The 56,480-nt window shown below is 58.3% G+C and carries 52 protein-coding genes and 5 pseudogenes (1 of these 57 running past the window's edge); 19 read left to right on the plus strand and 38 right to left on the minus strand.

Features of this window, described 5'->3' with window-relative positions; all coding sequences use genetic code 11:
• A partial coding sequence (locus GA0061101_RS29860; protein WP_037198188.1) for an IS5 family transposase occupies positions 1-262 on the minus strand: 262 nt, incomplete at its 3' end.
• 164 nt (positions 263-426) lie between these two features.
• On the opposite strand from GA0061101_RS29860, the gene GA0061101_RS29865 reads away from it, so the two are divergent.
• Positions 427-810 (plus strand): VOC family protein, encoded by a 384-nt coding sequence (locus GA0061101_RS29865; protein WP_037199371.1) that lies wholly within the window; start codon positions 427-429, stop codon positions 808-810.
• A 225-nt stretch (positions 811-1,035) separates the two neighbouring features.
• Here the strand turns inward: GA0061101_RS29865 and GA0061101_RS29870 are convergent, their stop codons facing one another.
• Positions 1,036-2,130 carry a nucleotidyltransferase family protein gene (locus tag GA0061101_RS29870; protein WP_037199517.1) on the minus strand — a complete coding sequence of 365 codons (1,095 nt, stop codon included), beginning with the start codon at positions 2,128-2,130 and terminating at the stop codon, positions 1,036-1,038.
• A 247-nt stretch (positions 2,131-2,377) separates the two neighbouring features.
• Here GA0061101_RS29870 and rpsU point away from each other — a divergent pair.
• Positions 2,378-2,674: pseudogene (rpsU, locus tag GA0061101_RS29875) on the plus strand (30S ribosomal protein S21); the annotation flags it as partial.
• A 177-nt stretch (positions 2,675-2,851) separates the two neighbouring features.
• On the opposite strand, the gene GA0061101_RS29880 reads toward rpsU, so the two are convergent.
• The 5 genes from GA0061101_RS29880 to GA0061101_RS29900 all read right to left on the minus strand — a co-directional run bounded on the left by GA0061101_RS29880 (position 2,852) and on the right by GA0061101_RS29900 (position 9,063).
• On the minus strand, positions 2,852-3,952 hold the full coding sequence (locus GA0061101_RS29880) for an ABC transporter ATP-binding protein (protein ID WP_037199374.1): 1,101 nt from the start codon (positions 3,950-3,952) through the stop codon (positions 2,852-2,854).
• Between the two features lie 9 nt (positions 3,953-3,961).
• Entirely contained in the window at positions 3,962-5,905 is a 1,944-nt protein-coding gene (locus GA0061101_RS29885) for a glycoside hydrolase family 127 protein (protein ID WP_037199376.1), read from the minus strand.
• A gap of 28 nt (positions 5,906-5,933) precedes the next feature.
• Positions 5,934-6,803, minus strand: a complete 870-nt coding sequence (locus tag GA0061101_RS29890; RefSeq protein ID WP_037199377.1) for a carbohydrate ABC transporter permease — start codon at positions 6,801-6,803, stop codon at positions 5,934-5,936.
• Positions 6,803-7,714, minus strand: coding sequence for a carbohydrate ABC transporter permease (locus GA0061101_RS29895; protein ID WP_092576554.1), 912 nt, complete (start codon positions 7,712-7,714; stop codon positions 6,803-6,805). Before GA0061101_RS29895 ends, GA0061101_RS29890 begins: the two co-directional genes overlap by 1 nt.
• A gap of 101 nt (positions 7,715-7,815) precedes the next feature.
• Complete coding sequence (locus GA0061101_RS29900) at positions 7,816-9,063, minus strand: ABC transporter substrate-binding protein (protein WP_037199382.1); 1,248 nt, start codon at positions 9,061-9,063, stop codon at positions 7,816-7,818.
• 181 nt (positions 9,064-9,244) lie between these two features.
• Here GA0061101_RS29900 and GA0061101_RS29905 point away from each other — a divergent pair, with 181 nt between their 5' ends.
• Positions 9,245-10,255: a LacI family DNA-binding transcriptional regulator gene (locus tag GA0061101_RS29905; RefSeq protein WP_037199384.1), complete on the plus strand. Its 1,011-nt coding sequence runs from the start codon at positions 9,245-9,247 to the stop codon at positions 10,253-10,255.
• A 199-nt stretch (positions 10,256-10,454) separates the two neighbouring features.
• Here the strand turns inward: GA0061101_RS29905 and GA0061101_RS29910 are convergent, their stop codons facing one another.
• The 8 genes from GA0061101_RS29910 to GA0061101_RS29950 all read right to left on the minus strand — a co-directional run bounded on the left by GA0061101_RS29910 (position 10,455) and on the right by GA0061101_RS29950 (position 18,644).
• Positions 10,455-11,846 (minus strand): aldehyde dehydrogenase family protein, encoded by a 1,392-nt coding sequence (locus GA0061101_RS29910; protein ID WP_037199385.1) that lies wholly within the window; start codon positions 11,844-11,846, stop codon positions 10,455-10,457.
• Between the two features lies 1 nt (position 11,847).
• Positions 11,848-13,494, minus strand: a complete 1,647-nt coding sequence (locus GA0061101_RS29915; protein ID WP_037199386.1) for an acetolactate synthase large subunit — start codon at positions 13,492-13,494, stop codon at positions 11,848-11,850.
• 444 nt (positions 13,495-13,938) lie between these two features.
• The gene (locus tag GA0061101_RS29925; RefSeq protein ID WP_051964042.1) at positions 13,939-14,286 is read right to left on the minus strand and encodes a hypothetical protein; all 348 of its coding nucleotides are present in this window, start codon (positions 14,284-14,286) and stop codon (positions 13,939-13,941) included.
• A gap of 68 nt (positions 14,287-14,354) precedes the next feature.
• Complete coding sequence (locus GA0061101_RS29930; protein ID WP_037199389.1) at positions 14,355-14,777, minus strand: organic hydroperoxide resistance protein; 423 nt, start codon at positions 14,775-14,777, stop codon at positions 14,355-14,357.
• Positions 14,778-14,852: 75 nt separating this feature from the next.
• Positions 14,853-15,911 carry an alpha/beta fold hydrolase gene (locus GA0061101_RS29935; RefSeq protein ID WP_081938826.1) on the minus strand — a complete coding sequence of 353 codons (1,059 nt, stop codon included), beginning with the start codon at positions 15,909-15,911 and terminating at the stop codon, positions 14,853-14,855.
• 124 nt (positions 15,912-16,035) lie between these two features.
• Positions 16,036-16,686: a cysteine hydrolase family protein gene (locus GA0061101_RS29940; RefSeq protein WP_037199390.1), complete on the minus strand. Its 651-nt coding sequence runs from the start codon at positions 16,684-16,686 to the stop codon at positions 16,036-16,038.
• Positions 16,687-16,725: 39 nt separating this feature from the next.
• Positions 16,726-17,253 carry a hypothetical protein gene (locus GA0061101_RS29945; RefSeq protein WP_037199391.1) on the minus strand — a complete coding sequence of 176 codons (528 nt, stop codon included), beginning with the start codon at positions 17,251-17,253 and terminating at the stop codon, positions 16,726-16,728.
• 71 nt (positions 17,254-17,324) lie between these two features.
• A complete protein-coding gene (locus GA0061101_RS29950) occupies positions 17,325-18,644 on the minus strand; it encodes an epoxide hydrolase family protein (protein WP_051964044.1) in 1,320 nt (439 codons plus the stop codon).
• A 328-nt stretch (positions 18,645-18,972) separates the two neighbouring features.
• On the opposite strand from GA0061101_RS29950, the gene GA0061101_RS29955 reads away from it, so the two are divergent.
• Positions 18,973-21,837, plus strand: coding sequence for an ATP-binding protein (locus GA0061101_RS29955; protein WP_051964046.1), 2,865 nt, complete (start codon positions 18,973-18,975; stop codon positions 21,835-21,837).
• Positions 21,838-22,147: 310 nt separating this feature from the next.
• Here the strand turns inward: GA0061101_RS29955 and GA0061101_RS29960 are convergent, their stop codons facing one another.
• From GA0061101_RS29960 to GA0061101_RS29975, 4 genes are all read right to left on the minus strand, one after another.
• Complete coding sequence (locus GA0061101_RS29960; protein ID WP_037199530.1) at positions 22,148-22,384, minus strand: hypothetical protein; 237 nt, start codon at positions 22,382-22,384, stop codon at positions 22,148-22,150.
• 385 nt (positions 22,385-22,769) lie between these two features.
• The gene (locus GA0061101_RS29965) at positions 22,770-24,563 is read right to left on the minus strand and encodes a methyl-accepting chemotaxis protein (protein WP_037199392.1); all 1,794 of its coding nucleotides are present in this window, start codon (positions 24,561-24,563) and stop codon (positions 22,770-22,772) included.
• A gap of 148 nt (positions 24,564-24,711) precedes the next feature.
• The gene (locus GA0061101_RS29970; RefSeq protein ID WP_051964050.1) at positions 24,712-25,254 is read right to left on the minus strand and encodes an HD-GYP domain-containing protein; all 543 of its coding nucleotides are present in this window, start codon (positions 25,252-25,254) and stop codon (positions 24,712-24,714) included.
• Entirely contained in the window at positions 25,254-25,583 is a 330-nt protein-coding gene (locus GA0061101_RS29975) for a hypothetical protein (RefSeq protein WP_037199395.1), read from the minus strand. Before GA0061101_RS29975 ends, GA0061101_RS29970 begins: the two co-directional genes overlap by 1 nt.
• A gap of 79 nt (positions 25,584-25,662) precedes the next feature.
• Here GA0061101_RS29975 and GA0061101_RS29980 point away from each other — a divergent pair, with 79 nt between their 5' ends.
• Positions 25,663-25,869 carry a hypothetical protein gene (locus GA0061101_RS29980; protein WP_037199397.1) on the plus strand — a complete coding sequence of 69 codons (207 nt, stop codon included), beginning with the start codon at positions 25,663-25,665 and terminating at the stop codon, positions 25,867-25,869.
• Between the two features lie 220 nt (positions 25,870-26,089).
• Here GA0061101_RS29980 and GA0061101_RS38935 read toward each other — a convergent pair.
• A pseudogene (locus GA0061101_RS38935) lies at positions 26,090-26,251 on the minus strand (FAD-dependent monooxygenase); the annotation flags it as partial.
• A 151-nt stretch (positions 26,252-26,402) separates the two neighbouring features.
• On the opposite strand from GA0061101_RS38935, the pseudogene GA0061101_RS38940 reads away from it, so the two are divergent.
• Positions 26,403-26,575: pseudogene (locus GA0061101_RS38940) on the plus strand (aldehyde dehydrogenase family protein); the annotation flags it as partial.
• A gap of 3 nt (positions 26,576-26,578) precedes the next feature.
• Here GA0061101_RS38940 and GA0061101_RS29990 read toward each other — a convergent pair.
• Together GA0061101_RS29990 and GA0061101_RS29995 are read right to left on the minus strand one after the other, a co-directional pair.
• Entirely contained in the window at positions 26,579-27,556 is a 978-nt protein-coding gene (locus GA0061101_RS29990; protein WP_037199401.1) for an alpha/beta fold hydrolase, read from the minus strand.
• 144 nt (positions 27,557-27,700) lie between these two features.
• Positions 27,701-28,039, minus strand: a complete 339-nt coding sequence (locus GA0061101_RS29995; RefSeq protein WP_037199402.1) for a winged helix-turn-helix transcriptional regulator — start codon at positions 28,037-28,039, stop codon at positions 27,701-27,703.
• Positions 28,040-28,152: 113 nt separating this feature from the next.
• On the opposite strand from GA0061101_RS29995, the gene GA0061101_RS30000 reads away from it, so the two are divergent.
• The gene (locus GA0061101_RS30000; RefSeq protein ID WP_092576561.1) at positions 28,153-29,139 is read left to right on the plus strand and encodes an NADPH:quinone reductase; all 987 of its coding nucleotides are present in this window, start codon (positions 28,153-28,155) and stop codon (positions 29,137-29,139) included.
• A gap of 15 nt (positions 29,140-29,154) precedes the next feature.
• Here GA0061101_RS30000 and GA0061101_RS30005 read toward each other — a convergent pair whose 3' ends face one another.
• From GA0061101_RS30005 to GA0061101_RS30035, 7 genes are all read right to left on the minus strand, one after another.
• Complete coding sequence (locus tag GA0061101_RS30005) at positions 29,155-30,045, minus strand: LysR family transcriptional regulator (protein WP_037199408.1); 891 nt, start codon at positions 30,043-30,045, stop codon at positions 29,155-29,157.
• A gap of 137 nt (positions 30,046-30,182) precedes the next feature.
• A complete protein-coding gene (locus tag GA0061101_RS30010; RefSeq protein ID WP_245297608.1) occupies positions 30,183-30,500 on the minus strand; it encodes a hypothetical protein in 318 nt (105 codons plus the stop codon).
• A gap of 30 nt (positions 30,501-30,530) precedes the next feature.
• On the minus strand, positions 30,531-30,995 hold the full coding sequence (locus GA0061101_RS30015; RefSeq protein ID WP_037199410.1) for a nuclear transport factor 2 family protein: 465 nt from the start codon (positions 30,993-30,995) through the stop codon (positions 30,531-30,533).
• A 67-nt stretch (positions 30,996-31,062) separates the two neighbouring features.
• A complete protein-coding gene (locus GA0061101_RS30020) occupies positions 31,063-31,611 on the minus strand; it encodes a carboxymuconolactone decarboxylase family protein (protein WP_037199412.1) in 549 nt (182 codons plus the stop codon).
• Positions 31,612-31,738: 127 nt separating this feature from the next.
• Positions 31,739-33,805, minus strand: a complete 2,067-nt coding sequence (locus GA0061101_RS30025) for a 2Fe-2S iron-sulfur cluster-binding protein (protein WP_037199413.1) — start codon at positions 33,803-33,805, stop codon at positions 31,739-31,741.
• A 59-nt stretch (positions 33,806-33,864) separates the two neighbouring features.
• Entirely contained in the window at positions 33,865-34,479 is a 615-nt protein-coding gene (locus tag GA0061101_RS30030) for a glutathione S-transferase family protein (protein ID WP_037199415.1), read from the minus strand.
• A 418-nt stretch (positions 34,480-34,897) separates the two neighbouring features.
• The gene (locus GA0061101_RS30035; protein WP_245297612.1) at positions 34,898-35,416 is read right to left on the minus strand and encodes a Rossmann-fold NAD(P)-binding domain-containing protein; all 519 of its coding nucleotides are present in this window, start codon (positions 35,414-35,416) and stop codon (positions 34,898-34,900) included.
• Positions 35,417-36,032: 616 nt separating this feature from the next.
• On the opposite strand from GA0061101_RS30035, the gene GA0061101_RS30040 reads away from it, so the two are divergent.
• Positions 36,033-36,653, plus strand: coding sequence for a GGDEF domain-containing protein (locus GA0061101_RS30040; RefSeq protein ID WP_245297609.1), 621 nt, complete (start codon positions 36,033-36,035; stop codon positions 36,651-36,653).
• A 712-nt stretch (positions 36,654-37,365) separates the two neighbouring features.
• Here GA0061101_RS30040 and GA0061101_RS30045 read toward each other — a convergent pair.
• The 3 genes from GA0061101_RS30045 to GA0061101_RS30055 form a co-directional block, all read right to left on the minus strand.
• A complete protein-coding gene (locus GA0061101_RS30045; RefSeq protein WP_037199419.1) occupies positions 37,366-38,334 on the minus strand; it encodes an NAD(P)/FAD-dependent oxidoreductase in 969 nt (322 codons plus the stop codon).
• Position 38,335: 1 nt separating this feature from the next.
• Positions 38,336-40,330 carry a LodA/GoxA family CTQ-dependent oxidase gene (locus GA0061101_RS30050; protein WP_051964052.1) on the minus strand — a complete coding sequence of 665 codons (1,995 nt, stop codon included), beginning with the start codon at positions 40,328-40,330 and terminating at the stop codon, positions 38,336-38,338.
• 701 nt (positions 40,331-41,031) lie between these two features.
• The gene (locus tag GA0061101_RS30055) at positions 41,032-41,805 is read right to left on the minus strand and encodes an SDR family oxidoreductase (protein ID WP_037199421.1); all 774 of its coding nucleotides are present in this window, start codon (positions 41,803-41,805) and stop codon (positions 41,032-41,034) included.
• 88 nt (positions 41,806-41,893) lie between these two features.
• Between GA0061101_RS30055 and GA0061101_RS30060 the strand changes: the two genes are divergently transcribed.
• Both GA0061101_RS30060 and GA0061101_RS38950 read left to right on the plus strand, forming a co-directional pair.
• Complete coding sequence (locus GA0061101_RS30060) at positions 41,894-42,529, plus strand: TetR/AcrR family transcriptional regulator (protein ID WP_037199423.1); 636 nt, start codon at positions 41,894-41,896, stop codon at positions 42,527-42,529.
• 481 nt (positions 42,530-43,010) lie between these two features.
• Positions 43,011-43,241, plus strand: coding sequence for a hypothetical protein (locus GA0061101_RS38950; RefSeq protein WP_141694136.1), 231 nt, complete (start codon positions 43,011-43,013; stop codon positions 43,239-43,241).
• A 133-nt stretch (positions 43,242-43,374) separates the two neighbouring features.
• On the opposite strand, the gene GA0061101_RS30070 is transcribed toward GA0061101_RS38950, so the two are convergent.
• Complete coding sequence (locus GA0061101_RS30070) at positions 43,375-44,259, minus strand: NAD(P)H-binding protein (RefSeq protein WP_037199427.1); 885 nt, start codon at positions 44,257-44,259, stop codon at positions 43,375-43,377.
• A gap of 134 nt (positions 44,260-44,393) precedes the next feature.
• On the opposite strand from GA0061101_RS30070, the gene GA0061101_RS30075 reads away from it, so the two are divergent.
• Positions 44,394-45,329: an AraC family transcriptional regulator gene (locus tag GA0061101_RS30075; RefSeq protein ID WP_037199429.1), complete on the plus strand. Its 936-nt coding sequence runs from the start codon at positions 44,394-44,396 to the stop codon at positions 45,327-45,329.
• Positions 45,323-45,471, plus strand: a pseudogene (locus tag GA0061101_RS40395) (integrase); the annotation flags it as partial. The gene GA0061101_RS30075 and the pseudogene GA0061101_RS40395, both read left to right, overlap by 7 nt.
• Here GA0061101_RS40395 and GA0061101_RS40400 read toward each other — a convergent pair.
• Positions 45,460-45,615: pseudogene (locus tag GA0061101_RS40400) on the minus strand (3'-5' exonuclease); the annotation flags it as partial. The pseudogenes GA0061101_RS40395 and GA0061101_RS40400 overlap by 12 nt on opposite strands.
• A 369-nt stretch (positions 45,616-45,984) precedes the next feature.
• Here GA0061101_RS40400 and GA0061101_RS30080 point away from each other — a divergent pair.
• Entirely contained in the window at positions 45,985-46,194 is a 210-nt protein-coding gene (locus GA0061101_RS30080; RefSeq protein ID WP_245297610.1) for a hypothetical protein, read from the plus strand.
• Between the two features lie 47 nt (positions 46,195-46,241).
• On the opposite strand, the gene GA0061101_RS30085 is transcribed toward GA0061101_RS30080, so the two are convergent.
• Both GA0061101_RS30085 and GA0061101_RS30090 read right to left on the minus strand, forming a co-directional pair.
• A complete protein-coding gene (locus GA0061101_RS30085) occupies positions 46,242-46,724 on the minus strand; it encodes an NUDIX hydrolase (protein WP_047560402.1) in 483 nt (160 codons plus the stop codon).
• Positions 46,725-47,326: 602 nt separating this feature from the next.
• Positions 47,327-47,986 (minus strand): hypothetical protein, encoded by a 660-nt coding sequence (locus tag GA0061101_RS30090; RefSeq protein ID WP_037199442.1) that lies wholly within the window; start codon positions 47,984-47,986, stop codon positions 47,327-47,329.
• Between the two features lie 286 nt (positions 47,987-48,272).
• Between GA0061101_RS30090 and GA0061101_RS30095 the strand changes: the two genes are divergently transcribed.
• Entirely contained in the window at positions 48,273-49,706 is a 1,434-nt protein-coding gene (locus GA0061101_RS30095; RefSeq protein ID WP_037199444.1) for a sensor histidine kinase, read from the plus strand.
• Positions 49,703-50,347, plus strand: a complete 645-nt coding sequence (locus tag GA0061101_RS30100; protein WP_037199448.1) for a response regulator — start codon at positions 49,703-49,705, stop codon at positions 50,345-50,347. Before GA0061101_RS30095 ends, GA0061101_RS30100 begins: the two co-directional genes overlap by 4 nt.
• Here GA0061101_RS30100 and GA0061101_RS30105 read toward each other — a convergent pair.
• A complete protein-coding gene (locus GA0061101_RS30105; protein ID WP_245297611.1) occupies positions 50,341-50,847 on the minus strand; it encodes a hypothetical protein in 507 nt (168 codons plus the stop codon). The genes GA0061101_RS30100 and GA0061101_RS30105 overlap by 7 nt on opposite strands.
• 363 nt (positions 50,848-51,210) lie before the next feature.
• On the opposite strand from GA0061101_RS30105, the gene GA0061101_RS30110 reads away from it, so the two are divergent.
• From GA0061101_RS30110 to GA0061101_RS30125, 3 genes are all read left to right on the plus strand, one after another.
• Positions 51,211-51,534, plus strand: coding sequence for a hypothetical protein (locus GA0061101_RS30110; protein WP_037199450.1), 324 nt, complete (start codon positions 51,211-51,213; stop codon positions 51,532-51,534).
• A 1,018-nt stretch (positions 51,535-52,552) separates the two neighbouring features.
• On the plus strand, positions 52,553-53,785 hold the full coding sequence (locus tag GA0061101_RS30120) for an HlyD family secretion protein (protein ID WP_037199452.1): 1,233 nt from the start codon (positions 52,553-52,555) through the stop codon (positions 53,783-53,785).
• Positions 53,767-55,761: a glycosyltransferase gene (locus GA0061101_RS30125; RefSeq protein ID WP_037199455.1), complete on the plus strand. Its 1,995-nt coding sequence runs from the start codon at positions 53,767-53,769 to the stop codon at positions 55,759-55,761. The genes GA0061101_RS30120 and GA0061101_RS30125 overlap by 19 nt, the downstream gene beginning before the upstream one ends.
• Before the next feature lie 174 nt (positions 55,762-55,935).
• Here the strand turns inward: GA0061101_RS30125 and GA0061101_RS39580 are convergent, their stop codons facing one another.
• Positions 55,936-56,094 carry a hypothetical protein gene (locus GA0061101_RS39580; RefSeq protein ID WP_156143675.1) on the minus strand — a complete coding sequence of 53 codons (159 nt, stop codon included), beginning with the start codon at positions 56,092-56,094 and terminating at the stop codon, positions 55,936-55,938.
• Between the two features lie 210 nt (positions 56,095-56,304).
• On the opposite strand from GA0061101_RS39580, the gene GA0061101_RS30130 reads away from it, so the two are divergent.
• On the plus strand, positions 56,305-56,480 hold the 5' end (the start) of the coding sequence (locus tag GA0061101_RS30130) for an SDR family NAD(P)-dependent oxidoreductase (RefSeq protein ID WP_037199463.1). It continues 595 nt past the right edge of the window; the window shows 176 of its 771 coding nt (coding positions 1-176); the start codon lies at positions 56,305-56,307; its stop codon lies off the right edge, out of view.

The following is a 56,480-nucleotide window of genomic DNA, read 5'->3' on the forward strand; positions in this document are numbered from 1 at the left end:
TGTCGCCATCGTAAGCTTCTGATATTGCGTTGAGAATACGCTCCCAGTGCCCAGCATGGCGCCACCGGTTGAAGCGATTTACGCAGGTGGTATAGGGACCATATCGAGCCGGGATATCCGCCCAGGGCGCACCCGTTCTCAGTCGCCAGAAGATACCATTCAGCACCCGCCGATCATCAACCCTCGCCTTGCCGCGTACCTTCGTTGGAAGAAGCGGTTCAATCACCGACCATTCGAAATCCGTCAAATCAAAGCGAGCCATCACTGCCTCCAAATCAACGGAAGCAGTGAATCACAATCCATTAAAAACAAAAACTATTTTATGGGTATGTGACCTAGGCCAGGATCTCTACCCTTCAATATTCTTTGTATAGGTTGCTATTAGCACCCATTTGGAAATAGCTTCTCGCGCGTCTGGAGATTGCGATGAACCTTAACCAAGTCACTGTGACGATGCCCGATCTGGATGAAGGATGGCGTTTCTACTGCGCACTCGGTCTTGTTCCCATCGTGGATGCGAGACCCAACTATGTTCGATTTATTTGCCCTGACGGCGACAGCACTTTTTCGCTACATAAGGGCGAAGCGGCTGGCAATGGCACCACGATCTATTTCGAATGTGATGACGTTGATACTCAGTACGAAAACCTCGTTGCCGCGGGCATAACCTTTTCGTCGCCGCCCCAAGATCAAAGCTGGTTGTGGCGCGAAGCAGAGTTGTTTGACCCTGGCGGAAACCGCATACTTCTGTATTTTGCCGGACAAAATCGGATCAATCCGCCATGGCGAATTCGCCCCTCCAACCCGTAGCATCTGGACGGGTTGGCCCCAAAAGAATCATCGCATTGGATAAACCGACGGCGGGCTTGGCATATGCTAGATGTCCGGCACTCGCCCATGGTTGGCAGCTCTGGTCGATCGAATTGAACAGAGAGGTGTGCATAAGCGCTCGCTTAGAGCTGATTGTTCGGTTGAGGATTCCAATTTTCAACCCTGACGTGGCGGTCTTAAATGGACGCGAACCGCTGACCACGTCTATTCTCCAAACGGAAGTTCAACTTCTTCGCGGTTTCTTTTTGCGCCCTCGATCAGGACCATCTTGAACCGCTCGGCATCTTGTGCCGGCAGCATTCCCGCCCCTGTTCGAATACCTTCTTGCCACGCAGGCCCGCGCTCCCATGCTTCGTTGTAGACGAGCGCCAAGTCGGCAGATCGCCTTGTCTGCTGTAGGGCTTCAAAGAGCAGCGCAGCTTGACGAACGTCCTTCTCTCGCTTCGCTGGCCCCTGCCCGTCAGTGTTTCTGCGGCTGGCGACAATGAGCTTGTGGACCGCATACCGGGACGGGTCGGGGACGACGACTGGGACACCGCTTCGGTGGAGCAGCATTGTCCTGACGGGCTCCCTTATGAGGAAGTCGAGAAAGCGTAGCGGATCCGCGCTGGCGCCGCCAAGGGCAGGCATCGTTGCCGGCTGGTCGACGTACTCATCCGAACCACGATTCGATGTCAGGAACTCAACCCTGTAGCCCTCGGCATTCTGAAAGGCCGACGAGGCCACGGATCCCGATCGATGTGGAACTGGACGGAAGCTGGCGTCGACGCCCTGCAGCAGCTCAAGGATCGGCGGCAGACTATCTTCAACCTCCCGACTGATGGCATAATCCTGAGCGATGTCAGCATCGCCGGTCAGGATCGCGGCCATGGGAAGGCGGACGCCAAGTAGTCCCGAATAGCACTGAAAGGCCACCGTCCCGATGAGAACACCCCGGAGTCGAAAGAGACCGCCATCGGCAAGAGCCTCAACGATGTCGCCTGACATGGCGTCAGGGGCGATCATACCGCCGTCGCGTGTCAGGGTATTTACCAAGCGTCTGCGAGCGCGTAGGTCATCCTTGTCCCGCTTATGATCAGCTACGCGCTGCGCGATAACCGGATCTTCAGCAGGACCGACGTAACGACGTTTCGTGCCGCCGTGTCCGTCCGGGATGTCGAAGTACCAATATTTGCGCCCTTTGATGTTCGCCGGGGTGAACCGACCCTCCGGAGGGAAATCGGCTGTCCATGCGGCGTCGAGCGAGCGCTGACCGAGCTCGGCGAGCATCGTCTGGTACATGAGGTCGATGGACTTCATTAGCTCGACTCCGAGCGTTATACTTTTTTTCAAAAACAGTATAACGCTCGAGAGGACAGCTCGCAAGATAGGATGCGAGCTCTATCTCCTTGAAAGGATAGGAACTAACGACCCAGTAATCGCCTTCGGAGCTTACCTCCAGCCCCATTCGCGATCATGCACATGAAATCAGTAGCGACAGAGAATCCTGGCAAACGGTCTTCCAAGCCTTGATCATCAATGCGCATCGATCTAACGAGGCGCGTCAGAAGTTCTAGTACGTGACAACAACGTTGAGCAAGCGCTCCGTTTTTTGAAAAAGAAGTTGCAGCGCGAGGGCGTTTTCCGCGAGGCCCGACTTCGGGAGCGTTTTGAAAAGCCCTCCGAAAAACGTGCTCGCGAAAAGGCTGAGGGTATCAGGCGTGTCCGCAAACTCGCTCGCAAAAAGCTTGAGCGGGAAAGCGGTATTTCGAGCCCCAAAAAGCTGAGCGCCTCTGCTCGCTGGGGTGTCGGTTATGGATGGCCTGCGCTTCAGAAAACATCGAGTATGATGCGCCGTCATTGACGGAATAGGAGCCGATCCATGACGATTTCAATTTTGGGCATCGCTGGAATGCACAACGATAGTCCTGCGGTTTCCGATACCGATCGAACGCCGACCGTATAGCAGCACAAGCTCCCCCTACTACCCACTTTCAAGCAGGTAACGACAGGCGACAACGCCCGTGACGTTCGATCACATCTATCCACGCGAGAGAGTCGCGCCTGTCGCCACGTCAAACAAGTGCATCTGGTTCATATTGAACGACAGTGGCATCGCCGTCTGAGGCCTAGGTCCGCTTTCCGGGTCGATGCGGGCGCACAGGTTGGCGTCGCCGATGGAAAAATAGACCATGGTCTCCGGACCAAGAGGCTCTACCAGATCGATCCTCGCCTCAACGTCTGCAAAGCCTGGGCGCTGTTGACGATGGCTAATCGATTCTGGCCGTATACCGAAAATGACTGATTTTCCAGCATGGCGCGCATACTCGTTGACGCGCGCATCGGGAACCAGAAGCTCGGCGCCGTCCGCCAGAGCGACGGCAACTCCCCCGCGGCTCGAAACCAAATGCGCCGGAAGGAAATTCATCGACGGCGAGCCGATGAAGCCGGCGACGAACTGGCTGACCGGGCGGTGATAGAGTTCCTGCGGCGGCCCCGCCTGTTCGATGGCGCCGCCATTCATCACCACAACGCGGTCGGCCATGGTCATGGCTTCGACCTGGTCGTGAGTGACATAGACCGTCGTGGTTGGGAGTACCTGGTGCAGTCGCTTGATCTCCGTACGCATCTGAACGCGGAGCTTCGCATCGAGGTTCGACAACGGCTCGTCGAAGAGGAAGACCTTAGGATTGCGCACGATCGCCCGCCCCATCGCGACGCGCTGGCGCTGGCCACCGGAAAGCTGGCCCGGACGCCTGCTCAGGAGTTCGCCGATATGCAGCGTTTCGGCAGCGCGGGCGATACGCGCATCGATCTCGCCTTTCGCCAGCTTCTGCTGCTCCAGGCAGAAAGAGATGTTTTCACGCACCGTCATGTGCGGATAGAGCGCATAGTTCTGGAACACCATGGCGATATCGCGCTTTCCAGGCCCCAGGCGATTCACGACCTGGTCGCCAATGACGATATCGCCCGCCGTAATATGTTCGAGACCCGCGATCATGCGCAACGTGGTCGATTTTCCGCAGCCTGACGGCCCCACGAAAACCACGAATTCATTATCCTCGATTTCAAGGCTGATGCCCCGGACGGCTTCATAGATGCCGTAGGATTTGACGACGCTTTTCAGTTCCAGTCGTGCCATCGTTTTCTCCTATGATTCCTGCAGCCAGATCGCCATCGCTCCGGCCTCGCGATTGGCCCAGAGATGGTAGGGGATCGCCTTGAACGGCCTCTTCTTCAATGCGGGCGGTGCGGTGCGATAAAGCGCATTCTCCCAACCGGCATCTTCGGCCTCGAGCGCCGTGCCCTCGAGAACTGCAGCACCACCGAGAAGTCCTGCGTCGTAGCGAGCCGAAATCTCCGACGTTGCCGGCAGGCGAAGCCGCTGCGGCTCGCCGCCAAGATCGGTCTCCTCGACGCAATAGACGACCGGGCCGCGCCGCAAGGCGACGCGTCCGCCATCTTCCGAGACGGCCGGGTGGGCGTAGATGCGGTCGACCGGCATCGACAGGCTGATGCGGACTTCGTCGCCGTTCCGCCATTCCCTTGTGATCGCCGCATAACCGTTCGTCACGCATGCGCCGAGATCGACGGCCATGCCATTGACGAGGATCTCAGCGCTCCGGCACCATCCGGGGATGCGCAGATGCAAGGTGAAGTGGCTCGGCTGTTCGAGCGCGAGCTGCAGCCTGATGTCGCCGTCCCAGGGATATTGCGTCTCCTGCTTGAGACGAACGAAGGTGTCTCCGATCATCAGCTCAGCGGAATTGGTGCCATAGAGATGAACGGCGAGTTCACTATCCTTGGTGGAATAGAAATACTGCCCGAGTGACGTGATGAAGCGGGCGATATTCGTCGGGCAGCAGGGGCAATAATGCCATTTCCAGCGGCGGTGCTGCCCGTGGCTTTCCAGCACATTTTCATAGAAATAGTGCTCGCCGTCGCGGGAGATGCCAGACAGGGCTCCGTTGAACAGCACGGTTTCCAACCTGTCGGTGAATTTGCTGTTGAGATCGATCTGGGCCATGCGGTGGCTCCAGAAGCCCAGTGCGACCGCGGCGCATGTCTCGGCATAGGCCGTTTCGTTCGGCAGATCGAACTCACGGGTAAAACCCTCGTTGGATGCGGACGGACCCAGGCCGCCGGTCACATAGAGCTGCCGGCCGACGAGATTGTCGTACAGGCGTTCGCAGGCTTCTTTCAGTACCGGATCGCCGTTTTCGACAGCCAGATCCACCATCGCCGAGAAAAGATACATGGCGCGGACCGCATGGCCGACCACCTGTTGCTGCTCGCGCACCGGCAAGTGAGCCTGGCTATAGGCATATGTCTTGTAGACATAATCTTGCGGATCTTCGCCGCGGTTGCGCGCCTCCTCGTCGTAATAGGACGGCATCTGGCCGCGTTCGTCGACGAAATAGGTCGCAAGCTTCAGATGCCGGGGGTCGCGCGTGACGCGGTAGAGCTTGACGAGCGCGAGCTCGATTTCTTCGTGGGCGTCATAACCTCTCAGCTTGCCGGGCTCCCGGCCGAAGGTGTCAATGATATGGTCGACGGCGCGGATCATGACATCGAGGAAGCGGCCCTTCCCTGTTGCTTCATAGTAAGCGACGGCTCCTTCGAGCAGATGGCCCATCGAATACATTTCATGCAGGTCACGCAGATTGGTCCAGCGCTTTTCCGGTTCGCGGCGAATGAACCAGCTGTTGAGATAGCCATCCGCCATCTGACCTTGTTCGAGCTTGGCAACGATATCGTCGATCTTCGCCTCAATCTCGGCGTTGGGATGGGCCTTCAGCGTGTAGCTAGCAGCCTCGATCCATTTGCCAAAGTCGGAATCGAAAAAGTGCTGCATCGACAGGCCACTCGGCTGGATCGGGCGGACGAGCGGTCCGGCGGGCCTGTCAAAATCGAGCACTTCCAGGAAGCCCTCTTCCTCCAGCCGCTTGTGCTGGGTGGGAATGGTGACGTTGCGCACCGTTTCGCTCCAGCCCTGCCAGAAGCCGCCATCGAAGACGACGCTGGAATGATCGGCAGGCAGATAACGCTTGAGGCCTGTGAGCGGTGCCGGTTGAACGCGAGGTGAACTGGACATGACAACTCCTTCAGCGGAACAACCGCTGTCATTTCACGGCGCCAGCCGTCAGGCCGCGCACGTAGTATCGTTGCAAGAGAAGAAAGAGCAGGATGCAGGGGACCATTGTCACGGCAATGCCGGCCTGCAGCGCGCCCCAATCGATGATGCCGTAAATGCCCGAGGAAACATTGACCAGCATGATCGGCAGGGTGAACTTGTTCTGATCGGAAAGAAAAATCAGCGCCGCCAGGAACTCGTTCCATGAGTTCAGGAAGGCAAACATGGCGATCGTCGCAACCCCAGGCAATGCGATCGGCAACATGATCCGCCGCAAAATCGTCGCCTGCGAAGCGCCGTCGATCCGCGCCGCCTCGATCAACGCCTTTGGCACCGCATCGAAGGCATTGCGCATCATGAAGACGGAAAAGGGCAGCTGGAACGTCACATAGATCAGCACCAGTCCAAAGAGATTGTTCTGCAGCCGCAAGGCCTTCAGGATCAGGAAGAGCGGCGTGAGGATCGATTGGAACGGGATCATCATCGTCGCCATGATCAGCACGAAGAGCGCGGATTGCCCCGGAAAGCGGAATTTCGAAAAGCCGTACCCCGCCGGAACCGATATCAGCACCGTCAACAACACCGTTCCGGTGGCGATCAGCACCGAATTGCCGGCATAGACGTACCATCCGGCTCCGACATGCTCGAGGCGGCGGTAGTTCTCCAGCGAGAAGGTCTTCGAGAATAGCGCCGCCGGATTGGCAAGCGCCTCGGCCGCAGGCTTGAAGGAATTCGCGAAGGACCACACGATCGGCATCACAAAAAAGACGGCAAAGACAAGAGCCACGAGAATGAAGGCGAGATAGCCGAGCCGCTCGCCCGCAGGCTTGGGCGCAAGCTTGTAGTTTAGCCGGTGCATTAGCCTTCCTCCGGACGCTGGCGAAGAAAGACGAACTGTATCGTGCTGATCGCTACGAGGACGACGAGAAGCGCGAACGAGATCGCCGAACCGTAACCCAGGCGATATGACGAGAACGACGCGAGATAAATCGAGAACACCGCCGAGATCGTGCTGTTCTCCGGCCCGCCCTGGGTGATGATGAAGAACTGGTCGAAGGCCAGCATCGACGAGGTCACGTTCAGCACGAGCGCCAGCACCACCGAATTTCGCATCAGCGGCAACGTGATCCGGCGGAACCGACTCCAGACATTGGCACCGTCGATCTTGGCGGCCTCGATCACATCATCCGATATGCTCTGCAGACCTGTCAGCAGGATGATCATGGTGAAGCCCGCCGTCTTCCAGACGACCATCAGAATGACGACGCCAAGTGCCGGCCAGAAGCTTTGCAGCGGCCTCGGGGCGCTGTCGATAAGCCCCACTCCCCGCAGCAGCTGCGCGAAGACGCCGCTGTCTGGATTGAGCAGCCACATCCACAATGTCGATGCGGCCCCGAACCCGATGACGACGGGCATGAAGTAGATCGTGCGGAAGAACCCGGCAATGCGAAGCGGCCGGTCGACAAGCAGCGCGAGCGGGAAAGCCACCAGGAAGATCGCAGCAGTCACCAGCACGGTATAGAGCAGCGTGAAACCCAGGGAATGCCAGAGTTGGACGTCGCCCATAAGCTCGGCATAATTGGCAAGGCCGATGAATTTGGTCCGGCCAAGAAGCGGCCAATTGTAGAAGCTCATCCAGATCGTCATCACCAGGGGGACGAGGAAAAGTACGACGATGAACAGAAGACCCGGCAGGATGAACGCGAGACCAAGCCATCCCTTCGGTTCGGGTTCTCCGCTGGAGATGGCTCGCGTCTCATTGTGAGGCATCGACGATCTCACGGCTGTTTCCCCTTGGTTGACTATCGACATGTTCGGTCAGAAAGGCAGGGCGTGTTCGAACGCCCTGCCGAAATCGCGGGCGACACCACTCAGTTCGGATTGGTCCGCTTGAGAATGCGGGTAAAATCGGCCTGTGTCTTGGCGATCGTTGCATCGACATCGTCGCCGAAGATCGTGCCTTGAATCAGGTTGAGGAAGGGACCGGTGCGGCTGACGAAAAGCTCATCCGAGGAGAAGGTGTAAGGCGTGCGTGCCTTGGCGAGAATGTCGTAGGCGACGAGATTGCGCTTGTCGAATTTCGCATAGGCTTCGGCGGCCAGATCGGTGCGCGACGGCATGCCCGATTCCTGGGTAATGTAGACCTGCTGCTCGGGTTGCATATAGAAATTGACGAAGTCGAGCGCGACCTTCTTCTTTTCCGGGCTGATGCCCTTGATGAGCGCAAGCGTGTCACCACCCGCGAAGCTCGATTCACCGCCCTTCGGCCCCGGGATCGGCGCGACGTTGAACTTTACATCCGGATATTTGCTGGTCAGCAGGTTGACGATGTAGGAGCCGGTCATCAGGATCCCGACCTTGCCCGAAGCGAACGCTTCGACGGCATTGTTGCCGTTGCCGGAACGGGATGTGGGATGGATCGCACCCGCCTTCCACATATCGCGGTAAGCTGCGATCGTCTCGCGCAGCGCCGGTGTATCGACGGTTGCTGCACGGCCATCATCGCTCAGCACGTCGGCATTTGCGGCCCAGAGATGCGGCAGGAAGTCATAGATCAGCCAGCTTCCCGAATTGGCCACGAAATAAAAGCCATAGGTCTCGTTGCCGAGCGCCGTGATCTTCTTGGCGTCAGTGGCGATTTCCTCCAGCGATGCCGGCGCCTTGTTGGGGTCGAGACCGGCCTTTGTGAAGAGATCGGTGTTGTAGGCGATAATCGACGCATCCGGCAGTGCCGGCACGCCGTAGATCTTGCCGTCATAGGTGGCAAGCCGGATATGGGACGGGCTCATCGCCTGGGAATATGGCAGGCCTTTCACAAAGTCGGTGATATCCTCCAGACCATCAGCCGCGGCAAAGGTCGGAAGGTAGATCAGGTCGAGCACGGCGCTGTCAGGAGCCGCGCCGCCGGCAATAGCGGCGCCGAGCTTCGGAACCATCTGCTCAGCCGTGATTTGGGTCACGTTGATCTTGTCGGAATGCGATGCGTTGTACTTGTCGGCCAGCCCCTGAAGCACGGCGCCGGACGAGGTGCGTACCCAAAGGGTGATGTCGGTAGCATTGGCGAGCGTCGCGCTGGCCAGAAGCGAAAGCGCAGAAAGCGTCAACTTTAACTTGAACATAGATGTTCCCCTTTTTCTTGCCGCCAGCAGCCTCCCAGTGGCGTGTCCAAAACGTTAGTCGACATTTTTTGGTATGTCGACAGTATGTACGCAGCATTTAGAAAGGAATCTGATAAAACCTTTTATCATCACGATTATTTCTGCTAAAAGGTTTTATCATATTCGGTAAAGGAACCGGCCTTTGGTTGAAAAGGACACACGACGGCGGACGATCCATGACGTGGCCCAGGCAGCCGGGGTCAGCATTTCGACAGCTTCGAATGCCCTGAACGGAACCGGCCGCACCAATGCCGAAACGCGGGAACGCGTTATACGTGTAGCCAAGGAAATCGGTTTTCGACCCAATGCGCTCGCCCGCGGGCTTCTGAGCAAGCGCAGTCATGCGATCGGCATGCTCACCAATGATACCTATGGAAGGCTGACGTTGCCCATGGCTGCCGGTGTGTCGGAAGTGCTCGTCGATCACGGCCTCTCCGTCTTCCTCTGTGCCACCAACAACGACCCGCGCCTCGCACGCCTGCATCTGGAGGCCCTGCTCGATCGACAGGTGGATGGTATCATCTTCACCGCCACGCGCCTTGATCTCGAGCCGCCGGCTGAACTGGCCAAATTGGCAATTCCTGTCGTCTATGCCTTTGCCGAAGGACCACCCGAGACCATCAGCTTTTTCCCGGACGATGCTCAGGGCGCCCGCCTGGCCGTTGAGCATCTGAAAGGACTGGGCCGCTCACGGATCCTGCACATTACCGGGCCGGAAGACTATCTCTCAGTGCGCATCCGCGCGGAAGCCTACTGCGAGAGCTTCGGCAAGGGTGCGGAAGTGCACTATGGGGATTGGAGTGAGGAATGGGGTCACGAGGCAATCGACGCCGTCTTTTCCCGGCCCGGAGAAAAGCCCGATGCCATTTTCTGCGGCAATGACGAAATCGCCCGCGGGGTCATCGATGCCCTCCGCGACATCGGCATCACCGTTCCGAAGGACGTTGCCGTCGTCGGCTTCGACAACTGGGAGGTGATCTCCCGGCAGACAAGACCGCCTCTGACAACGGTGGATATGGAATTGAAAGAGATCGGTCGCCGCGCAGGCCTTGCCATCCTCCGTCTGACACAAGGTGAAGCCGTTCCGACAGGCATCACTCGATTGTCATGCCGGCTGGTTGTACGCCAATCTTGCGGCGGCCAGGCCGGCTAAGCCTGCCACTGGTCAAACAGTCAACAGCTTGCAGCGACTGGAAATCGAATGCTGCACTGAGGGTCTTGTGAGGTTCGCACTGATGGCCACTCTCTTTCCCAACGCGGACTTCGAACCGTGATTCTCACGTTAGGTCCAAGCCCTCAGATAACATTCGGCACAAAGATGCACACTAAAACGTCCCGTGAACGACCGGCAATCAACTGACGCCGTTGAACACAACCATCTTGTCGTCGGCCATCTCTTCCATAGTCCAGGGAATTCCCCCGACACCATATCCCGACTGCCTGCGTCCGGCAAAGGGCATCCAGTCGGTTCGGAAAGCGGTGTGATCGTTCACAAGCACAGCCGACGCGTCCAGATGCCTTGCGGCCTTGAGCGCAATTGCTATGTCGGAAGAAAAAACACTCGCCTGGAACGCGTATGGCAGCGAGTTCGATATGCGGATCGCCTCGTCAACGTCGCTATAGTCGTAAACGCAGGTGAGCGGTCCGAAGACTTCAAGTCGCGACACTTTGGCGTCCGCTGGCGGATTAAGCAGGACGGAAGGCAGAAGCGTGGTCTCGGACAGCCGTCCGCCTCCGAATTGCCTCGCGCCCGCATCGGTCGCTTCCTGGATCCAGTTTGAAACACGCTCGGTCTCGCGCGGCAGGATCAGCGGCCCGACCTCTGTCTCCTTTAGTGTGGGGTCACCGACACGGAGACTTGCTACCCTGGCGGCCAGTGCATCCGTGAAGGCCGCTAGGATGTCTTCATGCACGAAGAGGCGTTGCACCGACACGCAGACCTGGCCCGCGTGGTAGTATCCGCCTTTGACGATCGTCCCGACGATTGCGTCAATGCTTGCGCTGCGGTCGACAATAACCGGAGCCGCTCCGCCATGTTCCAGCGCGCATCGCGTGCCTGGAGGCAGCTTGCTCTTCAGATACCAGCCGACCTTCGCCGAGCCGATGAAGCTCATGAAGGCGACACGCTGATCCGTGGCAAAGCGCTCGGCAAGCGCATTGTCCTCAGTGATCAACGTTTGGCACCAGCGCTCGTCCAGTCCCGCTTCCCAGAACAGCTTGACGATCTCGATGCAGGAAATCGGAGTGGTTGCCGCCGGCTTGACGATGACCGGGCAACCCACGGCCACCGCAGGCGCAATCTGGTGGATGATGAGATTGAGGGGATGGTTGAACGCCGAGATCGCCGCCACGACACCGATCGGTTCCTTGGTGGTGAAGGCCCATCGGTTCGTGCTGGCGGCAGTGAGGCCCATCGGGATCTCCCTGCCGCCAAAATTGCGAAGCTCGTCGGCCGCATTGACCAGACCATCGATCCCACGCGTCACCTCGATGATCGCATCCGTGAGCGGCTTGCCGCCTTCGCGGGCGATCATGACCGCAAACCGGTCTCGGTTCTCTGAGAGAAGCTCAGACACCCTTCTCAAGATCGCGATCCTGCGATGTGCCGGTAGCCAGCTGTTGCGATCGGCAAAGGCCCGCGCGGCAACGTCAAGCTTGCGCTCGAGAGCTGCGGCATCGTCCGCCGGAATTTCCGCGATCAGCTCCCGGTCGAATGCCTGATAAACTTTCAGCTTAAGCGTCATGTCAGTTCTCCAGAATGGCAGGAAGCCGTTCGCGCAGCTCCTTGACCAACACGCGCTCGTTTTCCGAGTAGTCGACAGGGATATTTACGAGGTGAACGCCACCGCCGGAAAAGGCATTTTCGAGAGTTTGCTTGAACTGGCTGATGTCGCTGACCCTTGTTCCCTTGGCACCATAGGACTCTGCGTATTTGACGAAATCCGGATTGCCGAACGTCATCCCGAAATCCGGGAATTCGTCCACCGCCTGTTTCCATCGGATCATGCCGTAGGCATTGTCCTCGATGACGAGAATGACGAGGTTCAGTTTCAGCCGCACGGCCGTTTCGATCTCCTGCGAGTTCATCATGAAGCCTCCGTCCCCGCAGACTGCCATGACACGCCGTTCGGGATAAAGCATCGAGGCGACCATGGCCGATGGCAGCCCTGCACCCATTGTTGCAAGAGCATTGTCGAGCAGCAGCGTGTTCGCCATGCGCGTCCGATAGTTCCGTGCAAACCAGATTTTGTACATCCCGTTGTCGAGTGCGAGGATGCCGTCATGCGGCATGACCTCCCGGATGTCGTGGACCAGCCGCTGCGGCGTAAAGCGATCCTCCGTCGCCCGGACCGCGATGCGCTCGAGGATGCGCTCCCGCAGATGAAGAAGGGCCTGAGCGTTCGGCAACTTGCCGTCGAGGCGGTCCGCCAGCGCCTTCAGCGATGGGCCGATGTCGCCGATGACCTCCGATTGCGGGAAGTAGACCTGCTCGACGGTCGCGGGCTGATAGCCAACGTGGACGACGCTCGGACCGCCCCTGCCCATGATGAAGGGTGGCTTCTCGATCGTATCATGGCCGATAGTGATGATGAGATCAGCCTGTTCGATCGCCTCGTGGACATAATCCCGTTCCGACAATGCGGCAGTGCCCATGTAGAGCTCGGTTCCGCCCGGAACCGTTCCCTTCCCCATCTGGGTCGTGAAGAACGGGATGCCGGTGCGAATGACGAACTGCGCGATGTCCGACGTCGAGCGAGGGCGCGAGGCTGCGGCCCCAAGCATGAGCAGCGGGCGTTTCGCCGCCGTGATGAGCGCTGCGGCGCGATCGAGGGCCGCATCACTTGCGATCGGAAGTTCCAGCTGATGCGGAGCGACCAGAGCGACCGGCTCGCATTCCTCTGCAGCGATGTCTTCCGGAAGCTCCAGATGAACCGGCCCCGGCCGTTCCTCCTGTGCGATCCGGAACGCTTCCCTGACCATTGTCGGGATCGTCTGCGGCGAGACGATCTGCCTAGTAAGCTTGGTGAGCGGCTTCATAGATGCCACGACGTCGACCACCTGGAACCGGGCCTGCCGGGACGAAAGTATCCCCTTCTGTCCGGTGATCATCACCATCGGCATGGCTCCGAGAAGCGCGTATGCCGCACCCGTTGAAAGGTTCAAGGCGCCCGGCCCGAGCGTCGTCAGGCAGACCCCCGGCTTGCCGGTCAACCGGCCATAGGTCGCGGCCATGAACGCGGCCGCCTGCTCGTGCCGAGTCAACACAAGCTGGATCGAGGATTTGCGGATTGACTCGACGACGTCGAGGTTCTCTTCGCCGGGTATACCGAAGATGCGGTCCACGCCCTCGTTTTCGAGGGCGGCGACGAGGAGATCAGAGCCTTTGGTCATGACGGATGCCTCTGTTGATTGCCGGGTCGATCAATGGGAACGATCGAGATCGAACTGCTCCATAGTCAAACATAGGCGTCTTCCCGATCCGATCCAACCGCACGTTGGTGCATATATTGCAGATGAGGTATGTTTGATTGACGGTAGCTTTCCATGCGGAGGATGGATTCGACCCGTCGAAGGTCTTCAGGATTGCCGAGATCCGCGCGGACCGGGGTTGTGGCCCGACCCGTCGCGGCGGCGATAGCATCCGCGACGCTCTTCAAGGATTCCCGGCCACGCGCGACGCGGATGAGGTCATATCCTCGTCGCGCAAGCCTGTCGGCGTAGATTGCGCCCATGCCGGAAGATGGCCAGTTATGAGCGCCGTGCCCATTGCGGATGTCATCGCAGTTGCTCCTTTCGACAGAACATTTCCGAAGGGCCCAAGACATCGGTCAGTGCCTAATGATTGCCCATGGGCGCGTGCTTGCAGATGAAGAAGGCGCACATCGACACGTCGACGGTCTTGATTTCTTGCAGGACAGCAATCTCGTCCGCATTGCAGGAGGCCGTGCCACCGACATAGCGGTCATAGACGGTGAGGCCGCTCACTCTGTCCGCTGGGCGACTGACGATGATCGCGCCGTCACGGCGGATGGCTTCCATCGCACCGTTGCAACGAAGCGAGTTGGCGGAGGTTCTCTCAAGCGCGAAGGCGCAGTCTGAAAACGCCGCGAGGGTTGTGAAGGCGATGACGGCAGCCGCAGCCCGGCGAGCACGAAGTTGGTCTGGACTGGCAATCGTAAACATCGAAATTCTCCATGTTAAGATCCAAGGGAGGGTGTCCCTGATTAAGGTTGAGTGACAACTACGGCGGTTCACACCAGCCGGATCGAAACGTCGATATTGCCGCGCGTCGCCTTCGAGTAAGGGCAGATCTGATGCGCTTCTTCGATCAGGGCCTGTGCGACATCGTGCTCCACGCCTGGTATGCTGACGTTGAGACGGGCTGTCAGCGAATAGCCGTCGGCGTCGGAGAGGTTGAGGTCGACTTCGGCGTCGATCGCAACATCGCCGTCGAGCTTGATGCGTTTCTTCTGGACGATCAATCCGATGGCGCTTTCGAAGCAGGCCGACCAGCCGGCGGCGAACAACTGCTCTGGGTTCGTGCCGATGCGCGCCGTGCCAGGCACTCCCAGCCTGACGTCGAGGCGGCCGTCGGAACTGCGCGCGACGCCATTCTCGCGGCCGCCGCTGACATGCGTCTTTGCTGTGTACAGGACTTTTGAACCTTCGCTCATGACATGCTCCTTGATCTTGTGTGTTGGACGATGACTGCTTCACTCCGGCCCCTACGGGCAGGTTCTTTTGTCTCTTCAGGTCTGGATGACATCGAGGACCGCCTGGGCAAATTCCTTCGGGGCTTCCTGCGGCAGGTTGTGTCCTACGCCGCCCCTGATGAGCCGATGCGAGTATTTCCCGGTGAACTTGTTTCGGTAGGACGGGGGTTCGGGATGGGGCGCTCCGTTTGCATCGCCTTCCATGGTGATGGTCGGAACCGTGACCACTGGAAACGCGGCGAGCTGCCTTTCGAACTCAGCGTATTGAGACTCGCCGTCCGCGATCCCGAGCCGCCACCGATAATTATGGATGACGACGGCAACATGGTCCGGATTGTCGAAGGAGGCAGCGCTGCGAGAAAACGTCGCGTCCTCGAACTTCCATTGCGGCGAGGCTAGCTGCCAGATCAGCTTGGCGAATTCCTTCCGGTACTTGTCGTATCCGAGCCGTCCGCGTTCCGTGGCGAAGTAGAATTGATACCACCAGGCGAGCTCGGTCTTCGGCGGCAGCGGCGTCTTGCCCGCCTCCTGGCTTCCGATCAGGTAGCCGCTGACGGAGACCATTGCCTGGACGCGTTGCGGCCACAGAACAGATATGATGTTGGCGGTTCTTGCGCCCCAATCGAAGCCCGCGAGGACTGCTTTTTCTATTTTCAGGGCGTCCATGAGGTCGATGACATCGAGGGCGAGCGCCGAAGGCTGGCCGTTACGCACCACTTCATCCGATACGAACCGCGTTCCACCGTATCCCCGGAGACTCGGGATAATCACCCGGTAGCCCTTGGAGGCGAGAAGCGGCGCGACTTCTTCGAAGGAATGGATATCGTAGGGCCAGCCGTGCAAAAGCAGGATCGGCAGACCGTCGGAAGGACCGGTTTCGATATAGGAAATATCCAGCAACCCGGCGCGGATCTGTTTCGGGTTCACGAATGACGGCTCCGATTGCGGTTTGCTTGTTGAGGTCACCGCATTCGATGCCTGGACCTTGGAAGCCAACAGAGCCGCAAGCGGTAAGGTGGCCGTCGCCATCGCGGCGGTACCGATGAGGCGACGGCGGAGAAGGTCGACGCTGCGGGTGCTAAAAGACATGTCCATGGCTGAGCTCCTTGCTACAGGGTTGCCGCGGCGGCAAAGACGCGCCGGCGGCGGATGCCGAGGGCGGCAGGCGTTTTGGGGAGGAAAGAAACGCCCGCTGCCCTTGATCTGTCGTTGGTACCGTCTACTGCGCGGCGGACGCAGCGCTTCGGACGGACGACAGCGCCACGAGGATCTCCTCGGTGCTCACGATCGCGCTGGCGTAGTTCGGCATGTTGATTTCGAGCGCGGCATGCATCATCTCGTCCGAGTAGTCGGCGACGGCATCCTTGACGACGGTTACGTCGTAGCCGAGTTCGGCCGCGAAGCGGACCGTCGCCTCGATGCATGTATGAGCAATGAGGCCGATCACGATGAGCCTGTGAATACCTTGCCTCTTGAGCTGATTGTCGAGATCCGTGTTGGCGAAGCCGCTGGAGCACCAGTGTTCCGAGGCGACAGTCTCACCCGGCGCGGGAACGAACTCGGCCCTATACTCGCCGCCCCATGTTCCGAATTCGAAGGTCCGGCGGTTCCACGCCAGTTTCTGGATGGGAGCGATGTATTTCCAGGTCTCGTAGTCACCCTCGCGGTAGCGGTGATGCATAGCGAAAAAGACGCGAAGTTTGTTTTCCCGTGCCGCCTCAAGAATCTGCTTCATGTGCGGAACGCAATTGTTTGCCTCGGCCACATCCTTGATGCGCGGCCAGATCTTGCCTCCCTCGGAAATGAAGTCGTTGTACGGATCGACGACCAGGAGGGCGGTAACGTCAGGATCGTAAGACAGTTGGGCCATTGAACTCTCCGTTGCGGCGTGGGGATCGCTGTCGATGAATCAGTTGCTCCTGAGCGCGGCACGCTCGATGCTGGCGGCAAACAGGGGCGTTTCACCCTTGTTGTGCGCGATCGACATCGGTTGACGCTGCGTACGAAAGATTTCGAAAGGAATTCCCTGTCGGTCGAGGGATGCAAGCATCTCCTTGGTGGCGAACGACTGCACCCGATTGGTGAATTCGCATCTCCCCTTCTCGATCTCCCTGACGCTCAGTTCCCAGGTCACGTGGATGGTGACGCGGCCCGTAGGCGTGAACACGTCGGAGTCGGAATCGAGGATCAGATGATCTTTCTCGCCGAGTGTTTCGACATAGTGCTGGACCATCAGGCTACCGCCGATCGTCTCGACATTGATCGACATGCGCTTGCCGTCGGGTGCGGTCGTGAAGCCGGCGGCGATATGGGCGGGCGAGCAGCCCTGATATTCCTTCTCGGGAAGAGAAAAGCACCACTTCGGAATGTCGATCTTCTCGATCGGTGCGTTGATGATGGCGCTGAAGCTTGAATCGACGATCTGGTTCTCGCTCATGTCCGTTTCTCCTTGATGGAATGGGGTAATACGGGGGGACGATGGCGCGGGGCGCCGCGCCATTGAATTCGTCACGTCTCGTCGCGCAGCGACTTGAACGACGCCCGCAGTTCGGTCGTCATCAGCTCCGGCTGCTCCCAGGCGGCGAAATGTCCACCTTTCGGCGGCCGGTTGTAGTGAATGAGCTTCGGATAAGCCTTCTCGGCCCAGCTCTGCGGCGCCTGGTAGATTTCGTCCGGGAACGCGCTTACGGCGACCGGGATCTTGATGCCGCGAGGATCGAAGAATCCTCCCGACGGGAAATGGGCGTTGTCCCAATAGAGACGCGCCGACGAGATCGCAGTGTTGGTCAGCCAGTAGAGGGTGACGTTGTCAAGAACGTCGTCCGGTGTCAGCCCCTCCTTCGCGCCGTCGAAGGACCGTGCGATCATCTGGTAGCTGCGGATGTCGTGATCGAGCATCCAGGCGGCGAGCCCGACCGGCGAATCCACGATGCCGTAGAGCGTCTGCGGGCGATTGTTCATCTCGACCGCATAGCCGAGCCCGTTCTTGTAGAAATCGTCGAGCTGGCCGTAGGCGCGTTTCTCGTCGTCTGAAAGACCTGCAGGTGCCGGACTGCCGGCCGCGAGCGCCTTGGCTATGTCGGCGGGCACGGTTGCCGCCATGTTGGTATGGATGCCAAGCAGTCCCGGCGGCTCCTGTACCGCCATCAGTTCGGTTACGGCATTGCCCCAGTCGCCGCCCTGGGCGACGTATTTCGTGTAGCCGAGGCGTTGCATCAAAACGGCCCAAGCCTTGGCGATGCGGGGTGGGTTCCAGCCAACCTCCTTAGGCTTGGCGGAGAAGCCGTAGCCCGGTAGTGAGGGGATGACGACATGGAACGCGTCGTCTTCAGTGCCACCATAGGCCGTCGGATCGGTGAGCGGCTTGATGATTTTCATCTGCTCGATGATCGAACCCGGCCAACCATGCGTGATGATGATCGGTAGCGCGTTCTCATGCTTGGAGCGGACATGGATGAAATGGATGTCGAGGCCGTCGATCTCGGTGACGAACTGCGGGAAGCTGTTGAGCCGGGTTTCGACAGTGCGCCAGTTATAGCCCTGCCAGTGCTTGGCAAGCTTCTTGATGGTGTTCAATCGGACGCCCTGCGTGTCGTCCGAAACCGTTTCCTGGTCTGGCCAGCGGGTCGCCGCGACGCGGTGGCGAAGGTCAGCGAGCTGGTCGTCCTTGAATTTGACATGGAATGGCCGGATAGCGTCGGCCGCCGGGGCTGCGGCCAGACGCGACGGCAGCAGGCTCATTGCGCCCACGGCAGCGATCCCCAGCGTTGCCGCACCTAGAAGCATGCGGCGGTCCTGATCAATCTCTTCGAAAGCTTTCGTATGCATGTCGAATCTCCTCAAAATCGGAAAGGTCTGGCTGCACCTCCGTGCTGCGTCAGAACCTACGAGGAGAGAGCGGAAAACGCCCGTTATGGGGTATGAGGAAGCGTTAGCTTTTGCGAGTGGCGTTGCACTGTCAGCGCCATTTGGATCTAACAGCGTTCGCATCGTTGTGGGTACTCACCAGGTTTTGACCCTCAATTAGTTGTTTTATACAAAGGATATGCAATCAAAGAGAGCAGCCTTGGCGCAAATCTCTCCGAGTTTGCGATAGCGGATGAGATGGACTTCAACTAAGGTTTGGCCAGTTCATTGGGTCTCTCGGGAAGACACCATGGCGATTGAGGTGGTTGCAGACAATCAAGCATATCGCTTCGGTCCGTTTACGCTGGCCGTTAACGAGAGGCTGCTGTCCAGGAACGGCACCCCGACAGACCTGGGCGGACGCGCGCTCGACATCCTTATTGCGCTCGTCTCCGCCCCCAACGAAATCATCAGCAAAAAAGACTTGATGCTTCAGGTCTGGCCGGATGCTGTTGTCGAGGAAGGCAGCCTCCGTTTCCACATGACGGGCCTTCGCAAGGCACTCGGAGACGGCGAAGACGGGGCACGATATATCACGACGGTACCTGGACGGGGATATTGCTTCGTCGCTCCGATCTCGAGAACATTCGTCGACCGGGGAAGTGCGTCCGCTTCGACTGACGCGTTCCCACACGCCAACCTTCCCCCGCTTCTCGGGCGCATGGTCGGCCGTGATGTCGATGTTTTGAAGCTGGCCGCTCAGCTCACCGATTCCCGTTTGGTTACGATCGTCGGCCATGGCGGTGTCGGCAAGACTACCCTTGCAATCGCGGCCGCACATCACGTCGCGGATCAGTTCGACGGACATGTTCTATTTGTCGACTTTGGCGCGATCGGAGATGCTCGGCTCGCGGCAACCACAGTTGCCACTTTGCTTGGGTTGTCGATCCAGGCCGACGACGCTACACCTGAACTCGTCCGCTTCTTGAAGGACAAGCACATCCTGCTAGTCCTCGACACCTGCGAACATGTTGTCGAGGCAATCGCAACGACCGTGATGTCGATCCTGAATTCCGCACCGCAGGTGCATATCCTGGCGACAAGCCGGGAAACCCTGCGCATCGAGGGCGAGCGTGTCTACCGGTTGGATGCCCTGGCATGTCCGCCGGACGTTCCGGAGATTTCGGTGGCGGCGCTTCAAGACTTCCCCGCGACACAGTTGTTTGTCGAACGTGCGGTGGCCGGCGGAGCTCAACTGGATGTGAACGGCGCGCAGGCAGCCATCGTCTGCGAGATCTGCCGCAAGCTCGATGGTGTCGCACTTGCCATCGAACTTGCCGCCAGGCGTGTCGAGACCTACGGGCTGGAACAGACCGCGGCGCTGCTGGATCAGCAGCTCACGCTGTTGTGGCAGGGACTTCGAAGCGCGCCACCGCGTCAGCAAACCCTGCAGGCGACGCTGGATTGGAGCTATGGCCTCTTATCCGATCTCGAGCGAACGGTCTTGCGGCGCCTGGCCGTGTTCGTCGGTAACTTCCCGCTCGATGCCGCCTTGGAGGTGGTGGCGAGCGAGACGCTCGACCGTGCGTCAGTCTTCGCGGCGATCGACAGCCTTGTCGAGAAGTCGATGGTGGCAGCGCGTCCGCTCGGAGCGATGATGCGCTACCGCCTCCTGGACACGACCCGAGCGTACGTGTTGGACCGGGGCAAGGACGATGACGAGCGTACGGACCTGTCGAGCCGTCATGCGGCCTACTGCAGAGTGTGGTTCGAACAAAACGGCAGCGAGTGGTCATCGCTCTCGACCGCCACGGAACGCGCGCCGCACTTCAATGCAATCAACAATGTTCGTTCGGCCCTCGAATGGTGTTTTGGCGAGACAGGCGATGCGTCCATGGGCGTCGGACTGGTCGCGGCGGTCGCACCTGTGTTCCGGGCGATGGGTCTGCTGCCTGAGTGCCACCGTTGGACGGAGCGCGCGCTGCAGTCGATCGACGAGACGACACGCGGTGGCAACGAGGAGATGCAGCTTCAGGCGTCGTTCGGGGTGTCTTTGATGTTCACGCAAGGGCACAACGACATGTCGGCCGCGGCTCTCAACAGAAGCCTTGAGATCGCGCAGGCGCGGGGCGACTACCTCAATGCTGCCCGCCTCCTTGGGCCACTCTACTTCTTCCATCTCCGCAGCGGAGAGTTCCGACGATGTCTGCAGTATGCAGAGCGTTGTTTCGAGATCGCTGGCAGTCTCGGCGATCCCGCGGCGACTGCTCTGTCGCATACCCTCCTCGGTCTGTCGTACTGCTTGGTCGGTCGCCTCGGGGAGGCACGCACGACGCTGGCCCCGGTTCTCGAACCCGGAAGATCGCCTGCGAGCAAGCAGATCCATTATGGGTTCGACCACTACACCTGGGCTGGCATAGGATGGTCGACGACGCTCTGGCTTCAAGGGTATCGCGATCAGGCCCGTGCCGTTATTCGCCAGGCGTTCAAGGATGCTGAAACGATTCGCCATCCGGTGTCCTTCGCGATCTCGCTCAGTTCGATCGCAACACTCCTGTGGATCGGCGATCTTGACCTTGCGGAAGAGCATCTGGTGCCGTTTATAACGAGGGCGGAAACACTTTCTTTCGGGCCTTACCTGCCGATGGGACATGCGTTCCGAGCCGAAATCGCGATCCGACGAGGAGACGTAGAGGTCGGCGCAGCCGCCTTGCAAAGGCAACTCGAAAACCTCCACGTCGCACGCTTCGAACTGTTCACCATCCGGTTCCAGTTTGTCTTGATTGCGGGCTTTGTCTCGATCGGCCGCTACACCGACGCTTGGTCGTTGGCGGAAGAGACGGCACAATTGATCGAGGACAAGGGGTACTTTTCCTATCTTCCCGAGCTTTTGAGGCTAAGGGGAAGCATTCTTCTGGCTGCGCCCGAGTTGAGCAACATGGATGGGGAGACATACCTCACGCAATCCCTGCAGATGAGCCGAGACCAGGGCGCGGGATCCTGGGAGGTGCGAGCGGCGACAGATCTGGCGAGACTATGGGCTGGCCAGGGTCGTTCGACGGAAGCGACAGAGTTGTTGCGACCGATCTTCGAGCGTCTCACGGAGGGCCGAGATACGCCGGATCTCAAGGCGGCTGCAGAGGCGCTGGAGAAACTTGCACACCGCGGGAGATGATCAGTTCCTGTGAATTTGGGCATCGCAAGGGCATGATTGCAAATACGCATCCTGCGAAAACCTGCCGCCATGCCTGCAAAACAACCGATTATCGCAACTATCGGTATCGGATCCTCGTGCCGATCGCTGTAAATGCATGGCAGACCGGAAATTAGCCTTTCCCGCCGGGGTCGAGCTGAAGATCCTGGGGGCGCCGTCAATGCCGCACTTTATCTCATGCGGGACATGTCCTTACCCGGACTGCACACACTTCCCCCTCAACCGGCGGATCAGCTGAATGATTGGAAAGCCTAGTGTTTGATTATGATTTTCAACGATCGAACAAAAACCGCTCGAGCCCACCGTTTGGACTCTGGGAAAATAAGTCTTTGAACAATTTTGATACAATACGTGGGCGCAAACCAGCTCTCTCGTCGATCAACACCACCGAGAACTTTTTTATCTCGATGGTGATCGTGCCCACATCGTCGCTGCGACGATACTTCCACGAATCGAGCGAATTGAATCCGTTCTGTATTGCCCATGCAGCAATAGTCTGCGCCGTCATGACGTGTCCCATCGCGGAGATCAAGGCGCCCACGCGCGTCTTCAAATCACTCCGCTACTTGGTGAATAGCTTGGATGAATCACGGAGATCCAGCACCAAATTGATTGGACCGCAAATTGTCCGAGCGTTGTTGCAAGTCGGACTCACATCTTTGTCTTGGCTGGTTATCTTGCCCCGGCGGTGGCTTACACCATAGCGACAGTACCACAGTACCGACCAAAAGATAATCTCACCCCGAAAATGCCGCCACGTGAAATCGCTCGTCAAAAATCTCGCTAAAAATTACCAGCCCTCAATCGAGCGTCAGCGAGATTTTTGCAATCAAAGCCATATTGGCCGCCTTCCACTCCGACGAGGGGAAGGCTATAGCCATCGTCGCGATGTCCTAAAACTCCTCCCATTCCGTTTCTTTTGCAGATAGAGCTGCGGATCCGTATGTCGCGAGAATAGTTGGAGCATTGCGCAGCTTGCGCCCTTGGGCAGGAGGCGCTGCGGACTGGATTGCATGTCTTGTTGATACCGCAGTGCGAGCCATCACATCATCGAACTTGAATTGATCAAGAAGCTCAAAGAGCGCAGCGGCTTCACGTGCGAGGCTGTGGCTTGCGGCGGTCTGTTCTTCGACCATTGCTGCATTCTGCTGAGTGCCTTGATCGACCATGTTTACGGCTTGATTGATCTCCGCAAGCGCAGTCGACTGTTCGCGTGCGGCTTCTACGATTGCAACCACATTGGTGTCGATCGCATGAACCTGGGTAGCGATCTCTTGCAGAGCGGATCCCGCTTTGGTCACGAGCGAAACACCGCTCTGGACATGGCCGCCGGATGCCGTGATCAAAGCCTTTATCTCCTTGGCGGCTGTCGCAGACCGTTGTGCGAGCTCGCGGACCTCCTGGGCCACGACTGCAAAACCCTTGCCGGCCTCACCTGCGCGCGCTGCCTCAACTCCAGCATTAAGGGCGAGAAGGTTTGTTTGAAAGGCGATCTCATCGATAACCCCGATGATGTTTGAGATTTCGCGCGATGAAGCCTCGATCTGATCCATAGCGCCAATGGCATCACGCACCACCGCGCCGGAATGCTCAGCATGCTCGCGCGTCCGGGTGACCAACCGACCAGCCTCTTCGGCCCGATGGCTCGAATCTTTTACTGTTGTGGTAATCTCTTCCAGTGCGGCAGCCGTCTGCTCGATGGAGGCAGCCTGTTGCTCAGTACGCTTGGCGAGGTCGTCGGCGGCAGCTTGGACCTGATTTGAACCCGATGAGATGGCCTGTGCATTGTCTGCTACAGTTGACATGGCCCGCTTCAGTTTTTCGGAGGCTTCATTGAAATCCGTCCGCAACCGCTCTAGCGAAGCGATAAAGGGTTTCTCAATCCTTTGCGATAGATCACCGTCCGCCAGATTGGTCAGGCAATTCGCCAGTGCTTCGACATTCTCGACGCGGCCGGTGACATCCGTTGCAAATTTAACGACCTTGAAAACCTTCCCATTGAGATCGAAGATCGGATTATAGGATGCTTGAATAAAAACCTTGCGACCGCCTTTGCCAATCCGCATGAATTCGTCGGCAACGAACTCGCCGGCGCTGAGCCTGGCCCAAAATTGTCGATAATCGCTGGTTCCCGTGTAGGCCGGTTCACAGAACATTGAGTGGTGCCTGCCCTGTATCTCTGCAAGCGTATAACCGAGTGCTGACAAGAAATTGTCATTGGCAGTCAGCACATCACCGGTCGGCGTGAACTCGATGATGGCCTGCGCTCGCGACAAGGCCTCGATCTTTCCGGCATCTTCAGCCGTTTTCAGCTTCTGAGCTGTGATGTCGGTCGCGATCTTGATGACCTTGATAGGTTTGCCTCGGCGAAAGACTGGGTTATAAGACGCCTCGATCCAGACTTCTTTGCCTCCTTTGCCAACGCGCTTGTATTGTCGTTGATCAAAATTGCCGGCGGCCAACTTGGCCCAGAAAGTCTTGTAGTCTGGGGATTGCGCATAGCTCCGCTCTACGAACATGCTATGATGTTTGCCGACAATCTCTGTGAGATCATAGCCAAGTGCACGGCAGAAGTTTTCGTTCGCGGTCAGAATTCGGCCCGTCAGATCGAACTCGATCATGGCTTGCGACTTTGACAGAGCAGCAAGTGCTGCAAGAGCGTTAGCACCACGACTTAGAATATTCACGTCCAATCCTCCGTTGGATGAATGCGGTTAGAGCCGAGCCGCAGGTGAATATTCGCACTGTCCCATTAATTGATGTTTAATTGTAATTTCGGTGTTCATCGGATCGAGCAGAGCTTCGAAACGTTACGCACTCTGGCGGCCTAATAATTCAGTCGATGGCGCCATTGATTATCATCCGCGACACGAACGTTTTCAAAAGGTCCGGATCGAAATGCCCGTGTGAACGGAACATCAGGTCAACAGCTTCCGCCTGCGACATGCTCCCCTTGTAGGGCCGCACGGTCGTCAGTGCGTCGTAGACATCGCAGATCGCCGCGACGCGGGCAACGAAGGGAATGTCGCGTCCCACTAGCTGCTTTGGATAGCCGGATCCGTCGAATTTCTCATGATGATACAGACAAATATCGAGAACTGCCTCGGGCATGTCATCGATCTGCGCGGCTATCTCATAGCCTCGTTCGGGGTGGGTTCGGATGATAGCAAGTTCTTGCACCGTTAGTTGGCCGGGCTTTCGCAAAAGATCGACGGACAAGGCCGTCTTGCCAAGATCATAAACAAGGCCACCCAAGCCTAACAACCGTATTGCATCCTCACCCATCGCAAGGCTGCGACCGAACGTGACCATCAACGCACTCACGGCGTCGGATTTGCCGAACGCAAGGGCACCGCATTTCAATTCGTGCCGGCGCATTAGCGCCGGTGATTTCGCCGACGGTCCTCATTGCCTGGGCTTTCCGATATCTTCCGCAGGAAGCTGCGGAGCTTCGACAGAAACATTTCCGGCTCGTCGAAGTGATCGCTTTGACGCGCTGTCACATCCCTTCGCTGCATCTCCTGCCCCCTGCGGGCCAGCAGCTCAAGGCTGTTGATGAGATCGGCCGTGACGCGATGGCATCGCTCACGCCCTTCCTTCAGGCAATAGGCGGTAACCGACGTCAGGGCGATCGCGGTCTCGGCATAGGGCGTCCCCGTGATCATGCCCCAGATATGGTCCGGCAAGATCGGATCGGCGGCCGACACATGGGTTTGATCTCGCGCAAGGCGAGATGAACGACCCGTCGGTATATTTAGGTGTCATATGACTTGAAGAGGACACATCATGATCGGGTGGCTCGTTCGCATACTTATGTTGGGTGCCGGTATTGTCGCCGGTTGGTTCGTGCCGCGCGATCAGCTCGGTTACACGATCGTTCAGTTCGTCGTTCTGCTGTTGCTGGTTCTGGTGATATCGGTTGTGCTGCTGTATTTTCCAATTCACCGTGGACGCACCAAGCGTCCTCCGCCCAAGAACCTGAATGACGGCTAGCCGAGTTGGTCGGCGCAGGAATTCCCAAGACGGGGTAAATCAGGATTCGGTCCAGGGATGGCAAAGAAACGGATCTCCTCCCCCGAGCATGCCGAGTCCGAAACGCTATCATCTCCCCTTGGTCGAATAGGCAAACCGAAGGTCAGATAATCCGCCTGAAACTCATCAAGCGTCACATGTACAGACGTGCAAAGCTCGATCTTCGGCAGGCGCGATTAATCGACGCAACATGGGAGCTCCGCTTGAGCAATGGCCAACGCTCGGCTATGCGGCGGCGCTCGAGCACCAAATGTGAAACACCGGCCTTGCTCAGATGTTCACTCATGGCAACACCGGCCTGGCCGGCACCGACAACGAGCGTGTCCACGACTTCAACTGGCATGGCACTGTCCTTTTCCCCATCAGGGCTAGTTTGCTTGCTCTCCTCGCAGCTGTAGTGCACGTGCCCGGGATAGAAAATTACGTTTTCGTTTTGCAGTGATTAGGCTGGCACTAATCACAGACGGAGGACCTGCTCATGGCACCAGCGGTGTGGCCGTGTGCTTATCAACGACGCGCCGCATGCCTCCCGGCACCCTTCGGCGGCTTCAAGCAATCGGGCTTCGGACGGGAATTCGGCGTCTTCGGGCTGGAGGCTTTTCTCGAACCCCGCGCCCCGCTTGCCTGGAGACAGAAGGCCGCGCAGCTACAGGGCTGCGTGGCCTGATATTCAGTCATCTTCGAGGACCTTGCGGTCGAGGAAGTCGTGGATCATCGGCGCCATCACATCCAGCTTGTCTTCCAGTGCAAAATGTCCGGTATCCAGAAGGTGCATCTCAGCGTCCGGAAGATCACGAAGATAGGGATGCGCGCCTTCTGCCGGAAAGATCTTGTCATTCTTGCCCCAGACAATAAGGGTCGGCGGCTTGCGTTCGCGGAAGAAAGCCTGGAACTGCGGGTAGAGCGGCACGTTGGTGCGATAGTCATAGAAAAGATCGAGTTGGATATCCTTGTTGCCGGGACGGTCGAGCAGTGCTTGATCGTGAACCCAGTTGTCGGGGCTAATGCGGCTCAGATCGCTCATGCCGTCCGTGTACTGGAACTTTGTTGTTTCCAGGGTGACAAGGCCAGAAAGCGCCTCGCGATTGTTCCTAGATCCATCGGCCCAATATTTCTTGATCGGGTCCCAAAATGCCGTCAGACCTTCCTCATAAGCATTTCCGTTCTGCACGACGAGGGCGCTGACGCGATCGGGATGTTTCAGGGCGAGGCGGTAGCCGACCGGGGCGCCGTAGTCCATGACATACAAGGCGTATTTTTTCGCACCGAGCTTGTCGAGCAATCCATCGACGAGATCGGCATAGTGACCGAATGTGTAGGCGAATTTTGTGTGGTCAGGAGCGTCGCTCTCGCCGAAGCCCGGATAGTCCGGCGCGATGACACGGTAGCGGTCCGCAAGCAGCGGGATCAAATTGCGGAACATGTGTGAAGACGTCGGAAAGCCATGCAGCAGTAAAAGCACCGGACCGTCCTTCGGACCCGCCTCACGATAAAAGATGTTCACACCGTCGACCGCAACGGTGCGGTAGTGGACGGTAACGGCAGCTTGCTGGATGGTTGTTGGCGTTTCAGCTGTTGCCGCTGCGGCCATGGACAGAGGAGCGAAGCTTGCGGTTGCGAGCAGCAGGGTCAAGATCAGACGTTTCATGGCGGGTCTCCTTCGGGTTTGTGCGCCAGCACCGACTGGCTTGGAGACCAACATATCCAGCGTCGCGAAAACGATAATCCGTTCAATGCGGAAGTGATAATTGCGGTGGATGTAACAATCACTGCAGTTCACGAAAACTTGGACCTACTGGCCAGTTGCAGCATCCGAGCCAATTTTTCCCCTGAACGCCCGCCCCCAGTCCCGCATGGCCAACATGACGGGTGTTAGCGTTTTGCCGAATTCGGACAGGGCATACTCCACTCTAGGCGGGACCTCCGCGAAGACCGTGCGCTCGACAATCCCATGCGCTTCAAGTTGTCGAAGCTGGATTGTCAGAGAGCGTTGGCTGGGATCTCCCACTAGGCGCCGCAGTTCGCCAAACCGGCGGGGGCCATCCAAGAGCCGGAAGATAATCATCGGCTTCCACTTTCCACCAAGCACATCGACCGTGATTTCCACCGCACATCGATCGATGACATCCATAGCGAAGATCCAAGAGTGTACTTTTTATACCTATAGGCAAAAATATTGCCTACTTGCAACACGATGATCAGCCTCGGTAGGTGGACGGCATATCGAACGAGAGGAATCTGCCCATGAGAGCTGCATTTTACGACCGGCAGGGTTCAGCGCGGGACGTCCTGCAAATCGGCTTTCTGCCCGATCCCGAACCACAGTGTGGCGAAGTGCGGGTCAAGGTAGCAGTATCCGGTCTCAATCCGTCGGATGTAAAAAACCGCACCGGCTTTACCGGAGCGCCAATGCCCTTTGCCCGTATCGTCCCCCATCAGGATGCCGCGGGAACAATCGACAAGGTCGGGTCAGGGGTGCTGAACACCCTCATCGGTGAACGGGTGTGGGTGTACAAAGCGCAGACCGGCAAGGCATTCGGATCTGCCGCCGAATACGTGGTTGTGCCCGCCGCTCATGTGGTAAGGCTTGCGGATTCTGTCTCATTCGACACCGGTGCGTGTCTTGGCGTCGCTGCCATGACCGCGCATCGCTGCCTGTTCGCGGATGGTGATCTTCGAGGCAAGCGCGTGTTGGTCCAGGGAGGTGCGGGCGCCGTCGGTAACGCAGCCATTCTTCTTGCCAAATGGGCAGGCGCCTGGGTGGCCGCGACGGTCGGGCGCGACGAGCAGGCCGAGGTCGCCGGCGCCGCAGGTGCCGACCTGGTCATCAACCGGCATGAGGAAAACATCGCCGAAAAAGTCAAAGCCGCAACCAACGGCCAGGGCGTCGAGCACATCGTCGATGTCGATCTCGTGGCCAATATCGACGTTGCGGTCGCGTGCCTCGCTCGAGATGGCATTGCCGCGGCCTACGCGACCGAAGATGCGGGGGCGAGGCTGTCGATCCCGTTTATTCCGGCGTTGCGCGGCGGCTTGGCCTTTCGCTTCGTTTATTTCTACACCATGCCCGAGGTGAGCTTGCAAAAGGCGGCTGATGAAATCGCCGCCTGCGCAGCGTCCGGCGCTTACAGACCGACGATTGCCATGAAACTGCCGCTGGACCAGATTGTGGACGCGCATGAAGCGCAGGAAAACGGCAAAACCATCGGGAAAATCTTGATCGAGCTGTGATCGATCATTCCCAGCTCAGTTCAATAACCGGTTTTCCCGTAGGCGTTTGGCTGCCATATCGACGAAAGCCCGAACCTTGGCGGGCGCATGCCGTCCTTCCGGGTGGAGAATGTGGATGGGCATTGGCGGCTCTTCATAGTCGCTGAGCACGATCTGCAATTCCCCCGCCATGAGAGCCGGGCCGATCTGGTAGTGCAGGACTCGGGTTAGTCCCCAGCCTGAACGGGCGGCCGTGATGACGGCGTCGTTGGTGTTGCATTGTAGAAGCGGGTCGATGGTCACCCGCTGATCGTTTGCGAAACGCCATTCAGGCGAGGCCCAGGCGCTTGTGGAGGCGGCAACGCGATGATTCTTGAGGTCGGCCGGCGTGGTTGGAACGCCGTGGCTCTCGAAATAACTCGGGGAACCACAAATCACATGCCGTACCGCGCCGACCTTGATCGCGGAGAAACCAGAATCCCGTAGGTGGCCGATGCGAACCGCGACGTCCACCCCTTCTTCGACCATGTTGACGGGGCGATCGATGAACAGGGTCCTGGCGTGGATGGCCGGATAGGCATTCAGGAACTCGGTTACGATGGGCAGCACATACATCTGCCCGAACAATGCCGAGGCGGTGATGGCCAGCGTACCGGTTGGAGTGGCATAGGAGCCACCCGCAGCAGCCTCCGCTTCGGCGATATCCGCCAATATTCGGCGGCAATCCTCGAAATACCGTGTGCCTGCCTCCGTCATCTTGACGGAGCGTGTGGTGCGAACGAACAGGCGGGCGCCAATGAGATCTTCAAGCGCTGCGACCGCGCGGGTGACCGCCGGTGCACTCATGTGCATGTGGCGCGCGGTATCCGCAAAACTTCCGGTCTCCGCAACTTTGGCGAAAATCCGCATTGCCTGCCATCGATCCATTCGCCCCTCAAAGATTGCTCGTTGCTCTCACGCGACCGTCGGCCGGAAATGTATCAATCCCGAAACAGATCGAGCAAGACCATTTCGAGATTGATACCAATGACATGACTGGAAATGTCACGAAAGCTTGGCGGTGGCTATGCGGATCGCAACAGAGATTGGTCCCTATACGACACCACCAGTTTTTCGATGTCGGCATAGGTTTGGGCGTCGATACCGGCTTTCGAGGCCCGCTCGCGGTGCTTGGCGGTTGGTTCGAGCGCCACGGCTATCGCTCTGGAGAGCTGAAAATCGAAGCTCGAGCCCTTGCGGGCCATATCGATTTCAGCCCCAGTCATGCCGAGCGCCTTGGCGTCTTTTTCCTGCTGTTGGACAAAAATGGGATCGCCGCGTCCGGCGGTAAGCGCGAGCTCGATCGACAGCCGTGCCCGCACATCAAGCTTGAACCCTGCCATGGTGGCGGCCTCCTTGATCTGGACCCGGCGTTAGAAGCCGAAGTCGCTGAGGCCCGGGTGATCGTCCGGCCGGCGGCCGAGCGGCCAGCGGAACTTGCGCTCGGCTTCCGCAATTGGATGCTCATTGATGCTTGCATGGCGCGCGCGCATCAGCCCGTCCTCTGCGAATTCCCAGTTCTCGTTGCCGTAGGCCCGAAACCACTGGCCACTGTCGTCACGGTACTCGTAAGCATAGCGAACAGCGATACGGTTGCCTTGGAAGGCCCAAATCTCCTTGATCAGACGATAGTCGAGCTCCCGGTTCCACTTGCGCGTCAGGAAGGCTTCAGCCTCGGCGCGGCTGGTAACGAACTCGGCGCGATTGCGCCAGCGCGTATCGACGGTGTAGGCCTGCGCCACCTTGGCGGGATCGCGGCTGTTCCAGCCGTCTTCGGCAAGGCGAACCTTCTCGATGGCAGTCTGTTCATTGAATGGAGGAAGTGGTGGACGAGACATGGGTCGGTTCCTTAAAGGTTTGGAAGTGGATTGGGGGTGGCCGCCGTCGGCGACCACCGTCCGTTATTCATGCAGCGAGGCGGTCGATACGGGGGAAGTCGATTTCAGTTCCCAAGGCTTCGTTGACATAATTGGTGAAGGTGTTGAGCGCGACATGCGCAATGATCTCGAGGATATCAGCATCGCTGTAGCCGGCGGCGCGAACCTTTTCGATTTCGCCTGCTGCCACGGAGCCGCGGGCGTCGACAAGGGCGCGAGCGAATTCGACCGCGGCGGCGGCCTTCGGATCAGTCGAGGTGCCGCGGCGGTTCGCTTCGATCTCGCTCTCGTCCAGCCGGGCGAATTTTGTGGCGGTGTAGGTGTGTGCGGACAGGCAGTAATCGCAGCCATTGGCCTCGGCCATGGTGAGTGCAATCCGCTCGCGGGTGGCTGGGGCAAGCTTGCCCTTCGCCAATGCGCTCTGAAGGCCCGTCAGTCCGTTCAAAGCGGCCGGGCTGTTTGAGACCAGACGGAAGATATTCGGCACGGAGCCGATCTGCTTCTGGATGGTTTCAAGTATAGGACGGGACGCTTCCGGTGCATCATTGATCGTGGCGGGTGTGGGAATATGTGACATTTCTATCTCCTTGATTTGGTTGCGAAAGGCTGTCCCTTCGTCATAATGAGGATGCTCTGGTATTGCCTTGTGGTGAACGTCGAAAAGGCGGAAGATACTCTTGCGTCAAGCGCATCAATGCGGCGTGTCAGAGTTCGAGCTGGATGCGGTTTTCCTCATCAGTCTCCTGCTGTGCCGGAACGGCGCAGCACAACAGCACTTCGCCTTCGCCAATCGCTGCCGTCGGTTCCTTGACGTAAGTCACCGCGCCCTTGGTGAGCCTTGTGCGGCATGTTCCGCATGTGCCCTCCCGGCAGCTGAATTCCGGGTTCAGGCCGCGGGATTCCGCCAGCTCCAGCAGCGTGCCGGCTTCAGGCGTCCAGCGCGCTTCCTTCATCGATCCCATGAAGGCGACGGGCACTGGCCTGGTAGATGGTGGCCGGCGCGCGGGAACGGTCACTCCGGCGTCGAGGGTTCGTTTCAAGGAGGACGGGCCGAACGCCTCTGCGTGAATCCGGCCATCGGCGATATTGTAGCCTCGCAGCCCGTCATAGAGCGCCTGGGTGAACTGTGGTGGCCCGCAGACGTAGAAATCATAATCGTTGAACGGCAAGTGGCGGGACAGGAGCACCATGTCGATGTGCCCGATCGCATCGTAGTCAGCGAATTCTTCAGCACCGTTTGCGTCGCTCAAGACCCGGATCAGCTTGACGGCACCCTGCGCCGCATCGACAAGCTCGGCGAGTTCCCGGTCGAACGGGCGCTCCCGCCTAGACCGGGCCGCATGAAATAGAATGACAGGCCTGATGCGCTGCTTGCGCAACCCCTCGTAAACGACGTGGCGCAGCATGGCGAGCATGGGTGTGATCCCGACGCCACCGGCGAGCAGTACGGCCGGGCGGGTCGCGCGGGCATCGATGGTGAAATCGCCGGCCGGCGCCCGCGCTTCGATCGTATCGCCGACGCGGATGGCGTCGTGCAGATACTTGGACACCAGTCCCTCGCGTTTGACGCTGATGCGGTAGATGCCGTCGGACGGCGCCGCAGACAGAGTATAGGTTCGGATAACCGGCTTGTCGGCGCCTGGAATTCCAAGACGGATCGGCAGATGCTGGCCAGCCACGTGCGGCAATAGCCCCGCCCCGTCGCCCGGCTGCAGATGAAACGAGCGGATCGAGGCGCTTTCGTCGACGATCTTCGTTACGGTCAGGACACGCCACTGGGTGGCAAGCTCCGCCGCACGCAGCCGGTCGGCGGCCTGCGCCCAGTCGCCGGTCATCAGCGAATTGGCCGACCATCCATTTTCCCTGAAGGTCCAGCGCAGCGCGAGTGCGTTGCGCCGGCGAACGACCCGGCGAGCCTTGAAGGTCCATAGTCGTTCAGCGCCCTGGAAGGCGGCGATCTCCGGCGAGTCGAGGATGACTTCGGCGTCGCCCGACATCTGCAGCATGTCGCCATTTGCATAATCGACGAAGAGAAGCCCGGCCTTGCCATTTAGCAGGATGTTGCCGAGCGTAGAAAAAAAGAGATTGCCATCGAAATCCGGAATTGTCAGTGTCCCATCCGCGGCAATGCGAACGAAGCCAGCCTTGCCACCCCGGTGGGACACATCGACCTGACGGCGATCTTCGCGATCGACATAGGACGCCACGAAAAACGCATCTGCCGCTGTAACCATCGACCGCGCTTCAGCATCCAGTGCCGGCAGGTGCTCGACCGAGCCTGCGTATGGCTGGCCTGGCTCACGCACGAATTCGAATTCACGCAGCTGGATATAGCGTGGGCAGTTTCCAAAACTCTGGTCGACATCGACACAGACGCCCTCCGGTGAGCGGTAGACGATCCCGTTCATGCGGTTGCGACGCCGTGTGTGCATTTCCATGCCGAGCAAGCCGATCGGCTGTCCGTCCGAAACGCCTTCGCTTGCAGGATCGCTGGCATCGCTTCGGGCCGCGATCTCCAGAATGGTTGATGAAGGAGATGACATAAAGCCGGGGCGCCCTTCGAGGAAAGTTGCCCACGCATCGCCGCTTCCATCGACGCTGCCCAATACGATAAAGGGCAGCTGAGCATAGAAGTCGCGGTGTTGTTCCGGCATGAAATCACGGATAACGCGCTGACCGACGGCGGCCATACGCTCAGCGACGCCAACCTTCTCCTGAATGAAGGTCTCACCTTCGTGCCAGACCGGCAGTGTCTTCAACATATCGCCCATGTTCCGTCTCCCAAAAAAGAAGCACCGGGCGCGCGCCGTTGCACGCCCGGATCTCGCCTTCAAGCAGCCGCAAGGCCAACCGGCGTTTGAACGAAGGGGACGAAGCCCGGCAGGGCTTCGACACGGCGCAGATAAGCGTCGACCGCCGGATAGGCTGAAAGATCGACATTGCCTTCAGGCGCCCTGGCCACATAGCTGTAGATCGCCACATCCGCGATCGTCGGACCGGCACCAACCAGCCATTGGCGATCGGCCAGATGGCCTTCGAGCCTGCCGAGCAGCGTGTGGGCACGACCGATCACTTCTTCAGGATTGAACTTGGCGCCAAAGACGGTGATCAGCCGTGCGGCTGCCGGACCGTAAGCGACTTCGCCGGCGGAAACCGACAGCCAACGCTGGACGGCGGCAGAGCCCTGCGCGTCCTCTGGAAGCCAATCGGTGCGGGATGCCTTTTTGGCGAGATAGACCAGAATGGCATTGCTGTCCGAGATGACAACATCGCCGTCTACGAGCACCGGCACCTGGCCGAACGGGTTCAGCTTCAGGAATTCCGGCTTCTTGTGCGCGCCGGCCTTCAGATCGACCTCGACGAGTTCGTGCGGCAATCCAAGCAGCGAGACGAAGAGGCAAGCCCGGTGCGAATGTCCCGACAAGGGATGGTGATAAAGTTTCATGATGCGCTCCTGCGAAATTGTTGGACGGGTTCACTCCCAATCCGCATCTCGAAGGTGCCTCAACCGGTTGCCGATGAGAACGGCCGCGTTTCGCAGTTCATAATTACGGCTGACGCAATAATCACCGGCGACTGCGCGGCTGTCATTCGCGCAGAGTCGACGGGAGCCGTCGGGTCGGTGGTAAGCAGCACCAGGTCCGCATCCAAAATGGGCGGCAACCGCCCTATCTCCACTGCCCATCCGAGCATCGTCATGCTGAAGCACGAAGACTGGCGCGGTCAGCAGAAGATCGCGGATCTGCGCGACGACGAAACGAATGGATGCCGCCGCGTCTCCATTCTGTGCGGCAATGGCGGCGGGTTCCTGACGGAAGACCTGCGCCGGGCTGTCTCCCGCTCATGCCTGATCCGTCCCGGACTTACGCCTTGGTGGCGTTCTGTGCAGCCTCGAAGACTTGGCGCGCGGACGTCGTACCCTCTACGTGCTCTGTCCCCCCGGCTCCGAGGTCCATCCATCCTGCATTCACGGCCTCAAACATTTCTTCGGCGGGTCCGGTGCGGCCCTTCGGGATACCAAATTGCTCGAACGCTTCCGCCCACCCAGCACGCGGAATTGCAAGGGCTTTCACGTCGAGCTTCAGGACTTCACCCAATTGCTCTGCGACTTCGTCCGCGCTGACCATCGAACCAAGCTCGATGACGCGCTGTCCTGACCAGGCTGGCACGGTCAAAAGCGTTGCGACCTCCGCGCCGATGTCGGTCGTCGCGACCATGGTCGATTTTCGGTCTGTCGGATTGTAGTACACCGGTAGCGTTCCGCCCTGGGCGACGTGCAAGCCATAAAGGAAGTTTTCGAAGAATCCGCCAGCGCGCACAAAGGTGACCGGAGACGTCAAGTTGCGAAAGCCCTGCTCCAGAAGCGACAAGGCCGTGATCATCCCGAGTCCGCTGGTCCTGTCCGCACCCATCGATGAAAGCGCGACTGGGAGGCGTCACTCGGCATCCAGCGCAGTTGGTGGGATTAGAACCTTCGGCACCGCCTGCGAGTGACTAATCCTTTGAGTCGGCAGTCCTCTGCTAAACCAATGCCTCTAGACAATCCAGCATGTAAGTAAGCATCAACTAATGACCCCAGACACTGCCGAGTAAACAATTGCTTGCTTTGCCTGTCGGCATCGTGGCCCCCATGCCGATTCACACGCTGCAGATGAACCAGGACCATGGATCGAGATGAAGCGCTGTGGTTCTGTCGCAAACCGGGCACCAAGCTCAAACAACGGTTCCGGATATTCATTCGAAGATAGTTAATTTGTGAAAACAACTGTGCAAAGCAACAAATTTTACGGGATTTCTTAAGCCGATTTTTTTGGGCGCCTGTTTAGCTGACACAGCACTAAGAACGGGTATAACTCCGATATGATTCTACAACAGAGACATCCCTCCGCCACCATTTTCAAAGCCCTGCGGAGGGCCACGTTCGGCGCGCTGTTCGCCGTAGTCGGTTCCGTTGGTCTTTTACTTATATTAAACCTATTGATGCCGGATCGACCATTTTTGGTCGGATTTGTCGGTGCAGCACTTATTTCCGCATTTGTGTCCTTTCCGCTGCTTTTTGCGTTGCAGCTCAACAACGGCGTCGTCCGCAAGATGCAGGAAAACGTCACCCAGGCGGCGCGCTACGACAGCGTGACGAAGACCCTGAACGGCACCGCCTTTGCCGCGGCTGTCGAGCACTTTATCGATCGGCGCAAGCATGCCGCCACCGATGCCGGCGGCATCGTCATCGCAGTCATCGTCGATACGCTCGACGATATCGGCCGCCGCTACGGGCCGCAATGGGCCGACACCGTGATGCAATCGCTTGCCTCGATCATCCAGTCCTCGGTTCGTCGTGGCGATCTCGTGGCGCGGCTTGCCACCAACGAACTCAACATCTTCCTACCTGGCGCCAAGGTCGAGGACGCCCGCGACATCGGCACCCGCATCCGCACGGGCGTCTCCGCCGCCACCTTCAGCGCCGACGGCGCGCCGCTATCCGTCGCCATCCGCCTCGGCGGCACCTCCTTCGACGGCCCGGCCGACTTCAACCAACTCCGCCAACTCGCCGACCAAATGGCCTTCGAGCGCGGCGACGAGAGCGACGACATCCCGATCAGCGCGCTGCCGGCCGCATGAGGCTGGCGGTCCCACCGACGCGGCTGCGGCGGCCTGGGCCCAAACGGCGAGACCCGTCTTTGATGCGGCGTCAAAGCCAGCTAGGATCTCGGTTGTCCCTCTGGATCCGCCGAGGCCGATCAGGCCTCGAGGGATAAGATATCGGTGTGGGGTCTCGTTAAACGGCCTTCATGACGGAAACCTCGCTTTCAACGCCCGCCGTCACATATTTCTACATCGCGACGATGGCCGTTTCCTAAGGCGCCCCTGGTTGCGCCTTACGCCGATCGAGATTGTCGCGCGATTTGGCTCTATTTCCGCTTCAATGTCAGCCTGCGCGAATTCGAAAAATCAATGCTCGCTCCCGGGCACGGTCGAGCAGTGGTCAGAGATCTGAGTCGGATGCATTGGCATAGCGAAGAGCACGGGCGGCACCTCTACACCCGCGAGGAATAAAGTTGTGCCATGAATCTTTTGCACATCCAATTGGCGATGCCGTCGCCTTTGGCCGTCATCTGCCTGACACTTTTAGGCGCAATACGCACGTCCAGCCGAACGTTCGGAAGTACCGCCGACCTCGTCATGCCTTGGTACGATACCTGACTGATGCTGGCATCGGGTGCCGAGAAGTCCACCAACCGGAGCAGCGCTTGTGCCGACGGCACAATCGTCCTGGACCCATGACACTCATTCGTCACCTAATCCTATGTCTCGAACGGAAAGAGCGCGGCCTTCATACGGTCGCTTCTCTGTCGCGACGCATATAAGCATAGACAACGCGGCGCTCGATCTCCGTCCTCGCGGCCGTTTCGCGGCAAGCGACGTCGTAAGCATAGGCCGCACTTTCCAAGACCGTGCCACCCTGGACGATCATGCCGGCGGCGGCGAGCGCGCTACTCGTCGCGTGTGCCAAGCCTTGGCAGCAGATAGGGTCGAACGCGCAAGCTGCATCGCCAATTGCAATCCATCGGTGGCCTGCCGTCGGCGTGAGCCGCCGGGCGGACGCATCGACCATGTCCACTCTGACTTGGCCGCGCCGCGGCGCGGCGATGCGCCAAGCGTCGCGGCGGCCCTGTGGCCCTGTCATCGTGTAGCGCCAGCCCTCGGTGTCCCCCATGAAGTGCAGCCAAGGATCAGGGGCTTCATCATGGATGAATCGCTCGGCGAGTAGGCGCTCCAAAGTTGTGACCTTGGCGCCAAGTCGGCGGGCGGCGGATGCAGCTCGGCCGCTGGCATCGATTATCGTCTGCGCACCGACACGCGTGGACCTATCTGTCGCCGCGATCCGCAGCGTGAAGAGGTCGTCGCAATCATCCTCGATTGCCACAAGGCGGCCGCGCAGATGACATGCGCCCGATGCGATGGCAGCCGTTCTGATTGCAGCGTCGAAGCTGGGTCGGTGGACCGCAAAGCCGTGCCCGCCCGGCTGCGAAATGAAGTCGTGCCGGTCTTCAACCGCACCTTGGCGAATGATACCCAGGCACGGCACCGCGATGATCGGATCGTCGAGCACAGATCCGAGGCCGCAGGCGCGGAAGGCCATGGAAGCACGAGGCGGCAGCATCTCCACGCGGTCTGGCGAAGGCCGGTCGTCGTCGAGCATAAGGACAGCTTTGCCTTTGGCCGCGAGGAGGTAGGCGGCCATCGCCCCCGCAGGTCCGGCACCGATCACTGCGATGAGCCCTCGTTCGGCTTTCATCATCTCAGATTTCGCCCTGACGGTAGCGGCGGCGCGGCCGTCCGGGAGGCGGCGCCACCGCGCGAGCGCCACTCAGAGTCGCGCTGAGCAGCTCTTTGATCTGCGGCGGATCGCCTTCGAGCTTCGCCATGAGCGCTGGCTTCACGTCACCACGCACGAAATGCTCCGAACGACCCTGCTCAACCCGAACGGGATCGGGAAGGCCATCGATCGTTTCGCCGAACGGGAGCACCATGCCGAGATCGTGCCACTCACGTACCATAAGCGCGATGCGCTGGTAATAACCCGAACCGCGAACGTCGCGGAGCCAATCCGAGCGGCTGGCAAAATATTTCGCCGCCTGGGTTTGATGGCCGCGCGCGACATTGGCTATGACGCGCACGGCGCTCTCGTGCGACAGCACCTGGTCAGGCACTCGAGCACCCCAGAAGGTCGGCATTGACAGAAAATAGCCCGGATTATAGTCGGCCGACGAGTTACAGGACGCGCCGTCAGATTGCCATGGCACGCCCATGAAGCGCGTCAGCGCGCCGGCCGAGACGCCATCATATGGTCCGCCAATTGCCAAACAGGCGGCCGGCGAGAGCATGTCGCCCCAGTCCTGTCGCGCCGGCGCGTCCGACGGGTTGACATTGAGCCGATAAGGCATCTTCCAGACATACGGGATCCGCATCGTCCATGTGAGTTCGATGCCGGGATGGAACGGCCCTCCAAGGCAATCGTGAAGAGCGGCACGCTCGAGCTGCTCAAGCTGCTCGGCGGCGCTCAGCGACGCGAAGTCGGCAGGTGGGGTTGGACCTGTCCAGTCGTCCGCAAAATCGCCGGCAGCCCAGCGCTCGAGATGCTCGAACTGCGTGCGCGTGACCGCGAGGCACGCCGGATCGACAACCTCGCCTTCTGCGTCCCCATAAATCTGCGGTAAGAATCCCGGGTCTGGCGCCAGCAGGTCCTGCTCGCGTCGAAACAGCGCGAAGATGGCGGAGCGCCAATCCGAGCCCTGCGGCGAGGCATCGCGCAGCTTCTTAAGTACTTCGGTCGCGTCAACATCGAGCGGCCCGCTATGGCCGTGGATCATGTAGAGGCCCTGATTGACCCATTGAAGGTCACTGAGGCGTTTGAAAATCGGCCAGATGTCATTGCTGAACGAGGTTGCGGCGGGCCGCGTCAGCCAGCCTTGCGCGATGTACGTCTCGCGCACCGCGTCGTCCATCGTAACAACACCGAACACGCCGGGCGCGAAGTTGGGCGGCGTTACGGCAACATAACCCGGCTCCGCATCGATCGTCGTACCGTCGGCAAAGCGGACTGCGGCACGCACTGGGCCGTCTGCAATGTCGTCGTGCCAGTCGTCGTTGTTCGCGAAGGTGGTGAGCGCGGTGTTGGGTGGATAGCAAGCCGAGACCCCGCGGCCACCAAGGACGAGGAGGCGCCCTTCGGCATCGGTGCGCAACTCACCTAAATAGACAGGCTGGTTCCTGAAGGCGCCATCGGCGAACTGGAATTGCGGTCCCTTAAGCGATGCGCCCGAAATGGCTTTCGACCGCGGGCGAATGTCAAGGCCCGAGCGGTCGCCGCTCGCACCGGTCACGTTAGGATTGCGGCGCGGCGCGTCCTTGGCAATGCCGGCAGGCAGGTCCATCGCCTGCAGGAACTGATACCAGCCGGCCTTCAAATTGGCGAGCGTGACCCGCCATTCGATCTGGACGCCAGCAGCCAGCGTGACTTCGGTAACCGTGCCGTCGTCGAGCGTCGCATAAACCCGGAACCGCGCAGCGTGTCTCCGGATCGAGGAATCAGGCCCGCGAAAGTCGTCGACCGTTTCGGCGCGTGCGCCATCCAGCCGTGTCGGCATTCCGCCGATCACTTCCGTTGAGATGAGATAGTCGTCGGCGAATACATCCTGCGCGGTGCAATTGCCGACGCGTGCGAGGCCCAGCGGCGGGTAGACGCGTAGCGCAGTGATGCGCTTGGGATCGAAGGGGCTGATCGTGCCGGTCATGGGGCTCCTTGAGCGCGTGGGGTATGAGGCTCCGCCTCCGGCATGCCGTTGACGGCATGACGCAACGCGGCGGAAGTGGGGTAGATCACCCGACGAGATCGGTGGTCTGGGTAGCTTTCCAATTGCGACTTGCGTAGCTCATAATATGTCTTCCCTTTAGTCGAGTTTGAAGTAACTCTATAAAACGTCAAGTAGAATGTACGAGCTAGGAACGCGCGACAGACGTGCGCAACTTGCCTCAACCGTTGAGAACAACAGTCAGGTGCGGGACCTGATGTTGTTCTCAACAGCCGCGGCGGCGACCGCGTTGCGGCAAAGGATGCAACGTTTGACAATCCGACGAAATATTTCGCCTGCTATCTTGGTAGATCCGGTCTGAGCGCAGGTTTCGCGCTCTGACGCTTCCACGCCACAACACGGCTCTCTCCCTCCGTCGTTAGGAATAGGCAAGAATAGACGCAGACAGTCGGTTGGAATCTGATTAGCCTTTGCGACCGACAACTACAAAGACCGTCGTTCGATGCGAAGCAGCGCCTGGTCGTCTTAGAATAGCGATGAGTAATTGACGTTAGGCATGCGAGCAGGCTCTGATGGAGTGGGCGAAGCCAAGACCGCGCTCAGCGAGCGCGGTCAATTTCGTCAAGAATACGCCCTAGCCGCTTGGTTTGATCGGCCGGAAACATAGCGGAGCCTCGGATAGATCAGATCCGGGCACCACCTGTTGCATCGATCATCTGGCCGGTCGTCCAGCGCGCATCGTTCGACGCAAGGAAAGCGATGACGTCTGCGACGTCCTCCGCCCGGCCGACACGAGAGAAGACCGAGAGTGCTTCGGCGCCGGCGCGCGCGTCCGGCGATGCCAGCCACTCTGCGTTCATATCCGTCTCCGTCACACCCGGCAGCACGGCATTGACCGTAATCCCCCGAGCCGCAAATTCTGGTGCCAGCGCCAGTGTCAGTGTCTCCAGCGCCCCCTTCGAGGCTGCATAGGCCGGATGCGTCGGGGCCGCGATCCGCGTGAACCCTGTCGAGACATTGATGATGCGGCCATTGTCGCGAATGTGGTCGGCGACTGCCTGGATCAGGAAGAACGGCGCCTTGTAGTTGATCGTCATCACCTCATCGAACGCGGCTTCGCTCGTCTGCTTCAAGGGTATCGCGGGTGCAATGCCGGCATTGTTCACCAGAATGTCGAGAGCGGGCGAACCCGTCTCGGTGCGCACGGCTTCGCTGAATTGCGCCCAGAGGCTGTCAGCGGCGTCCTTGCCGTGTCTGAGATCGGCCTTCACGGCCACAGCCTTGACGCCGAGCCTTTCGATGTCGCGGACAGTGGCATTGGCCGCATCCGAATTGGCGGTGTAATGCACGCCGATCAGCGCGGCACCTTCTTTCGCGAAAGCAAGGGCTACGGCTCGGCCGATACCGCGCGAGCTTCCGGTGATTAGGGCTATCTTGTCTGCGAGTCTTTTGGACATGGTTCACTCCGTTGCTAAATTAAATAGTGACCGCTATAATAAGGAGGAAAGAAAGTCTGTCAACAATTTAATAGGGATCACTATTTTAATGGATGAGCCAGTCCGCAAACGAGGCAGACCACGCGTGCTCGATCGCGACGTCGGGCTCGACATCGCGGCACGCCTGTTCTGGGAACGCGGCTATGAAGGAACCTCGACCGCCGACCTAACGAAGGCCATGGGGATCAATCCGCCGACGCTATATTCGACTTTCGGCTCCAAGGAAGAATTGTACCGTCAGGCGCTCGACTTCAGTATAGCCCGTGAAAACAGTCGCCGGTCGGAAATACTGCATTCCAATCTTCCGGTTTACGAAGCCCTGAGCCTCTACCTCTACGATATTGCCGATGGCGATACCCAGCCGGACAAGCCGCGGGGATGCATGGTCTCGACGGCGGTCCTCCAGCATGCGGAAGAAAATGCATCGGTCGCCCGGACGACGGCGGCGCTGCGCGAGGCGTCGATGCAGGTTCTCAAGAGCCGCTTCGATCGCGCAATCACCGAAGGCGAATTGCCGGCGGAAACCGATACCGACACGCTCGCGCGCTTCTACGGCGCTATCATCCAAGGCATGTCCGCCCAAGCCTGCGACGGCGCCTGCAATGCTCTGCTGAAGCGCCTGATCGACATCGCACTCACGGCCTGGCCCGGAATGCGTCAGACCCCGGCCGGAAATTCGGATTGAAGACAAGCCAACCACTCATTCTGACCGCAAGGATCGCAGAACTCGATATTGAGCAATTCGATCGCGTCCGGCGGGTATAGGACAAGGGAAACCTTTGCGCGTCCTGCCCAAATGGCTTTCTTGAAGGGTTGGTTCACTTCGTCTTCACTACCTCCGCGGCTTGCAGCCGGCAATCGCCAACTTCATCAGCGGGGTTCGGCCACCCGTGTCCCGAGGGATGCGCTGGGATAATGACTGTGAGGCTCTTGAAAGGGTCCACTAGGAGCGCCTCGTTCGCGAGGTCGGCCCCCCTCTTGCGCACCGGTCCGTTTCGCCTTGCGAGGGTGATGTCCTCAACAAGAGCTGCACGCGCGAGCGTTTTGATCCGACCGGTACTGAACAATCACATCGGGTTGACGCCATACGGAAAGAGATGCGCCTTTCCCTAGCGCCGCGTGACCCCAAACCGCCAACCCAGGTGTTTGGCCTCTTCGGAAAGAACTTGCACCCGACCAATCGTCCAAAGTCCACCGAGTTTGGTCCAGAAGTACACCGTGCATCGATTGAGTTGCCAGGTTCGATGGATCAAGCCGAAGGCGCTCATTTCAACCATGACCACCTGCACAAGGGTTTCGGCGGCCTCGTCCAGATCAATTTTCAGATGCTCGCGGGTATAGTGCCATTTCGCATTCAGGCGACGACGAAATTGCGGGCCACATCTCGCATGAGCTGACGACGGTCGATCACTCTACCGTTGATCTGATGATACGCCAATGCAGGCGAGAACGGCGCACGGCAAGCGAGTGGATCGTCAAGCTTGTGCGAGCGTTTGCTACTGTTTCATCAGTCGCCATCGCTCGCCTTTGCTAAGCCACAAGCGCTGGCTTGAGGACCTCTTCGCTCCATCGGCGAAAACTGGTCGGCGTGTCGGAGGAGGAAGACGGCGTGCGCTTCACCAGATGATCCATGCCCTCGTTCTTCGCCGTCATCATGTTTACCATGGCCCTCGCCATGCCTTCCGAAGCGCCCCTCTTGATCATCATCGCTTTCAGATCGTCCATCGCCATAAGGTGATACTGCACAGGCTTTCCGATCACATCCGAAATGATCGCCATCATTTCGTCAAAAGAAATGTCCTCCGGACCGAGCATCGGAATGCTCTCGACGCCGGTCCAAGACCGGCTAAGCAGCAGGCGTGCCGCCAAGGCGGCAACATCGCGGGTGGCGCATGCCGGCTCCTTGCGATCGGCGGTTGTCGGCCAGTAGAAGGCGCCGTGATCCCTGATTAGCGCAGCCTGCCGCAGAAAGTTCTCCATAAGGCTGGCGCAGGCCAGGGCTCGATAGCTCACGCCGGTGCTTGCTATCAGATCGTCCATCTTTAGAGTTGCCGTCACGTGCCCAGCGTCTTTAGGCCATCCGCGCCCAAGCGCGGAGATGCCGACCACCTGCTTCACACCACTTGTTTTGAGCGCCTCGCACGCGGGCCGAGAGAAGTCCAGATAGGCCGCCTCGGCACTTGGCGCACGCGGGTCGGCCGGGACGAGCCAGAACACACGGTCGGCGCCAGCGAAAGCCTTTTTAACGACGGCGGCGTCGCTGTGCGAACCTTCAACCACCTCGACCCGGTTCAGCACCTGTGAAGACAGTTTGGAAGGATCTCGCGCAATCACGCGAATACGCTCTGCGCTATCGAGAATGTTTGCGAGGACCTGGCTGCCGATATTGCCCGTGGGCGCGGTAATGACAATCATCTGTATCTCCTGGTGCTTCCAAAACGCGTTCCTGCTTGGGTCTCTCCCCGCAAGGTGTCTGGAGATGCCCCATAGACGATGAACGATCCATGCTCTAAAGTCCGTGTTTTCGTCGCGATCGTTCAAAAGCCCGAATGGACCCGCTTTCCGATATTCTCGCCCTGCTGAAACCACTCAGTTACGTCTCTGCCGGCTTTGAGGCAGGTGGTGACTGGTCGGTCCAGTTTCCGAGCTACGAGGGCATCAAGTGCAACGCCGTGATTTCCGGCCAATGCTGGTTGGCGATGGAAGGCGTATCCGACCCCGTGCGTCTTGAGACGGGTGACTGTTTTCTTCTGACAAAGGGCCGGCCATTTCGGCTTGCAAGCGATCTGAGCGTGCCGCCGGTCGACGCCACTCTTGTCTTTCAGCCGGCAAAGCGTGGCGGCATTGCCCGGTGCAATGGCGGAGGTGAGTTCTTTCTTGCCGGCAGCCGCTTCACGTTGATCGGCCATCACGCGGATATTCTGCTTGGCCTGCTTCCGCCGATTGTCCATATTCGGAACGAGGGGGATCAGGCATCACTGCGCTGGCTTCTCGAGCGCATGCGCCAGGAGTTGCGGGATACGCAGCCCGGCAGCAGTCTGGTGGCGGAACATCTTGCGCACCTGATGCTGGTCCAGGCATTACGGCTGTACCTGGGTGAAGCCGTCGAAGGCCGTGTCGGATGGCTCTTCGCACTGGCCGACAAGCAGATGGGCAAAGCGATCAACCACATCCATGCCGATCCGGCGCGCCGATGGACATTGCAGGAACTGGCCCGGAATGTGGGCATGTCGAGAACGACGTTCGCTCTCAGGTTCAAGGAAACAGTCGGGCTTACGCCCATGGACTACCTGACGCGCTGGCGCATGCTGCTCGCCAGCGAGCGGCTGGCACGCTCATCAGAGAGTATCCCCGCCATTGCTTCTGCACTCGGATACGAATCCGAGAGCGCCTTCGGCGCGGCTTTTAAACGGGTGATGGGCCTCTCACCCCGGCACTTCAGCCGCCACCGCAGAGAAGAGGCCGCAGATCATTCCTTACCCTGACCTCGGATCTTGCCTATCTCGAAGCCTTGGGGGATGACGGCCGCCGGAAATTCACTCCCCCTGGCCTGCGGTCGAGGCATTGCTGCTCAAATTCGTGGCGCATTACCTTTGGGTTCCGGAGAAACGTGCAGCCGATCTCGATCCGCCAGGATTTGGGACGGCCGTCGCTGCCGTCGGACCAGCGATAGCCTCGCGCCTTCAGGTGGTCCTTCATGTCGAAGGGGCTGTTCTCGGCAAAGATCCCGACACGCGACCTCTGGCTTGCTTCATAGAGTTCGCGAAAGCGGTGGAAGCCGCTCCGTCCATTTCTCGAGCCAGGACCTCTAGATGTGAACCGGCTCTGAACAATGACCCCGTTGAGATTCCCTGCAACAGCTTGAAATTGGAAATCCGAACATCAACGGGGTCATGGGCGACGCCGCTATGATCGCCACTTTCTCCAAAGATATGATATATTTCAACGACGTAAGCGTCATACCGACGGGGTCATTCTTGGATGCTATTTCACAGCGCTTGGCGAAGATCTCCGATGCGAATCGAGCCGGATTGCAAGGATGTGGTAGGCCAGGCGCCCTTTAGCTGTTTGTGATATTCGATTGCCAAAGCCGGCAAATCAGTTCACCTTTTCAGCATGCGCGATATCGTACGACCCTTCGTGACTGACGACGATCCTGACAGGCACATACGATGCCAGGATGCGCTGCAAGCAGCTTTTCAGGATCTGGTAAGCGCGGCGATCTCCGTCGGCTGGTCGGAACGCGAGGTATTGCTGGCGATCGGTGACCTGGTGGATCATCAGGTCCTCTCGCTCGAAGCCAACGACCGCACCGACGTCCTGGTCGCGTTGTTGAAACGAATGACCTAGCCTGCCTTCCAACTCATGCGACAAGCACGCCTCCATATCGGCATCGCCTATGCCAGGCCACCAGCTTCTAGCGTGATCAACAGGCCCTTCAATTCTGGCTCATTGACCCGTCGCGCGGCCTCCAACGGGGACATCCATTCAAGAGTACGCTCTTTGTGTTCGGGGAATTTTTCGCAGACCTTGTCGACAGACAGCAGGTGAACTTCCACCATGGCGGGCGTCTTGCTGCCATCAGGCAAGGTCTTCAGATATGTATAGTAGCCGGCGGCCTTCTTCCTCGCCCTGCCCTTCACACCTGCTTCTTCCCACGCTTCACGTTCGGCCACTTCATGCGGCTTCAGTCCCTTGATCGGCCAACCCTTTGGGATAGTCCAACGGCGCGTCTCGCGGGTTGTCACGAGCAAGATTTCAAGAACACCTTGGTTGTCGGTGCGAAAGCAAAGGGCACCGAATTGATCGAACACTTCCCCGCGAAGCAGCGCCTCCGCATGTTCAGCTAGCTTTGATAGATGGGTTTCGACTTTGCCCATGAGAACATCCTATTAGAAAACCAGTATGTAGGTCATGCTGAGTCTCGACAAGAGCCTATTGATGCCGCTGGTATCTCAATCCAACGCGTATTCTCCTTGCGCTTGATCCCCAGCGCCCCGAAGGCGTAGCCTCCGAGCAACATCGATGTTGCCTGATCATGATCTACCTAGGATTGATTGGCTTTGGGCAAGGAGAGTGCAGGGTGGCGTCGCCCTAACCGATCGGGGCAGACCGGAGTGTAGTCGATCTCTGAATGAAAGCCGAACCGGGGCACTTCTCAAGCCGCGTTCAGGTAAGGCGACGCCACCTTCGGCCGAACAGGCCTCTTTAAAGCCTTGGGTTTCCCCGCATGAACTCCGCGGACAGCTTTCGTGCTGTGATGCTCGACTATATCACCAACTCGCCTATCGCCGGATCGAGCAGCATCTGGGGCGGAAGGCCCGACCCGGCGATAGAGCCGGTGGGCAGACCGGCTGGGGATTGGCGTACATTGACGCCAAACTGGTGAGCGCAATCTTGCGAACGATGATCGCGCAACGTTGTCGCCACAGGCGCCCCTGGAGCGATATGCTCACTCCAGGACGCCGCTAGGGCAGCGCCTTCAATCGGCAGTTACCGTATCGCTCTGAGACGGAGCGCTGGTTTCAGACTTCTTTTCGAGCGCATCGCGGACTTCTGCGATTTTTCCGCTATCTGTTCCAACGCCCAGAATGCTCTTTGCTTCAGCGAGCGTCTGATCCGTCACGGGTTTGTTCGATAGTTGCGCCAGCGCCGAACGCAGGGCGGCGTCGCTGAGGGCCGGATCGGTAGGCACAGCTGTCGTTCCATATTGCATTTCGAACTCTGCATATGACTTCACATAGGCTGAGAGGGCCGCCATCTTGGGGTCCTTGGAGTTCAAATAGGCATGGTAGTCTCTCCGGAGCGAGCTAAGCCTGCCTTCATCGGGCTTTGAGACGTGTGTCTTTGTGCTTGCACTGTGCGCTTCGGAGTGTTTGTCAGGATGATGAGCCCGCAACGACGACGAGGCACCTTGCGTTGTTGCCGTACTCGCGGATGTGCTGCCTGCATCGTCGCCGCCGGACTTTTCATGGCCGGAGTTTCCTTCGCCATGGCCTCCGCCATTGCCATTGCCATTGCCGCCACCGTTTCCACCCTTGGCGAATGCCGTCTGCGCAAAGCCGATGGCAGTCCCTCCCAAGGGAGCGACGGCGAGTACCAGGCCGAGGCTCGCGGTACCAATGATGAATCGGATTCTCATGCGCACTTCTCCTTCACAAATTTTCACCGCCTATGGCGGCAACAGCGGTCGTGTCGGCAAATCATTGCGCATTACAATATTGCCGAAATCCCATGTTGCTACACCCATTGGACCTATGCCTTGGGCATTTAGACCATAGTCTGATTGATCGCGCCCGATGGTCTCCCACTTCGCACAGGCCAAGGGGCGATGCTTCGCGCGACAACGCGAGCGGTACCGACGTCGCACCAGTTGACACCTGGTCCTGCTGGGGTAGCTATATTGGATTGGGAGATCCGTGCTGACCATGCCAGTTCCGCGAGTAATTCATAAGTACAAGCTATCTCTGGCAAGTCTCGTCGAACGCTGGAACTCGCAGTCCTTGGCCAGGCAGTTCCTGCTCGCCGGCGGCTTCGTCGCTACCTGCGCGATGCTCGTTGTCGGCTCCTTCGTTGCCAGCCTCATCGAAAATGCAGTGACACGCAATTCCGCGGCAACGACGGCCCTTTATGTCGATAGCGTCATTGCCCCCCTTCTCCCGGACATGCAAACCACTCAGGCCCTCGATGACACGGTAACACGGGCGCTGGACGAAACACTTGGCCAGGGCGCGCTTGGCACGCGGCTATTTTCATTCCGTCTATGGCGCAATGACGGGACGATCCTCTATTCCAACAACAAGGACCTCTCCGGCAAAGGGTTTCCGCTCTCAGACAGCCTGCGAACAGCTTTTTCTGGCCAAATGGTCGCTAAATTCAACCGGATCGATGATGTGGAAAGCGTTGCTGAGCGCAATAGCGGCAAACCACTCCTGGAAATCTACAATCCGGTGCTCCAGCCCTGGTCGGGCAAAGTCGTCGCCGTCTCGGAGTTTTACGAGGTTGCCAACGACCTCGAATGGAGCGTCAATCAGGCCCGCCTGTTGAGCTGGCTTGTGGTCGCTTTGTTTACGCTGACCTTCTTCTCCCTTCTGTCGATCATCGTTCTGCGTGGTAGCCGAACCATCGACAATCAGCGCAGGGCGCTCAACGGCCGCATTGGGGAATTGTCGACACTTCTTCTACAGAATGAGGCGTTGCGGGCACGCGTTCAACGCGCAACCCAGCGCGCAGCCGCACTTAACGAGAGCTATCTCCGCCGCATTGGCGCTGACCTGCATGACGGTCCTGCTCAATTGATCGCTTATGCCTCTTTACGTCTGGACAGCCGGACCCTGACGAGCCCCAAAGCCTCGTCGGCCGAACGTGACGCGTCGTTGCGCACCATCAAGACCAGTCTTGGCGACGCCATGGCAGAAATCAGAAATATCTGTAGCGGGCTGATGTTACCACATATCGAGACGGACAACCTGACCGATCTCATTGGACGGGCAATCCGCGAGCACGAACGGCGCACCGGTGTTACAGTTACGCTCTTGGTGGGCACGACGCCGAGAGATCTTCCCACCTCCGCAAAGATATGCGTCTATCGCTTCGTCCAGGAAGCTTTGAACAATGGCTATCGTCATGCGGGGGGGATTGGACAGAAGGTTATGCAATCGTTGGATCATGAGCAGATCGTAATCGAAGTTGTCGATGAAGGGCCGGGGTTCGATCCGAAGGATGTCGGCCCGCAAAAGCTCGGCCTTGCGGGCCTCAGAGATCGGGTCGAAAGCCTCGGCGGTACTTTTCAGCTTTCATCATCGAATCAGGGAACCACAGTTCGAATGTCCCTGAGCATCGAGGAAATGGAACAGGCATGACAGGTGCAATCAGATTGGCAGTGATAGACGACCACCCGCTTTTCAGGGAGGGCGTCATTCGAAGCCTAACCGAAATGGACGAGTTCAACATTGTTGGCGAAGGCAGCAGCAAGCAAGAGGCATTGCGCATTGCCGTGGAACATCGTCCAGACATCTTGCTGCTCGACATTTCGATGCCAGGCGGAGGATTGGACGCCATCCCCCTCATACTCGAACAGATTCCCGACCAGAAGATCGTGATGCTGACGGTCTCCGAAGCAAGCGATGACCTGATGACGGCACTCAAGAGCGGTGCCAAGGGCTACGTTCTCAAAGGCGTCGGGTCGCGGGCATTGGCCGATATCATTCGTAGCATTGCCGCCGGTGACAGCTATGTCGCACCGACCCTATCGGCTCGTCTGATTTCGGAAAGCGGATCGGGCACTCAGATCAATCCCTTCAATGCGTTGACGGATCGTGAACGGGAGGTGCTGGAGCTAGCTTCTGCGGGTTTGAGCAACAAACATATCGGCCTGAAGCTCGATCTTCATGAAAAGACCATCAAGCATCACATGACCCAGATATTCACCAAGCTGGAAGTGAGCAACAGAACAGAGGCCGCAATGGCGTTCCGCGATGAACTTGAAAGACGCCGTCAATGAAGGAAGGATTTGAGCCGCTGCTCGTCTGCGATCGTTGCATTGCGGTTGACGATCGTGCGGCCCTTTGAATCCTCCATCATATAGCGTCCGCTCTGTATTTTTTCGCTCATCCCATCCTTGTGGTGCACGGTGATCGAGCCACTACCGTCATCGGTAGACTGATCGGCATCGACCTGGCTTTGCGTTGCGCTCTTGGTACTGGACGACTGGCCATTGCCGTTTCCCTTACCATTGCCGTTCCCATTTCCGCTGCCGCTTCCACCTCCATTGCCGCTATTGCCTCCGCCGTTGCCATTTCCACCACCATTGCCGTTACCCCCTTTCGCTTCTGCCACCTGCTGCGTAAGCGTCGCAGAGACGCCGTGAACTTTGAGGGTGTATGGAAGCGCCGTGTTGACCAAGGTCAACAGCAAGCATGGCAAGGCAGCAATTAACTTTCGACGCAATAACACCACAGCCTCCTGAGGCTTCGAATAGATCCGGCGACGAGCAGACATCATTCCCGGGCACGAAAGCCGCCGCTATCGTCGATTGGCAAATTCCTGACCTTCATATCAGATCGCCGCAACGCCGCGAGGGGTCAAGTTTTATCGACGGGAGAAGCCCCGGTTTGGACTTCAGCAATCGCATGTGAGGCTTTTCGCCGGCAGATCATCGGACCAACGTCGGAGCAGGAGACGGACCGAAGCCCAATCACAGGCTTGCGTTATTGAAAGCGATTTCCCCCGGCCGATATAATTGCGAACATTCGGGGCTTTGCCGATGCGCACGCAATGGTCCGGATCACGACGATGACTCTGCAAGATTGCAGGGCGCAATAAGCGAATGTTCGTTCAATGGGTCCGATGGAAAGGGGTAGCACGATGACCCAAAACTGGAGGGTATTTCTGGCCAGGTCAGCACCGCCGGGCGCAATATTGGATTTCTCGGTCGCCGAATTCATGCTCGAGGTCGCTATCAATTTGCGGTATTGCCTCAAGCTCGTCCAGCCGACACCGGAATGCATCGACTTGGCCGAACTCGTCTTGCTGCGTGCCAGACATTATAGCGAAGCCAGGATGGGCGATAAATCACGACTGTTCACGGAGACAGAAGATGCACTTGCCCAGGCAACGAGGCTACTTGAGATTGAGCTTGAATACTGCTCGACACGAAGCGTGAAAAGCGCCTGCAACCCAGTCGCCTGAAATTTCCACCAAACTATCTTAGTTGGCAACCATTGATAGATCAAAAGACCACCGGGACGAGGACGGGAATCCAGGCAAAAAGAGGAAATTGCGATCCCAGCGGGCACTGTGAAATTTTTCAATGAAGATAAAACGGTTGGTTTCAATTGTCCCGCAAACAGCGGAATGGACGCATTTGTCCGCGTTTCTGCTTTGTCGCAGGGAGGTTAGCTCCGTGAAGGTGAAAAGGTCGGCCATGAATTGGGTCACGATCGGAAGACCGGAAAGCCGAAAACCGAATACTTCAGCTTGCTTTGATGGCACGAACAGGACAACAGGCCCGGATTTCGCCTGTTTCCACTTGTATGCCGGCTAAACAGTCCAATCAACTTGAGCGGACTCGTCCTTTCACGTCATTCCGCTGGAACGAAATTTCCGATGAAGGCCACAAACGGCTGCTCTTGATAAGAGATTTGAACTCAGTATCGACCTGTGAGATATAGTTAACATATTGATTTACAATAGATAATTATCCAAAATGCGTAGTTGGATCCTTCTCCGGCAGAAATCAACATCCTGGGAACCGATCGCGTGGGGCTGCCGTATTTCATATATATTGCAGGGCATGAGGCTTCCTCGCCAACTGAAAGACGATAGTTGCCCGCCTCATTACGGTGTCCCGGACCACCATCCCCAATAAAGGATTGCACATATTGCTTGCGTTCGAGTTTCCAAAAATTTCGGGATGCGTGAATTTCGTTCAATGAATAATCGCATTCAAGCCCCGGCTCTGCGGCTAATTTACAGTTCGGCAGATCAACATGCCTGCGCTCCTAGAGCGCAGGCAAGCTTTGCTTTGGACGAAGAAGAGCGACCAAAACATCCGTGGACCCATTTTTCGTTATCCATCTTTTGCGATAGCTGCTTGCTTGCTAATTTTCACTAGGCTAAATTACTAAAGGCTTAGTTGTACCTATTATCCTTGGCACTCGATTCGAAGGCGCCGATAGTTGTTAACGCGATATGTCTGTCTACCAATATGATCTGGAACCATCGCATTACACGGATCACTGTCGGCCTGCTCTTGCTGGCGATTGCGATTATCGTCTCGTTGCCGGCAATCACTGGCTTCACCAGCCGTGATGGTACGGTCAATGCTCGCTTCGCTATCATCAATGCCCCTATCGACGGCATGATTACGGGTGAGCCGGCTAAAGTTGGCGCCCCTGTTAAAGAGGGCCAGACGCTCGCAGAAATCACCAATCAGCGCGTCAATCGTGCTATCCTTGCTTCGCTGGAAGCGGATCGCAACACAGCAAGCGACCGTGTAATCGCTCTGAAAAAGGAACGCGACGAGCTTTCCCAACTTCGCGGGCAGCTATCCAATCGGTTGGAGGTCTTCAAGCAAACCACGATTGCCAATCTGGAACGCGAGGTGGAAATCCTGCGAAAGAAAGTCGAGGTCTCGCAAGCGCAGGATCTTGCCGCACAGGTCGACCTGAACCGCCGGATGGACCTGGAGTCAAAAGGTATCCTCACGCAAAGGATGGTTGATGCGGCACGCGCCGCAGGGGCTGCGACCGGCGGCGAGGTGGAAATCAGCAATTTGACTGTCGACCAATTGCAACAGAGGCTCAATGCGCTTCGCCAGGGTATCTTTGTGTCCGGCGACGGGCAGAACGATGTGCCTTATTCGCGACAACGTGAAGACGAGGTCGTCGTCCGTATCAGCGACTTGAACTCACGCATAGCGGAAAATGAGACACGAGCCGCCGAGGTAGAAAAGCAGTTGATCGAAGAAGGCAGTCGCGTCAGCAGTCTCGAATCTGCAACAGCGACGGCGCCATTCGATGGTGTTGTCTGGGGCAGGAGCATCGTCAACGGCTCCAATATTGTGCTCAATAACGAGCTCGTGCGCCTCCTCGACTGCCGGGAGCTTTTTGTCGATATTCTTGTTCCCGAGGTCGACTATGACGAGATTTATCCGGGACTTGCAGCGCAGGTGCGCCTGTTCGGGCGGAGCGACGTCTTCAAGGGGGTAGTCACCTCGGTAAAGGGCAGCTCTGCAGGTGTCGAGAGCGATTCCTTCGCAGCCGGCTTACCGGAAACATCGCAGCGAAATGCCCGAATTCGGGTCCGCCTGGAGCCATCCTTCATGAACGGCGACTTTGCGAATTTCTGCCAGGTGGGACGAACAGTCCAGGTCCGGTTTCCCAAACATAGCATCGGCTTGTCGAATTGGGTTAAAAACCTGTGGTTCAGTATCTTCTAGCACTCGCTCCGACCTTTGTTGTTTTGGCCCTTTTTCTCCTGGGACCATTCAATTGGTCGCGTCACCAGACTTGGACACGGGCGATCACCTGCGCTTTCGTCGGAACGATCGCGTTGCGCTATATGCTTTGGCGGCTGACGCAAACCGTTCTTCCCTACCCCTATGATGGCTTTAATTTCTATTGGGTCTGGTTTGTCTTCATCGTCGAGTTGCTGGCCTTTACGGAGGTCTTGCTTTTTCTGGTTCTGATGAGCCGCTATGTCGATCGCAGCGCCGAGGCCGACAGACTGGCGAAGAGCTTCTTCGCACGCGACGAGGCAGAACTACCCACGGTGGATGTCTTCATTCCCACCTACAACGAGCCGCTCGACGTGCTCGAGAGAACAATTGTCGGGGCGTTATCGCTCGATTATCCCGCCGACAAGCTGAAGGTATACGTTCTCGACGACCAGCGCCGCGACTGGCTCAAGCACTTTTGCGAAAAAAAGAAAGCAATCCACGTCACGCGCGGCGATAATTCGCACGCGAAAGCGGGCAATATGAACAACGGGTTGAAGGTGAGTTCCGGCGAATTCGTCGCCGTCTTCGACGCGGATTTTGTGCCCTACCGGCATTTTCTGCGCCGAACCCTGCCCTTCTTTTCCGATGAAAGCATCGGCATCGTCCAGACGCCACAACATTTTTTCAACGTCGATCCGGTGCAATCGAATCTGGGCCTGGAGAATATCTGGCCGGATGAGCAGCGCTTGTTTTTCGACGAAATCGCCCCCAGCAGAGACACCTGGGACGTCAGTTTTTGCTGCGGCTCTTGCTCGATCGCCCGCCGCAAGGCTGTCGATGCGATCGGCGGCTTTCCGACGGAATCGATCACGGAGGATTTGCTGACCACGCTGTCCATGCTCAACAAAGGCTACAAGACGCGCTACTTGAACGAACGCCTGTCGATGGGGCTGGCAGCGGAGAATCTCACTGGATATTTCGTGCAGCGCGAACGGTGGTGCCAAGGAGGCATTCAGACGCTCTATCTGCACAACGGCCCGCTGCGCGGTCCGGGACTATCCCTATTCCAGCGGATCATGTTCCTGCCGGCCTCATGGCTGGTGCAATATCTCGTGCGCTTCATGATATTGATCGTGCCGATCGCCTATCTCTGGTTCGGTCTGGTGCCCCTCTATTTCACCGACATTGCCGACTATGTCTCTTACCAGGTGCCACTGCTGGCGGCCTATTTCCTTCTCATGCTGTGGATAACGCCGACGCGTTACCTGCCTGTAATTTCAAGCGCGGTCGGAACCTTTGCAACATTCCGGATGCTGCCGACCGTCGTGTCAAGCTTGGTACAGCCATTCGGCAAGCCGTTCAGGGTGACGCCGAAGGGCAGCGGCAACGAAACCAACCATTTCGACAGATATAGCTTTGCCTGGATCGCGGGCCTGATCACCATCACCGCCATCGGCCTGCTCATCAATATCGTGCCGGAAACGACCAATGTTCAGGGCCAGTTTTCCCCGATCGCAGCCTTATGGGCAGGTATCAACATCGTCGTCCTGGCGATCGCCTCTCTCATCTGCTTTGAAAAGCCCCGGCGATTGTTTCATGCGTTCAAACTCGAGGAGAACGCCACAGTGGACGATGTCCCTGGCCAGGTCGTCAGTTTGGCACTGGACAAGGCAGTCGTCGCGGTGTCCCCCGAGGCCCGTTTTCAATCCAGCTCCGTCCTGCTGAAGCTAAACGGCTTCGCTCCGTTCAAAACAGAACTCAAACGGGTGACCCAACGGCGACGGAGCATCAGCCGCGGCGGCGATACGCAAGCTTACTATCTTCACCTGCATTTCGAACTCAGCGCAGCCGATCGCGACAGGATGATCGTGAAGCTTTATACCGGACAATATTCGCAGGACATTCGCGATATCGACAAGGTCGCCGTCTCGGTCAATCTTCTGCTGCGATCATTCGGGCGAGCGCGCACATTATAGTCGAATTCTGACCCGATGGAGTCGATGGGCTGCCGCCGCAAAATGGCTTGTACATGAACAATTCTCTCGATCCGCGCGCAGTTCGTCAGCTGGACCAAAAACTTATAATGGACGCGGTTCGACCGCATACCGATAAGTTGCAGCAACAAAACGGTCGTCGCCGGCATGCGACCGTCACTTGACGCCGGCAACAAAGCGCCATCGAAAGTTGCCACCGGGAAAAGAAATATCCGTCGCCTTGAAGCGATCAGAACCTGCGATCACTATCTGAAATCCTGCGTCTTCATCTTGATCGCACCGATGTGAAGCTGAAAGCCATTGATAATCAGCCATTCGATCCGATCGGCAGATCCTGGGCAATCAATCTCAAACCTAATGATTGTCTCTGCGGCTGTCGATCGGGATTTCTGAGCGCAATGTCCTGTAGCAACTTTTGGCACGGCGCGTCTTTCAGACGCAAATAGGAATGTCTCTTTTTGTCAATACATGTATAGACATCATTGTTGAACGGTGGTTCTATCCTGCAAAAGCAAGGGGATCATCATGGCCAATACGATGTTTGATCTGGCAGGTAGAGTAGCAGTTGTAACCGGCGCGAGCCGTGGCATAGGCCAATGGATTACGCTGGCGCTTGCCGAAGCGGGTGCCGATGTCTGCGTTACGGCGCGCGATCAAAATTCGCTAAGCGAAACCAAAGAAAAGATCGAGGCCCTCGGCAG

It is taken from the genome of Martinezella lusitana (genome assembly GCF_900094565.1).
Classification (GTDB): domain Bacteria; phylum Pseudomonadota; class Alphaproteobacteria; order Rhizobiales; family Rhizobiaceae; genus Rhizobium; species Rhizobium lusitanum.

Bases quoted from the DNA above. Each gene is read 5' to 3' on its own strand.
- GA0061101_RS29885 (WP_037199376.1), bottom strand. From the start codon at position 5,905: ATGTCCAGTTCACCTCGCGTTCAACCGGCACCGCTCACAGGCCTCAAG.
- GA0061101_RS30005 (WP_037199408.1), bottom strand. From the start codon at position 30,045: ATGGATCGATGGCAGGCAATGCGGATTTTCGCCAAAGTTGCGGAGACC.
- GA0061101_RS29895 (WP_092576554.1), bottom strand. From the start codon at position 7,714: ATGCCTCACAATGAGACGCGAGCCATCTCCAGCGGAGAACCCGAACCG.
- GA0061101_RS29870 (WP_037199517.1), bottom strand. From the start codon at position 2,130: ATGAAGTCCATCGACCTCATGTACCAGACGATGCTCGCCGAGCTCGGT.
- GA0061101_RS30070 (WP_037199427.1), bottom strand. From the start codon at position 44,259: ATGATTGTCATTACCGCGCCCACGGGCAATATCGGCAGCCAGGTCCTC.
- GA0061101_RS30105 (WP_245297611.1), bottom strand. From the start codon at position 50,847: ATGATGTCTGCTCGTCGCCGGATCTATTCGAAGCCTCAGGAGGCTGTG.
- GA0061101_RS29995 (WP_037199402.1), bottom strand. From the start codon at position 28,039: ATGGATGTCATCGATCGATGTGCGGTGGAAATCACGGTCGATGTGCTT.
- GA0061101_RS29945 (WP_037199391.1), bottom strand. From the start codon at position 17,253: ATGAGCGAGAACCAGATCGTCGATTCAAGCTTCAGCGCCATCATCAAC.
- GA0061101_RS30060 (WP_037199423.1), top strand. From the start codon at position 41,894: ATGGATGAGCCAGTCCGCAAACGAGGCAGACCACGCGTGCTCGATCGC.
- GA0061101_RS29890 (WP_037199377.1), bottom strand. From the start codon at position 6,803: ATGCACCGGCTAAACTACAAGCTTGCGCCCAAGCCTGCGGGCGAGCGG.
- GA0061101_RS29915 (WP_037199386.1), bottom strand. From the start codon at position 13,494: ATGACCAAAGGCTCTGATCTCCTCGTCGCCGCCCTCGAAAACGAGGGC.
- GA0061101_RS30100 (WP_037199448.1), top strand. From the start codon at position 49,703: ATGACAGGTGCAATCAGATTGGCAGTGATAGACGACCACCCGCTTTTC.
- GA0061101_RS29990 (WP_037199401.1), bottom strand. From the start codon at position 27,556: ATGAAACGTCTGATCTTGACCCTGCTGCTCGCAACCGCAAGCTTCGCT.
- GA0061101_RS30095 (WP_037199444.1), top strand. From the start codon at position 48,273: ATGCCAGTTCCGCGAGTAATTCATAAGTACAAGCTATCTCTGGCAAGT.
- GA0061101_RS29925 (WP_051964042.1), bottom strand. From the start codon at position 14,286: ATGTTTACGATTGCCAGTCCAGACCAACTTCGTGCTCGCCGGGCTGCG.
- GA0061101_RS29910 (WP_037199385.1), bottom strand. From the start codon at position 11,846: ATGACGCTTAAGCTGAAAGTTTATCAGGCATTCGACCGGGAGCTGATC.
- GA0061101_RS30050 (WP_051964052.1), bottom strand. From the start codon at position 40,330: ATGACCGGCACGATCAGCCCCTTCGATCCCAAGCGCATCACTGCGCTA.
- GA0061101_RS29950 (WP_051964044.1), bottom strand. From the start codon at position 18,644: ATGCATACGAAAGCTTTCGAAGAGATTGATCAGGACCGCCGCATGCTT.
- GA0061101_RS29940 (WP_037199390.1), bottom strand. From the start codon at position 16,686: ATGGCCCAACTGTCTTACGATCCTGACGTTACCGCCCTCCTGGTCGTC.
- GA0061101_RS29900 (WP_037199382.1), bottom strand. From the start codon at position 9,063: ATGTTCAAGTTAAAGTTGACGCTTTCTGCGCTTTCGCTTCTGGCCAGC.
- GA0061101_RS29865 (WP_037199371.1), top strand. From the start codon at position 427: ATGAACCTTAACCAAGTCACTGTGACGATGCCCGATCTGGATGAAGGA.
- GA0061101_RS29960 (WP_037199530.1), bottom strand. From the start codon at position 22,384: ATGACGGCGCAGACTATTGCTGCATGGGCAATACAGAACGGATTCAAT.
- GA0061101_RS30075 (WP_037199429.1), top strand. From the start codon at position 44,394: ATGGACCCGCTTTCCGATATTCTCGCCCTGCTGAAACCACTCAGTTAC.
- GA0061101_RS29930 (WP_037199389.1), bottom strand. From the start codon at position 14,777: ATGAGCGAAGGTTCAAAAGTCCTGTACACAGCAAAGACGCATGTCAGC.
- GA0061101_RS30000 (WP_092576561.1), top strand. From the start codon at position 28,153: ATGAGAGCTGCATTTTACGACCGGCAGGGTTCAGCGCGGGACGTCCTG.
- GA0061101_RS30045 (WP_037199419.1), bottom strand. From the start codon at position 38,334: ATGATGAAAGCCGAACGAGGGCTCATCGCAGTGATCGGTGCCGGACCT.
- GA0061101_RS30015 (WP_037199410.1), bottom strand. From the start codon at position 30,995: ATGTCTCGTCCACCACTTCCTCCATTCAATGAACAGACTGCCATCGAG.
- GA0061101_RS30120 (WP_037199452.1), top strand. From the start codon at position 52,553: ATGATCTGGAACCATCGCATTACACGGATCACTGTCGGCCTGCTCTTG.
- GA0061101_RS30055 (WP_037199421.1), bottom strand. From the start codon at position 41,805: ATGTCCAAAAGACTCGCAGACAAGATAGCCCTAATCACCGGAAGCTCG.
- GA0061101_RS30085 (WP_047560402.1), bottom strand. From the start codon at position 46,724: ATGGGCAAAGTCGAAACCCATCTATCAAAGCTAGCTGAACATGCGGAG.
- GA0061101_RS30030 (WP_037199415.1), bottom strand. From the start codon at position 34,479: ATGAAACTTTATCACCATCCCTTGTCGGGACATTCGCACCGGGCTTGC.
- GA0061101_RS29970 (WP_051964050.1), bottom strand. From the start codon at position 25,254: ATGCGCCGGCACGAATTGAAATGCGGTGCCCTTGCGTTCGGCAAATCC.
- GA0061101_RS39580 (WP_156143675.1), bottom strand. From the start codon at position 56,094: ATGGCTGATTATCAATGGCTTTCAGCTTCACATCGGTGCGATCAAGAT.
- GA0061101_RS30035 (WP_245297612.1), bottom strand. From the start codon at position 35,416: ATGATCACGGCCTTGTCGCTTCTGGAGCAGGGCTTTCGCAACTTGACG.
- GA0061101_RS29880 (WP_037199374.1), bottom strand. From the start codon at position 3,952: ATGGCACGACTGGAACTGAAAAGCGTCGTCAAATCCTACGGCATCTAT.
- GA0061101_RS30025 (WP_037199413.1), bottom strand. From the start codon at position 33,805: ATGGGCGATATGTTGAAGACACTGCCGGTCTGGCACGAAGGTGAGACC.
- GA0061101_RS30020 (WP_037199412.1), bottom strand. From the start codon at position 31,611: ATGTCACATATTCCCACACCCGCCACGATCAATGATGCACCGGAAGCG.
- GA0061101_RS29955 (WP_051964046.1), top strand. From the start codon at position 18,973: ATGGCGATTGAGGTGGTTGCAGACAATCAAGCATATCGCTTCGGTCCG.
- GA0061101_RS30110 (WP_037199450.1), top strand. From the start codon at position 51,211: ATGACCCAAAACTGGAGGGTATTTCTGGCCAGGTCAGCACCGCCGGGC.
- GA0061101_RS29935 (WP_081938826.1), bottom strand. From the start codon at position 15,911: ATGGACATGTCTTTTAGCACCCGCAGCGTCGACCTTCTCCGCCGTCGC.
- GA0061101_RS30090 (WP_037199442.1), bottom strand. From the start codon at position 47,986: ATGAGAATCCGATTCATCATTGGTACCGCGAGCCTCGGCCTGGTACTC.
- GA0061101_RS29980 (WP_037199397.1), top strand. From the start codon at position 25,663: ATGATCGGGTGGCTCGTTCGCATACTTATGTTGGGTGCCGGTATTGTC.
- GA0061101_RS30010 (WP_245297608.1), bottom strand. From the start codon at position 30,500: ATGGCAGGGTTCAAGCTTGATGTGCGGGCACGGCTGTCGATCGAGCTC.